The 48,188-nt window shown below is 45.2% G+C and carries 42 protein-coding genes, 1 tRNA gene and 6 pseudogenes; 18 read left to right on the top strand and 31 right to left on the bottom strand.

Translation table 11 applies throughout. The annotated features are described in order from the left end of the window. Positions 1 to 807 (bottom strand): CDP-diacylglycerol--serine O-phosphatidyltransferase (pssA, locus tag KT99_RS08085; RefSeq protein ID WP_005498815.1); only part of this gene is annotated, 807 nt, incomplete at its 3' end. Positions 808 to 955: 148 nt separating this feature from the next. Here pssA and KT99_RS22790 point away from each other — a divergent pair. After that, entirely contained in the window at positions 956 to 1,204 is a 249-nt protein-coding gene (locus tag KT99_RS22790; protein ID WP_332370242.1) for a DUF4124 domain-containing protein, read from the top strand. Positions 1,205 to 1,968: 764 nt separating this feature from the next. Here KT99_RS22790 and clpB read toward each other — a convergent pair. The 3 genes from clpB to rluD all read right to left on the bottom strand — a co-directional run bounded on the left by clpB (position 1,969) and on the right by rluD (position 6,366). Beyond that, on the bottom strand, positions 1,969 to 4,542 hold the full coding sequence (gene clpB / locus KT99_RS08075) for an ATP-dependent chaperone ClpB (RefSeq protein ID WP_005498812.1): 2,574 nt from the start codon (positions 4,540 to 4,542) through the stop codon (positions 1,969 to 1,971). A 120-nt stretch (positions 4,543 to 4,662) separates the two neighbouring features. Next, complete coding sequence (pgeF, locus tag KT99_RS08070) at positions 4,663 to 5,382, bottom strand: peptidoglycan editing factor PgeF (RefSeq protein WP_005498810.1); 720 nt, start codon at positions 5,380 to 5,382, stop codon at positions 4,663 to 4,665. A 9-nt stretch (positions 5,383 to 5,391) separates the two neighbouring features. Beyond that, a complete protein-coding gene (gene rluD / locus KT99_RS08065; protein ID WP_005498808.1) occupies positions 5,392 to 6,366 on the bottom strand; it encodes a 23S rRNA pseudouridine(1911/1915/1917) synthase RluD in 975 nt (324 codons plus the stop codon). A gap of 123 nt (positions 6,367 to 6,489) precedes the next feature. Here rluD and KT99_RS08060 point away from each other — a divergent pair, with 123 nt between their 5' ends. Next, positions 6,490 to 7,254, top strand: coding sequence for an outer membrane protein assembly factor BamD (locus KT99_RS08060; RefSeq protein ID WP_040571734.1), 765 nt, complete (start codon positions 6,490 to 6,492; stop codon positions 7,252 to 7,254). A gap of 264 nt (positions 7,255 to 7,518) precedes the next feature. Next, positions 7,519 to 7,594, top strand: a tRNA-Phe gene (locus KT99_RS08055). A 169-nt stretch (positions 7,595 to 7,763) separates the two neighbouring features. On the opposite strand, the pseudogene KT99_RS08050 reads toward KT99_RS08055, so the two are convergent. Continuing rightward, positions 7,764 to 9,626 (bottom strand): annotated as a pseudogene (locus tag KT99_RS08050) (methyl-accepting chemotaxis protein). Positions 9,627 to 9,761: 135 nt separating this feature from the next. Between KT99_RS08050 and KT99_RS08045 the strand changes: the two are divergent. Together KT99_RS08045 and KT99_RS08040 are read left to right on the top strand one after the other, a co-directional pair. After that, positions 9,762 to 10,718 (top strand): ornithine cyclodeaminase family protein, encoded by a 957-nt coding sequence (locus KT99_RS08045; protein ID WP_005498800.1) that lies wholly within the window; start codon positions 9,762 to 9,764, stop codon positions 10,716 to 10,718. Positions 10,719 to 11,022: 304 nt separating this feature from the next. Next, positions 11,023 to 11,973 (top strand): DUF4097 family beta strand repeat-containing protein, encoded by a 951-nt coding sequence (locus KT99_RS08040; RefSeq protein WP_005498799.1) that lies wholly within the window; start codon positions 11,023 to 11,025, stop codon positions 11,971 to 11,973. A 126-nt stretch (positions 11,974 to 12,099) separates the two neighbouring features. Here KT99_RS08040 and rsuA read toward each other — a convergent pair whose 3' ends face one another. Then, positions 12,100 to 12,825 (bottom strand): 16S rRNA pseudouridine(516) synthase RsuA, encoded by a 726-nt coding sequence (gene rsuA, locus KT99_RS08035; protein WP_005498798.1) that lies wholly within the window; start codon positions 12,823 to 12,825, stop codon positions 12,100 to 12,102. A gap of 93 nt (positions 12,826 to 12,918) precedes the next feature. On the opposite strand from rsuA, the gene KT99_RS08030 reads away from it, so the two are divergent. The 5 genes from KT99_RS08030 (at position 12,919) to KT99_RS08010 (ending at position 18,109) form a co-directional block, all read left to right on the top strand. Further along, positions 12,919 to 13,464, top strand: a complete 546-nt coding sequence (locus KT99_RS08030) for a sugar O-acetyltransferase (RefSeq protein WP_005498797.1) — start codon at positions 12,919 to 12,921, stop codon at positions 13,462 to 13,464. Between the two features lie 241 nt (positions 13,465 to 13,705). Further along, a complete protein-coding gene (locus KT99_RS08025; RefSeq protein ID WP_005498796.1) occupies positions 13,706 to 15,784 on the top strand; it encodes a M13 family metallopeptidase in 2,079 nt (692 codons plus the stop codon). Positions 15,785 to 15,984: 200 nt separating this feature from the next. Beyond that, on the top strand, positions 15,985 to 16,773 hold the full coding sequence (locus KT99_RS08020; protein ID WP_040571748.1) for a RelA/SpoT domain-containing protein: 789 nt from the start codon (positions 15,985 to 15,987) through the stop codon (positions 16,771 to 16,773). 306 nt (positions 16,774 to 17,079) lie between these two features. Beyond that, entirely contained in the window at positions 17,080 to 17,481 is a 402-nt protein-coding gene (locus KT99_RS08015; protein WP_005498794.1) for an SMI1/KNR4 family protein, read from the top strand. 127 nt (positions 17,482 to 17,608) lie between these two features. Continuing rightward, on the top strand, positions 17,609 to 18,109 hold the full coding sequence (locus tag KT99_RS08010; protein WP_005498793.1) for a DUF4447 family protein: 501 nt from the start codon (positions 17,609 to 17,611) through the stop codon (positions 18,107 to 18,109). A gap of 148 nt (positions 18,110 to 18,257) precedes the next feature. On the opposite strand, the gene KT99_RS08005 is transcribed toward KT99_RS08010, so the two are convergent. Together KT99_RS08005 and KT99_RS08000 are read right to left on the bottom strand one after the other, a co-directional pair. After that, a complete protein-coding gene (locus tag KT99_RS08005) occupies positions 18,258 to 18,881 on the bottom strand; it encodes a glutathione S-transferase family protein (protein WP_005498792.1) in 624 nt (207 codons plus the stop codon). Positions 18,882 to 18,969: 88 nt separating this feature from the next. Further along, a complete protein-coding gene (locus tag KT99_RS08000) occupies positions 18,970 to 21,513 on the bottom strand; it encodes a TonB-dependent receptor (protein ID WP_005498790.1) in 2,544 nt (847 codons plus the stop codon). A gap of 353 nt (positions 21,514 to 21,866) precedes the next feature. On the opposite strand from KT99_RS08000, the gene KT99_RS07995 reads away from it, so the two are divergent. The 4 genes from KT99_RS07995 (at position 21,867) to KT99_RS07980 (ending at position 27,100) form a co-directional block, all read left to right on the top strand. Continuing rightward, positions 21,867 to 23,117 carry an Nramp family divalent metal transporter gene (locus KT99_RS07995; RefSeq protein WP_040571747.1) on the top strand — a complete coding sequence of 417 codons (1,251 nt, stop codon included), beginning with the start codon at positions 21,867 to 21,869 and terminating at the stop codon, positions 23,115 to 23,117. A 113-nt stretch (positions 23,118 to 23,230) separates the two neighbouring features. Beyond that, positions 23,231 to 24,703 (top strand): serine hydrolase domain-containing protein, encoded by a 1,473-nt coding sequence (locus KT99_RS07990; RefSeq protein WP_005498783.1) that lies wholly within the window; start codon positions 23,231 to 23,233, stop codon positions 24,701 to 24,703. A 54-nt stretch (positions 24,704 to 24,757) separates the two neighbouring features. Next, positions 24,758 to 25,222, top strand: coding sequence for a DUF1456 family protein (locus tag KT99_RS07985; RefSeq protein ID WP_005498781.1), 465 nt, complete (start codon positions 24,758 to 24,760; stop codon positions 25,220 to 25,222). 189 nt (positions 25,223 to 25,411) lie between these two features. Then, positions 25,412 to 27,100 (top strand): NAD-dependent malic enzyme, encoded by a 1,689-nt coding sequence (locus tag KT99_RS07980; protein ID WP_005498779.1) that lies wholly within the window; start codon positions 25,412 to 25,414, stop codon positions 27,098 to 27,100. A 744-nt stretch (positions 27,101 to 27,844) separates the two neighbouring features. On the opposite strand, the gene tnpC is transcribed toward KT99_RS07980, so the two are convergent. The 9 genes and pseudogenes from tnpC to KT99_RS07940 all read right to left on the bottom strand — a co-directional run. Next, on the bottom strand, positions 27,845 to 29,275 hold the full coding sequence (gene tnpC / locus KT99_RS07975) for an IS66 family transposase (protein WP_083804824.1): 1,431 nt from the start codon (positions 29,273 to 29,275) through the stop codon (positions 27,845 to 27,847). Positions 29,276 to 29,378: 103 nt separating this feature from the next. Then, complete coding sequence (tnpB, locus tag KT99_RS07970; RefSeq protein WP_005498774.1) at positions 29,379 to 29,615, bottom strand: IS66 family insertion sequence element accessory protein TnpB; 237 nt, start codon at positions 29,613 to 29,615, stop codon at positions 29,379 to 29,381. Next, positions 29,609 to 29,932, bottom strand: coding sequence for an IS66 family insertion sequence element accessory protein TnpA (gene tnpA / locus KT99_RS07965; RefSeq protein WP_005498771.1), 324 nt, complete (start codon positions 29,930 to 29,932; stop codon positions 29,609 to 29,611). The genes tnpB and tnpA overlap by 7 nt, the downstream gene beginning before the upstream one ends. A gap of 78 nt (positions 29,933 to 30,010) precedes the next feature. Then, a pseudogene (locus KT99_RS20670) lies at positions 30,011 to 30,499 on the bottom strand (transposase family protein); the annotation flags it as partial. Positions 30,500 to 30,588: 89 nt separating this feature from the next. After that, positions 30,589 to 31,665, bottom strand: a complete 1,077-nt coding sequence (locus KT99_RS07955) for a DUF3083 family protein (RefSeq protein WP_005498768.1) — start codon at positions 31,663 to 31,665, stop codon at positions 30,589 to 30,591. Between the two features lie 305 nt (positions 31,666 to 31,970). Further along, complete coding sequence (locus tag KT99_RS07950; RefSeq protein ID WP_005498766.1) at positions 31,971 to 32,219, bottom strand: DUF3297 family protein; 249 nt, start codon at positions 32,217 to 32,219, stop codon at positions 31,971 to 31,973. 172 nt (positions 32,220 to 32,391) lie between these two features. Beyond that, positions 32,392 to 32,757 (bottom strand): annotated as a pseudogene (locus tag KT99_RS23545) (transposase); the annotation flags it as partial. A 33-nt stretch (positions 32,758 to 32,790) separates the two neighbouring features. Further along, positions 32,791 to 33,276: pseudogene (locus KT99_RS23540) on the bottom strand (IS4/Tn5 family transposase DNA-binding protein); the annotation flags it as partial. 92 nt (positions 33,277 to 33,368) lie between these two features. Then, positions 33,369 to 33,572, bottom strand: a pseudogene (locus KT99_RS07940) (putative quinol monooxygenase); the annotation flags it as partial. Positions 33,573 to 33,669: 97 nt separating this feature from the next. Between KT99_RS07940 and KT99_RS07935 the strand changes: the two are divergent. Continuing rightward, a pseudogene (locus KT99_RS07935) lies at positions 33,670 to 33,885 on the top strand (M13 family peptidase); the annotation flags it as partial. A 194-nt stretch (positions 33,886 to 34,079) separates the two neighbouring features. Further along, a complete protein-coding gene (gene yghU / locus KT99_RS07930; RefSeq protein WP_005498758.1) occupies positions 34,080 to 34,937 on the top strand; it encodes a glutathione-dependent disulfide-bond oxidoreductase in 858 nt (285 codons plus the stop codon). A 228-nt stretch (positions 34,938 to 35,165) separates the two neighbouring features. Here yghU and KT99_RS07925 read toward each other — a convergent pair whose 3' ends face one another. The 8 genes from KT99_RS07925 to KT99_RS07895 all read right to left on the bottom strand — a co-directional run bounded on the left by KT99_RS07925 (position 35,166) and on the right by KT99_RS07895 (position 42,348). After that, on the bottom strand, positions 35,166 to 35,561 hold the full coding sequence (locus KT99_RS07925) for a phospholipase A (RefSeq protein ID WP_232504268.1): 396 nt from the start codon (positions 35,559 to 35,561) through the stop codon (positions 35,166 to 35,168). Continuing rightward, entirely contained in the window at positions 35,524 to 35,712 is a 189-nt protein-coding gene (locus tag KT99_RS22785) for a hypothetical protein (protein WP_232504267.1), read from the bottom strand. The genes KT99_RS07925 and KT99_RS22785 overlap by 38 nt, the downstream gene beginning before the upstream one ends. Before the next feature lie 33 nt (positions 35,713 to 35,745). Then, on the bottom strand, positions 35,746 to 36,684 hold the full coding sequence (locus KT99_RS07920; RefSeq protein WP_005498751.1) for a Dyp-type peroxidase: 939 nt from the start codon (positions 36,682 to 36,684) through the stop codon (positions 35,746 to 35,748). Between the two features lie 134 nt (positions 36,685 to 36,818). Then, positions 36,819 to 37,847, bottom strand: a complete 1,029-nt coding sequence (locus KT99_RS07915) for an ABC transporter ATP-binding protein (RefSeq protein ID WP_005498750.1) — start codon at positions 37,845 to 37,847, stop codon at positions 36,819 to 36,821. Between the two features lie 36 nt (positions 37,848 to 37,883). Further along, positions 37,884 to 39,515 carry an ABC transporter permease gene (locus KT99_RS07910; protein ID WP_005498748.1) on the bottom strand — a complete coding sequence of 544 codons (1,632 nt, stop codon included), beginning with the start codon at positions 39,513 to 39,515 and terminating at the stop codon, positions 37,884 to 37,886. Positions 39,516 to 39,662: 147 nt separating this feature from the next. Continuing rightward, the gene (locus KT99_RS07905) at positions 39,663 to 40,670 is read right to left on the bottom strand and encodes an extracellular solute-binding protein (protein WP_040571732.1); all 1,008 of its coding nucleotides are present in this window, start codon (positions 40,668 to 40,670) and stop codon (positions 39,663 to 39,665) included. A gap of 177 nt (positions 40,671 to 40,847) precedes the next feature. Further along, a complete protein-coding gene (locus KT99_RS07900) occupies positions 40,848 to 41,597 on the bottom strand; it encodes a ferredoxin--NADP reductase (protein ID WP_005498745.1) in 750 nt (249 codons plus the stop codon). Between the two features lie 115 nt (positions 41,598 to 41,712). Then, positions 41,713 to 42,348 (bottom strand): DUF5610 domain-containing protein, encoded by a 636-nt coding sequence (locus KT99_RS07895; protein ID WP_005498744.1) that lies wholly within the window; start codon positions 42,346 to 42,348, stop codon positions 41,713 to 41,715. Between the two features lie 307 nt (positions 42,349 to 42,655). Here KT99_RS07895 and KT99_RS07890 point away from each other — a divergent pair, with 307 nt between their 5' ends. Beyond that, positions 42,656 to 42,859 (top strand): hypothetical protein, encoded by a 204-nt coding sequence (locus KT99_RS07890; RefSeq protein WP_040571731.1) that lies wholly within the window; start codon positions 42,656 to 42,658, stop codon positions 42,857 to 42,859. Positions 42,860 to 42,908: 49 nt separating this feature from the next. Here the strand turns inward: KT99_RS07890 and KT99_RS07885 are convergent, their stop codons facing one another. Both KT99_RS07885 and KT99_RS07880 read right to left on the bottom strand, forming a co-directional pair. Continuing rightward, positions 42,909 to 43,172, bottom strand: coding sequence for a hypothetical protein (locus tag KT99_RS07885; RefSeq protein WP_040571741.1), 264 nt, complete (start codon positions 43,170 to 43,172; stop codon positions 42,909 to 42,911). Positions 43,173 to 43,340: 168 nt separating this feature from the next. Next, positions 43,341 to 45,110: an ABCB family ABC transporter ATP-binding protein/permease gene (locus KT99_RS07880; protein ID WP_005498738.1), complete on the bottom strand. Its 1,770-nt coding sequence runs from the start codon at positions 45,108 to 45,110 to the stop codon at positions 43,341 to 43,343. Between the two features lie 235 nt (positions 45,111 to 45,345). Here KT99_RS07880 and KT99_RS22260 point away from each other — a divergent pair, with 235 nt between their 5' ends. Next, on the top strand, positions 45,346 to 45,522 hold the full coding sequence (locus tag KT99_RS22260) for a hypothetical protein (protein WP_005498737.1): 177 nt from the start codon (positions 45,346 to 45,348) through the stop codon (positions 45,520 to 45,522). A gap of 289 nt (positions 45,523 to 45,811) precedes the next feature. Here the strand turns inward: KT99_RS22260 and KT99_RS23270 are convergent, their stop codons facing one another. The 4 genes from KT99_RS23270 to aroG form a co-directional block, all read right to left on the bottom strand. After that, on the bottom strand, positions 45,812 to 46,288 hold the full coding sequence (locus KT99_RS23270; RefSeq protein ID WP_005498736.1) for an IS66 family transposase: 477 nt from the start codon (positions 46,286 to 46,288) through the stop codon (positions 45,812 to 45,814). Further along, entirely contained in the window at positions 46,285 to 46,614 is a 330-nt protein-coding gene (locus KT99_RS23265) for a hypothetical protein (protein WP_269764032.1), read from the bottom strand. The genes KT99_RS23270 and KT99_RS23265 overlap by 4 nt, the downstream gene beginning before the upstream one ends. Before the next feature lie 71 nt (positions 46,615 to 46,685). After that, complete coding sequence (locus tag KT99_RS23260; RefSeq protein ID WP_005498734.1) at positions 46,686 to 46,940, bottom strand: DUF6444 domain-containing protein; 255 nt, start codon at positions 46,938 to 46,940, stop codon at positions 46,686 to 46,688. A gap of 189 nt (positions 46,941 to 47,129) precedes the next feature. Next, positions 47,130 to 48,185: a 3-deoxy-7-phosphoheptulonate synthase AroG gene (aroG, locus tag KT99_RS07865; protein WP_005498733.1), complete on the bottom strand. Its 1,056-nt coding sequence runs from the start codon at positions 48,183 to 48,185 to the stop codon at positions 47,130 to 47,132. Positions 48,186 to 48,188: the final 3 nt, after the last annotated feature.

The following is a 48,188-nucleotide window of genomic DNA, read 5'->3' as shown; positions in this document are numbered from 1 at the left end:
TATCATCCTTAACCTGCTTGATGTTTTGACTGTCCTTTCAACGGTAGGGTCTTCTTTATGTATACTGGCATTGGGCGATATTTTCAGTTTCCGTATGCCATAGATCGTCATCACAGGACCTGATAGCGCATAAAGGTAAAAAATGAAACAGAGTATTAGTGCAGGCTCTAAAGATACAAAAACAAATATACCGACGAGGGATAAGATGACAAGGAAGTTAACTCGACTGCGCCAGTCGATATCTTTAAAGGATAAATATCTGAAGTTACTCACCATGAGTAAGCCCAACATAATGGTAATCAGAGCCACAAGCCAACTAATATTATGACCATCGATTGCATTTTGACTTCCCAGCCAAATACTTGCAGCGATCACTGCTGCCGCTGCGGGGCTAGCTAATCCTTGAAAATAACGTTTATCGGCAACCCCGACTTGCGTGTTAAAGCGAGCTAAACGCAGTGCTGCACCAGCACAATAGATAAAGGCCGCCAGCCAACCTAACTTTCCAAGTTCAGCCAACCCCCAATTATAGACGATCAAAGCGGGAGCTACACCGAATGACACCATGTCAGCCATGCTATCGTATTCGGCTCCGAATTGACTCTGGGTATTGGTCATTCTTGCTATGCGACCATCGAGCCCATCAAATAACATGGCGACAAACACAGCTATTGCAGCAGACTCATATAAGCCATTCATTGATGCGATAACCGCATAAAAGCCAGAAAACAACCCTGCCGTCGTAAACAGGTTTGGTAACAGGTAGATACCTCTATGCTTTACCGAATCTTTATCAAAGTTTTGCATATCATTCAAAGATAAGTATCTTGTATGAAAAATATACCATACTTTGACTATTCACACTTTATCCTTGGAATCTAAGTCTAACCAGTTATTCACTTAAGCTCATTATACGCTATGAACAAGTTCATCTTAGTTTTGATTGGAAATCATTATGCACCCAAGATTTTTAGTTCTCGTTCTACCTTTACTATTTATGACATCTGTTTCGGCCACAGTCATATATAAATGGGTAGATGAAAGTGAAGTGACTCACTACAGCCAGCTGATCCCAGAAAATGCCAACGATCAGTCTACATCCACAAAACTAAATAGTGAGGATATTGAGCCAAAAGCCATAGGAACTGTTACTCCGACGGCTCGTAGAGTTAAGCCAAGCCCAACAAGATGCAGCAGCTATTAATGAACATGATAAAGAACAAGCTAAAGAAATCTGTAAGAACGCGAAATACAATCTTGATATTTTGATGTCCCACACCAAGCTAAACAGTAAGGATCAACAAACAGGTGAAGTTGTAGCCGTGACAGAGGAGCAGCGTCAAGAAAAGATCAAGATGCAGAAACAGAGAATCAAGCTATTCTGTAAATAACTATCTGCATGCTAATTAGCACGATATATAAAGTAATCTTGCGAGTATTTAGCTAGAAAGACGGGGGGTTAGCTCCATAAAAAAATAGACTCGATTGAGTCTATTTTTTTTATGGGGGGTGTAGAATGTTTTCTTTAAGGTTTTGTGACCGTATACATGGAGCGGCTCATCCCATCTTGGCAGGCCTGAGTACCTAGATTCTAGCCGTCATCAAATGAGTCTAAACCATCTAATGTCATATATTTCAATGCAGCTAGTGATCCACCATCGGCTTTAACGAGCTTAAACGTAGAATAATTATGTTCCTCACTCGTTGCCTTGACTCTGAAGCGCTAAACTCTCGCTGAGTGACCACACCTTTATACCGATTGGTATTAGGCTAGAAGCGGCAAACATATGAAAAAATATCATTCCAAGTCAATTTTACTGCTCTATATCTAAGTCAATTCCATATTATTATATTTAAACAACTGACTATAGTGGATAAAAGTCAATCTATAGTCGTTGAGTCGAAAATAAAACACATGAGAGCCTAGCTGGCAGGTATACAAACCAGCCTGAGTCCCTATGTGAGCCATTATTGCAGGAAGATCAACTCGCCTCCCGAACACTCAAGTTTAATGGGTTTACCCGGCACTATACTACCACTTAAGATACGTTGAGCCAGTGGATTCTCTACTTCCTGCTGCAATGCCCTTTTCAACGGCCTTGCTCCATAGGCTGGGTCGAACCCAGCCTTAGCAATAAAGGCTAACGCATCTTTACTAATTATGAGCTCATAATCTTTTTCAGCAAGCCTCTGCTGTAACAATTTAATTTGAATATGGGCTATATATTCAATGTGCTTCTCATCCAAAGGATGAAAGACCACTGTCTCATCGATTCTATTTAAAAATTCGGGTCTAAAACTATGAACCACAACATTCATCACCTCGGCCTTCATCTCACTATATGACAGAGAGCCACATCGGTCTTGAATGATGTCAGAGCCTAGATTTGACGTCATGATGATAACCGTATTTCTAAAGTCGACAGTACGGCCTTGACCATCGGTCAACCTGCCATCGTCTAGTACCTGCAATAAAATGTTAAACACATCTGGATGGGCTTTTTCAACTTCGTCGAGGAGGATAACCGAATATGGCTTTCTTCTTATCGCTTCCGTGAGATAACCGCCCTCTTCATAACCCACATAACCAGGAGGTGCACCGAGTAAACGTGCAACCGAGTGCTTCTCCATAAACTCCGACATATCGATACGCACCATCGCCGCTTCAGTATCGAATAAAAACTTAGCCAGTGACTTACACAGCTCGGTCTTACCTACGCCCGTTGGCCCCAAAAACAAAAATGATCCAATAGGGCGTTCGGGATCGGCAAGGCCGGCTCTGCTGCGTCGTATCGCGTTTGACACCGCATCTACTGCTTCATTCTGGCCAATCACACTTTCGTGTAACGCCTTTTCCATTTGCAGCAGTTTCTCTTTCTCCCCTTCCAACATCTTAGCAACAGGGATCCCCGTTACCCTTGATAGCACCTCAGCAATCTCAACATCGGTTACCTTGTGCCTCAATAAGGTCATGTCTTGCATCTCAGCCTGCGCCGCTAGATCCAATTGCTTTTCTAGCGCCGGAATGCGGCCATATTGCAACTCAGACATACGAGTCAAATCACTGGCACGTCGTGCTACATCGAGATTCAGCCTCGCCTGCTCTAAATCCGCCTTTATATGTTGAGTACCTGCCAGTGCTGCTTTTTCTGTGTGCCATATTTCGTTAAGCTCTGCCGCTTTAGCATCGACATCTTGCAACTCTTTTCGCAGTGAATCTAAACGGCGAATACTCGCCTCATCAGTTTCTTTCGCGAGTGCTTGCTCCTCAATCTTAAGCTGAATGCTTCTGCGCTCTAACTTATCCAGCACTTCTGGTTTAGAGTCGATCTGAATTCTAATACTCGATGCCGCTTCATCGATAAGATCGATGGCTTTATCGGGTAGTTTACGGTCTGAGATATATCGATTTGACATGCTTGCCGCGGCGACAATTGCAGGGTCGGTGATCTCCACATGATGATGTAACTCGTAGCGATCCTTGAGCCCACGTAAGATGGCTATCGTGTCTTCTACGTTGGGCTCTTCAACCAACACCTTCTGAAAACGTCGCTCTAAAGCGCCATCTTTTTCTATGTATTTGCGGTACTCATCTAGAGTCGTAGCCCCGACACAATGAAGTTCTCCTCTTGCTAGGGCAGGTTTGAGCATATTTCCCGCATCCATGGCGCCATCACCTTTACCCGCACCGACCATGGTATGCAATTCATCGATGAAGAGGATGACTTGGCCCTCTTCTTGAGAGAGTTCATTGAGAACAGCTTTTAGACGTTCTTCGAATTCGCCACGATACTTAGCCCCAGCCACTAATGACCCCATATCTAATGAGAGCACGCGCTTATTTTTAATACCCTCAGGCACTTCGCCGTTAACAATTCTTTGCGCCAGTCCCTCGACAATCGCGGTTTTGCCCACGCCAGGTTCACCTATCAAAACTGGGTTGTTTTTAGTGCGACGCTGCAATACCTGAATCGTACGGCGGATCTCATCATCTCGACCGATCACTGGGTCTAGTTTGCCTTGCTCGGCACGCTCAGTCAGATCGATAGTAAACTTCTTAAGCGCTTGACGTTGATCTTCGGCATTCGGATCGTCGACGGCTTTCCCCGCTCTGATCTGTATAATGGTTTGCTCCATCAAGTCTTTAGTGGCACCTGCCTTCTTCAGACTCTGGGCGAGAGGGTCATGACCTTCCAACGCTGCCAGAATAAATAACTCACTGGAGATAAACTTATCTTTACGCTTCTGGGAGAGTTTGTCGCAAAAATTAAGCAGACGTATTAGTGCCTGTGATAACTGAATATCACCGCCAGTTCCCTCAACCTGAGGCAAACGCTCTAACTCTTGACTTATCATAGAACGCAATGAGCTAACCTGAATACCTGCCTGAGTAAGCAAGGGATGAATTGAACCATTATCTTGATTAAGAAGGGCCATCATCAGATGAATTGGTTCTATAAACTGATGATCGCGTCCCAATGCCAATGATTGAGCATTGGAAATTGCTGTTTGGAATTTATTGGTCATACGGTCGAGTCGCATACAGCCTCCAAAATAATAACTAACGACTAAGATTTACTTTATAGTTAAAAGATGGGGCTTTTTTTAGTTTTTTCAAGGTGTAAACTCTAAGATTGGGCACCCTATCGTTAATTAACCAGCTTAAGTCAGCCAGATGAATGACGCCGTGCGCCCTGTGATACCATCTCGGCGATAGGAGAAGTAATCGGCTTCATTTTTATAAGTACAAGCATGAGTCAGGTATACCTGACTCACCCCAGCCAACTGGAGTCGATATTTTGCCAGCCCCTGAAGATCGGCTAAATACTTTCCATCGGACTCAGTTGCATTAAAAAAGGCAGAAGTTTCAGGGTGTAATAACATAAACGCCTGCCTCACGTCCTCGCCAACTTCAAATGCCTCCGGGCCAATGGCTGGTCCCAAATAAGCAATAAGATCTGAATGCCCTACGGCAAACGTCTTCAACGCGGCCTCTATGATCCCGTCACACAGTCCACGCCAACCTGCGTGAATCGCGGCAACTTGCTTGCCTTGTCGATCACAAATAAGCACAGGCAGGCAATCAGCAGTCATTACGACACAGACTTGTTGCCTATGCCTAGTGTAGCTGGCGTCTGCACAGACTCGCCTCTGGTTATCGGCCTCGACAACTTTAGTGCTATGAACTTGGTCCAGCCAAGCTGGGGGAGAAGGTAATATCAAGCGTTCACTGATGAGCGCTCGATTTGCCAGCACATTTTCCAGTGCGTCACCCACGTGTAGTCCTAAATTCAGACTCCCATAGGGAGCTTTACTCACCCCACCATGGCGGGATGAGAAAGCAATATTGACGCCTTGTGGAATATGCCAGCTTGTGGTCACCTACAAAGCTTATAAGATTGAAGACGGATTGTCTTCAGTATCTTTTCTTAACGCTTTGGTTAAGATCACCATATCCTCAGGAACCGGAGCCTGCCAGCTCATGATTTCACAGGTATATGGGTGAGCGAGTTCGAGCCTGATCGCATGTAGCGCCTGACGCTTAAAGCCCATAAAAATTTCGAAAAACTCAGGGGTCACAGCTTTAGGTGGCCTTGGACGTCCACCGTAAACAGGGTCACCCACTAAGGTATGGCCAAGATGAGCCATATGCACACGGATCTGGTGAGTCCTTCCAGATTCCAAACGCAATCTTAAACGCGTATGGGCTCTGAACTTCTCTGCGACACGAAAGTGAGTCATCGCAGGCTTGCCCGAAAGCACCACAGCCATATGGGTACGTTTAGTCGGATGACGATCGATAGGTTCATCGACTGTGCCACCAGAAATAAGTGATCCCATCACTATAGCTTCATATTCTCGAGTGATCTCGCGAGCCTGCAACGCCGAGACAAGGTGTGTCTGTGCCTCGACTGTCTTAGCTACAACCATGAGCCCAGTTGTATCCTTATCCAAACGATGCACAATACCGGCACGAGGGACTAGCTCGATACCTGGACAATGATGAAGTAGCGCATTCAGAAGTGTGCCATCACTGTTGCCAGCACCGGGGTGAACCACAAGGCCAGCCTGCTTGTTGATGACTAAGATATGATCATCTTCATAAACAATATTTAAATCGATGGCTTGGGCTTTAGCTGTCGTTTCTTCAACTAAGGTCGCGCCAACTTCAATTTCCTGGCCTTCGAGCACTTTCTCTCTCGGCTTATTTGAAACATTGCCATCAATAGTCACTGAACCATCTAAGATCCACTCTTTGATGCGCGTACGTGAGTAATCAGGGAACAACTCAGCCAAAGTTTGATCTAATCTTTGACCGGTTTGTGTTGCTGTTATCTCGCTTTTTAGATTAATCTCTTGTGTCATAGGAACCGTACCCGCTTTTCGGGGTCCAAAAAATGTGAGCGATCTGTTATAATCGAATTATTTCTATTTTATAACGAAATGGAAAAAATCTTAACTACAACTTTAAAAGAATCGAAATTAAGTATGCATAAATTTGCTAAAGGTGCTGTATTAGCCCTATTTTCAATAGCCATTACGGCTTGTAGTAGTAGCCCGGATGAAGAACTTAAGGCCAACAAGAGATCACCTGATGTACTGTACTCCCAAGCGAGAACCTCTATGGAGCTTGGTAATTTCAGTAAAGCAGTTCGTTCTCTTGAAGCATTAGACTCACGCTACCCATTTGGGCCACATAAGACCCAAGTACAATTAGATCTCATTTACGCCTATTATAAACTAGATGACCCTGCTTCGGGAATCGCAAATATAGATCGTTTTATCAGACTCAATCCCACACATAAAGATATAGATTATGTCTATTATATGCGTGGACTGGTTAATATGCAGTCTGATAGCTATATGTTCCACGATATGCTCAATATAGATAGAACCGATCGAGACCCAAAAGTTGCTCAAGATGCATTTAAAGATTTCGATCGCCTGATCAAATCTTACCCAAACAGTAAATATGCTTACGATGCAGCGCAACGCATGCAATTTCTTAAAAATAGACTGGCTAAATACTCAATTAATGTTGCCGAGTATTATATGAAAATGAACGCCTGGAGTGCTGCGGCTATCAGAGCCCAATCTGTGATGGAAACCTATCCAGGCACCCCATCAACAGAACACGCATTAGAGATCATGGCCGATGCTTACGGTGAACTCGGGCAAGAAAAGCTAAAAGAGAACACGCTAACAGTGATGAAAGCGAATTACCTGGGCAATAAGAAACTGACCGATAAATAGCTTCGAAGGCGTCAGTAAGCTTCAGATATCTGAGTATTAAGGCTCCCACTTACAAGCTAAGTCGGGAGTTTTTTGTATCTGGCACAAGGGTATTTCAAGGAGGAAAGGATAACCCCAATAAGAGTCATAGCCTAGCCAAGCTGTAGCCCATTAACAATTACCACCGTGATATAGCGCAAAATACAGCCAAACAATCCATTAAAACCAATAAAATAGCGAAAGTAGTTGACTCAAATCTTCAAAAGCATTCTAATGACGCCCGTTGCCCGAATAGCTCAGTCGGTAGAGCAGAGGATTGAAAATCCTCGTGTCCCTGGTTCGATTCCGGGTTCGGGCACCATATTTAATTTAGGCGCTCATGGCGACTAAAACAAAAAACCTCGCCTAGCGAGGTTTTTTTGTATCTATAACTTACAGTTTCTACACTTAGGTTTCTGGGGCAAAAGTCCTCAATCTCCTACCAGCCATACTCAAGTACAGCGATAACATTAGGCTACCGCTTCAAGACACTAAATCTTAAACAGACTCACCGCTTGTTGCAGTGATTCCGCCCGCGACTTAACTTCATCAGAAGCTCGGGCATTCTCATCGGCTGCTGTCGCCGAATCTTGGGCAATATCCCTGATGATCACCACATTTTTATTCACTTCAGCAGCAACCATACTCTGTTCCTCAATTGCGGCGGCAATCTGAGTACTCATATCCATGATATTAGTGACATCTAAGTTTATCTGTTGCAATAGAGTTCCAGCAGAGGCTGCCTGTTCGGCACTCTCTCCACCTTGCTTCTGAGTCGCTTCCATCAACTGCACAATTGAGCGTGTTCTGGTCTGTAGTGTCTGAATGATACTGGCAATCTCCTCTGTAGACTCCTGAGTCCTCATGGCTAGATTTCTCACCTCGTCCGCTACCACGGCGAATCCACGTCCTTGTTCCCCGGCTCTGGCAGCCTCGATGGCGGCATTAAGTGCCAACAAGTTAGTCTGCTCGGCAATTCCTCTGATAACATCGAGCACGCTTCCTATGGTCTGACTGTCTTTCTCCAGATCTGAAACCACCTGAGCAGAACTATTTAACTTTTCGGCTAATGACTGAATTTTCTCGATGGTTTTCTCTACACCCAATTGTCCCTTCTGAGCATTATCATAGGTATTACTGGCCCTATCGGCGGCTAGTTCGGTATTTTTAGCTATCTCATCGATCGTCGCCCCCATCTCTGTGATAGCCGTTGCCACCATGTCTGTCTCATTGAGTTGCTGGCTGACTCCTTCGGATGCCTTCGCCGCATTCATAGACAATTTTCCGCAAGAATGATTCATGACCTGCACCGACTCATTCACCTCTTCAATCAAGCGCTGGAAACTCGCAACCATACTATTGAAGTGTTTAGCAATCTGACCTAACTCATCTTCCACCGTAGCATCACAGCGTATCGTCAAATCCTTATTCTTCTCTATGTTCGAAATAGCCTTGGTGATCCTATCAACCGGATTCATGATGCTGCGAATAATAAACAAGGTAAAAGCACATAAGATGATGGCAATCAGGATAAATATGGTGATACCTAGCGTGAATGATGATTCTTCGGCGTCATGAATAGCCGCTAGAGCCTGCTCTTCTAGGGTATTAGAATCAGCCTCGGCAGTTGCTATAGCATCACGCAGCGCCGCCATTTGTCCATCATCCTTGGTTAAGCCCAAGGATTGCTCTTTACTGACTAAGGTCGTGAAGTCTTTCTGATAACTGGACATGAGAGAGGAGATCTATTTTTTGGCACTAGAGTCTAATGAAGATACTAATAAAAGCTGTTGAAACTTATTAATATTACTGTCAAATTTCTCAATATAGCTCATTTCACGACGCAGCATAAAATCTTTTTCATTACGTCTGAGCTGTAACATCACCACCATCAAGTTTGGTTGATCATACCTTTTTACTAATGCTTCAACATCATGGACTGCCAGGCGTAAAGCGCCATATAAGCCAGTTTTAGGTGTTAGGCCAATCTCCTGCTGTAGCTGTACCACAGTTTCGAAAGACTGCTTATAGTGCTGAATACTTTTATCGAAATTATCTAAGGCATTGGTAGGAATATCATACATCACAAATTGCTGCCTAAGGGTATGCATCACAGCGTTAATATCACTCGAGTTCGCCTTATGCTTCTCTAAATACCCCACCTCTAAGCGAGCAAAAAAATCCTTTTCATCCTTCCTCAAACGAAGTACCTGATTTTCTAACTCGATGACACTGTGAGCAGCAACAGAGAGATCGGCCTGAATTGAACTGGAATAACGCTGTAAACCAAACATAGCCACCAATGAAAGGATTGAAACGGCGGCACTTAGTAACAATTTATGACGAATGAGCATATTGGGGTTCCCTAAAAAATCACTCTCTTAAAAATAGTCGTAAATCTATATAAAGGTAAATAGAAATTACAATAGACTCTTTATCTCCGCCCCACCTAGATATACAATATCCAAAAGAAACGCGAAGGAGCGAGTATGCAGGTAATCGACGCTGACACAGTTCATCAAACATTAAACTTTCCAACACTTATTTCAGAGCTTAGAGAGGCCTTCTCCAAACCTGCAGGCATGCCCCAACGACAGGTATTCAGCCTGGATGAGGGCTCATCCCATAGCGATGCATTCGCGGTTCTGCCCTCATGGAACGACAAGACCATAGCAATTAAGGCTTTCACCTACTTTCCTGACAACCCAGCTAAGAGTAGTGAACTGGAAAGCCTGTATTCCAAGATCATGATATTCGATCGAAAAACTGGGGTTCCCCAGGCGCTAGTGGACGGAACCAGTGTCACCTACTGGCGCACAGCCGCCATTTCTGCTTTAGGCGCAGACTTCTTAGCAAGAAGAGATGCCAGTAAACTGCTGGTTTTTGGAACTGGACGTCTCGCCTCATTTATGGCCCTCGCCCATGCGAGTATCCGCCCTATCAGTGAAATATCTATCTGGGGCAGAGATCCAAACAAGGCACAAAGCATAGTCGAAGCCGTCAGTTTGGCCAGACCCGATATTAAGGTAACCGTCTGTGATGATGTCGAAAAGTCTGTAAAAGCGGCCGATATCATCAGCTGTGCAACAGGCTCACCCACGCCACTATTTAACGGTGACTGGGTGCAAGCTGGCACTCATACCGATTTCGTGGGTAATCATAATCATGATAAGCGCGAGTGCGACACTGGGCTCATCTTGAAGTCATCGGTATATGTAGATTCAAAAATTAATGTTTTTGCGGAAGCCGGTGAACTGCTTATCCCGGTCGCTGAAGGTGTTTATAGTATTGATTCTGTCGTGGGTGAGCTCGCACAACTCTGTAAAAATCAGGTGTCAGGTAGAAAAAACGAGCAAGAAATCACACTATTTAAGACCGTTGGCACAGCACTGGCCGATCTGGTCGGTGCTCAACTGGTCTATTCCCAGTTGCAGGCGGATCACTAGCTTATACAGCAAGTACCATGTCATTGATGCAGGGAAGGCTCTCTTCTCTCTTCTCTCTTCTCTGACTCTTTATCTTTCTCAAGTCTCATCGGCTGCTATTGATCTTGCTCAATGACTATTTGTTTCAAGTTAAACCGAGTACGTCTGTCTTCACTAAAACCGCTAAGTGTTATACCTTTGTATAAATTTTTAATGCCAATTCAAATCTTTTTCTGACTTGTCTTTGGACACAACACAGACAGATTGAACTACTAAAGCAGGGACAGACGCTCCCTGTATCACTGAATTCACCAGGAGAGATCATATGATCAAGGCAAGATTCACTCACTACTTACTCATGCCCTTATTGCTTATGAGTAATTTAGCGCTGGCCGCACAGAGTATCGATAAGCAGATTAAAGTAACCGATGACCTCAGACTCAATGTCAAAGTGTTAAGAGGCGAAGTAAAAATCAGAAGTTGGGATAAGCAAGAGATCCGTATCCAAGGCACCTTAGATGAGCTCAGCGAAGGGTTTGTTGTCGAACAGCAAGGTAATTTCGTCACATTAGAAGATAAGATGCCACGGCAATTTAGTGGCAAAAATAACAGTGGCTCATCATTAATTATCACAGTGCCAAAAAACCTAAGCTTATACGCCGAGGGAATTTCATCTAGCTATAACTTATCCAACCTAGTGGGCGATATCAGCATTAACACCGTCAGTGGTGATATCAAGGCCGTCAAGCTCATCGATAAGGTACTGATCCACACCATTTCCGGCGATATCGTCTCCGATGGATTAAAGGGAAACATCAAACTAGATACAGTGTCTGGTGCAATTAAAGATCAAAATAGTGCTGGTGAAATCAGTTATAAATCTGTCAGTGGAAAAATTAACGCCAACTCTAGGGCGACTAAGGTGTCGATCGAGCAAGTGTCCGGTGACGGAAAAGTCATGCTACAGAAAGTCGACAAGCTTCAGGTTCGCAGTGTGAGTGGTAATATTGTGCTGTCTTTGTCGGCACTGGAATCTGTCGCTAACTTAGAGAGTGTCAGCGGAGACATTAAACTCGAGTTACCTCTACTCATCAATGCCAGATTTAGCCTCAATGGTGGTCCTGGAGGCAAGATTTACAACCGGTATAGCGATGATAAACCGACCAAAGAAAAGTATTCACCCACTTCATATCTCAAATTCCAAACGGGCAGTCCAACATCCGATATCAAGATCAATACCATAAGCGGAGACATAGAGTTGACTATAAGAATGTAGTCAGTTAATTCCCTTAAAGCAGCTAAGTAAAAGGCCTTCATCGAAGGCCTTTTACTCTCTGTAACACTTATCACAATAGGCTAATACCAGCTGACAAATGTCACTTAATTAATCCCAAAAAAAGGACTAGACCGAGGCAACTTCTTCATCGGTCAGGTAACGCCACTCGCCGGGTGCCAAGTCATCATCTAACACTATCTTACCGACGCTTTCTCTATGCAGACCAACCACTTTATTGCCTACGGCGGCAAACATACGCTTCACCTGATGATACTTACCTTCAGTGATGGTTAAACGTGCTGTATGAGTATCGATAATCTCAAGCACAGCAGGCTTAGTCAGTCCATCTTCATTTCTCAGCTCAACACCTTGAGCGAATGTCTCGACTAATGAGGCATCAAGTTCATCGGTTAATTTAACCAGATAACACTTGCTGCAATCTTTCTTTGGCGAGGTGATCTTATGAGACCATTGACCATCGGTTGTGATAAGCACTAGCCCTGTGGTATCGATATCTAATCTGCCGGCAATATGCAGAGTATCTGCTTTCTCGATATCGAGCAGGTCGATGACCGTTGGGTGCACAATATCGAATGTGGCACAGATGGTATCCGCGGGTTTATTCAGCATCAAAAACCTTGGACCAACAACAGAGATAACTTTCCCATCTAAACAGATAGTCTGTCCAACTTTTACTTTAAAACCTGAATTTTTAACCACTTCACCATCACAAGTCACATCACCACGGTGTAACGCCTTCTTTGCAAATGAGCGAGTGAGCTCAGTCGATTCACAGATAAATTTGTCTAAACGCACAATAGATCTCAGCTTTAAGTACAGAATTGGCGACATTATGAGGCCCAAGCTCACAAAGGGCAAAGTTTTGCTTGGCATCCATGTCGACTTTACACTAACTTGTCTGAGTCAGAATGAGCAGGAACACTTATGAACCAAAAACTTAGCAACTATCAAAGAATGATTTCCGGCCAGGAATATAACTACTTAGATGCAGAGATCATGAAGCTGAGAAAGCAGCAGCAGGTGCTCAATCGACAGGCCAACCTCTCATTCGATTATCAGCATGATGCCAACCTGCTACCGCACAAGTCACCCGATGCCAATATAGTCCTACCGTTTTACATCGGCTACGGTCTACACATTCACCTTGCAAGTAAGGTATACATCAATAGCAATGTCACCCTACAAGACAATGCTCCAATCCATATCGGAGAGCACACTATGGTTGGACCCAACGTCCAATTTTATACCGCCAACCACCCACTAGAAGCCGAGAAGCGCAGCCAAGGTTATGAGATCGCCAAAGCCATATCCATAGGCAAGCACGTCTGGATTGGCGGTGGTGCAATCATCCTTCCCGGCATTACTGTCGGGGATGAAGCCGTTATCGGTGCCGGCTCGGTCGTCACCAAAGATGTTCGGGCCAAGACCCTAGTAGCAGGGAATCCTGCAAGAATAATCAAGCAGTTATAGCCTGACACCGCCAAATTTTATGGCCGAAGAAAGCATTATTTACATAACTAAATGAGTAGAAATACACATAAGATTCCCTCAACACTTGTCTACAGCTAGGTCATAGCATTAACATATGTAGCATAATGTAAGAATTGCATATACTTACATATAAAAATCAGTGCCATATCATTTTAAGCTGTGACATTGGACATAACAACAATGACCCAAAGATGGGCAACCAACAGATAAAGGAAGCAGAATGAAGAAAGTACTCGTTGGAGGCCTATGTGCCTCACTGATTGTAGGCCTGGCGGCATGCAATAATAAGCAAGCAGAAGTTAAAGCCCCTGAAATCAGTAAGACAGCAACGGCCGTAGAGAAAGCTTTAACATCAGGAATCGACTTCGCTAACTTCGATAAGTCCATTCGTCCTCAAGATGACTTCTACGGTTACGTTAACGGTACTTGGCTCAAAAACACCAAAATTCCCAGTGATAGAACCAGCACAGGTGCTTTTTATGATCTTCGTGAAAAGTCTCGTGACGATATTAAAGCCATCATCGAAGAAGTTGCCGCAACGCCTAATCTTGTGGCCGGAAGCGATGAGCAAAAAGTTGCCGACCTATATCGCTCATTTATGGACACGGACACGATAAACCAACTAGGCACAACACCAATTCAAGCCGAGCTGGATAAAATTGACGGCCTTAAGACTAAGTCAGATCTCGTTAGCTACTTCGCCCACAGTCAGATCATAGGTGGCGGTACACCACTGGCTTTCTATATCGATGTCGATGCCAAAGACTCGAGCCGTTACGCCACACATATCTGGCAATATGGTCTCAGCCTGCCAGAAAAAGATTACTACTTCAACGATGGCGAACGTTTCATCAATATTCGTAAAGCCTTCGTCGAGCACATAGAAAAGATGTTCACCATTGCAGGCTTTAAAGCTCCTAGAGCCAGTGCAGAGCAAGTGTTAGCACTAGAAACCGCCATAGCTAACAGACACTGGGACGTTGTCGAGACCCGTGACAGCACTAAGACCTATAACCTTTACCAGGTTAAAGACTTAACTAAACTCGCCCCCGATATCGATTGGACTGCTTACCTCACCACTTTAGGCGTCCAAGATCAGCAAGATATCATCATCAATCAGCCAAGCTTCATCGAAGGTTTCAATGATGTCCTTAAAGCCAATGAGCTGTCGACCTGGCAAACCTACATGAAGTGGCAATTACTGACTCATTTCGCCGGAGAAATGACAGGTAAGCTGGATCATGAAAACTTCGAGTTCTTCTCTAAGACACTGAATGGCCAGGCAGAGCAACAGCCTCGCTGGAAGCGTGGCGTGAGCACAGTCAACAATATATTAGGTGAAGTTGTAGGTAAAGTTTACGTTAAGCGTCACTTTGCTCCAGCAGCGAAAGAGCGCATGCTAGTTCTGGTTGAGAATCTACGTGGCGCCTATGGCACCAGTATCGACGACTTAGAATGGATGAGTGCCGCTACTAAGGTTGCAGCCAAGGACAAACTGGCTAAATTCAATCCTAAGATTGGTTACCCGGACAGATGGGAAGACTATTCTAAGCTGACTATCGAGGCCGACGATCTTATCGGTAACAACATTCGCGCCAATGAACTCAGTCACGACAAAGAGCTTGAGAAACTTGCCGGTCCTATCCGCAAGTGGGAATGGCACATGACGCCACAGACGGTGAATGCCTACTACAACCCGACCATGAACGAGATTGTATTCCCTGCTGCTATCCTGCAACCGCCTTTCTTCAACATGCAAGCCGATGATGCAGTTAACTATGGTGGCATAGGTGCGGTTATCGGCCACGAGATGGGCCATGGGTTCGATGACCAAGGCGCCAAATTTGACGGCGAAGGCAACATGCGTGACTGGTGGACAGAACAAGATCTCTCAGAGTTCGCCACTCGCGGTAAAGCACTCGTCACCCAATATAATGGCTACGCCGTGTTTGACGACCTTAATGTGAACGGTGAGCTTACTCTAGGTGAAAACATCGGCGATCTTTCCGGCGTGACTATCGCCTACAAGGCGTACAAGAAGTCACTCAAGGGTAAAGAGGCACCTGTTATCGATGGCCTAACGGGTGATGAGCGTTTCTTCATCGGTTTCACTCAGATCTGGCGTGCTAAGATCAAAGAAGAGTCGATGCGTAACCGCGTCGCCACAGATCCACATTCACCGGCTAAGTTCCGTTCACAGGGCGCCTTGTCTAACATGCCTCAGTTCTACACCACTTTCGACGTAAAAGAAGGCGATGCCATGTATATAGCGCCAGAAAAACGTGTAAAGATCTGGTAACAGCCTAAAATAATTTATCCATTTAAAAGAGTGCCTTAGGCGCTCTTTTTTTATGGTTTTTGAAAAGTGTATCAAACATGAATGGAAATTAATTCTTCGTTCAGCCTAGATTAAGCTGACTAGGCATAAATTGAATGCATCGTTTAGTTTACTTCGTGTTTTTTTCAAAAAATGAGGCTAATTTGATGTTGATAAATAGTATGAATCGCTTGTTCCGCACCTTCTTTATTTTCCTACTCCTGTTGTCCACCCGGACAGGATTTGCTGCCACAAACGAATTTCAGTCCAATATTAAAGAGAAGAGTGATAGCTATGCAGTCAGGCAAGCCATCAGTAAAGATCTCTCAGGACTCACATCGATATCAAGCCTCGAATACCACCCGGCCAGACAAACCAGTACAGATCTCGACGCCCTCTACTCTCAGGCGCAAACGGCTCAGGATGAATTGGCGCAAATTTTAATGCAGATCTCAACGGGTACTCAGATTGAAACACAAGTTCCAGGAATTAAGAGCTATTCCAGAGCCAGCGACAAGGTCAGTAGTAAACTTAATGGTGATGCGAGTCTACTCACCGACCTTGCCCGAGCCAGCATAGTAACTAACAATATCCATGACTTGGTCGCTGCCTATGAGGCCTTAACCGGTCAGACTCAAGTCATCAAGGTCAAGAACCGCTTCGCCTCACCTAAAGACTCAGGATACCGGGATCTCAATGTGCTCATCAGACTACCTAAATCGCAGATGATAGCCGAAGTTCAACTGCACTTAAGTGAGATAGCTAACATCAAAAATGGTGCCGAACATCAGGTTTATGAACGAGTACAAGCCATAGAAACGACAGCCATGAGTGAAGGCCGGGAGTTAAACGATATTGAGCAGGCTCAGATAACACGCCTTCGCCAAGTGTCCCACAAGCAATATCACAAAGCTTGGCTACAATATAAACGCATAGATGCAGCAAACTTAATCAGCGCATCGGTCGCCTAAATCACGGCGTAAACGTAGAAGAACTATGTTCCCACGCCTTGCGAACAACATATATGTTGTGGATATCATTTATGCACGACGATATGGATATAGGAGGTACGAGACCAAGAATGGACGAAGGTAGAATAATGCGGGAGCTATTATCGAGAGTAACCCATGGAGCAGTTACCGAGGATCAATTAATGTTCTGGCCTCGGCAGCGCTAAATTCTCGCTCAGTGACCACAGCTTTATCTCGATTGGTATAACAATGCCCACTCAGACAAGATATACTTGAGCCCATAAACTTATAATCAGCGAAGAGACAATGCACGAGATCATAGAGCAACTTCAGGAATTGAGTGAAACCGTTCCAACCCCTTTAGAACTGGCTACATTTGAACAAATTGTAGTGGTCGAAGAGGAGATTTTAATGCCTCTTCCTGCCGAGCTAAAGGAGTATCTACTCTATGCCAGTGATGTTATCTACGGCAGCCTGGAGCCGGTAACCGCCAGCGACCCATATTCCCACACCTACCTTGCCGAAGTGACCGCCTATGCCTGGTCAATCGGCATGTCACGTGAATACGTCGCCATATGTCAGCAGGGCAATAGCTTCTATTGTATCGATCAGGAAGGTCAGGTCATGCTCTGGAGCGAAGATGAGCTCGAAAGTGAAACTTGGGATTCATTTTGGCAATGGGCCGAACATGTCTGGTTGCAGAGTTAAGTCTCAGTACCTAGGTTCTAAGTCCTAAGTTATAAGTCAGTATATTTATCTATCCGAGCACGAGTATTTCGAGCACTAATACTGTGAACAAGGCTTGGTATAGACACTCAATATTTATGGAAAGATAATGTCAAACAATGCTGGCTTGAATGCCATCGAAATTAAGTTTTTACGTCTGTCTCTGGGTCTGACACAGGCTCAGGTAGGCGAACTCAGCAAAGCCAGTGAAGCCGACGTCATCGCCTGGGAAGCGGGTGAAAAGCCCGTATCGAGACTGGCACAGAAGAAACTGTCAGAGATCGATGAGATCATCGAGATGCAGGTGCTCAACACCTGTGATGGCATCGAAGAACTATTCAAGCAAGAGCCTAAGCGTCGCCTTAGTTTTGTCGTCTATCCGACTCAAGCCATCTACGCTCAGTATAACTCTGAGTTCTTAGGCTCACTGCCACTGACCGAACTTTATAGCACATCAGCTTGGCGCATCAAGAAAGAGTGTAAGCTAGTGCTTGAAGTGGACGTGACTCTGGTGGCACTCGACGTCGAAGCCTACAAGGCTTACCGCGAGAAAGAAGACTTAAAAGAGAGCCGTGAGATCCGAGCGAAATGGGCGGCGACACAGATATAGTTGCAAGGTTCGAGGTTCGAGGTTCGAGGTTCGAGGTTCGAAAAGCGTAAATGAAAAAAGCATCTAAATCGATGCTTTTCTCTTTTTAAGCGCTCTCTATTCAAGAGATGGTTCAAACATACGCTTCATAAGCATTTTTAGCTAAATGTTACTCTGCACCAGCCATCTCTTTCTCCAGTGCCTTAACCATGGCTGGTCGCTTAGAGACTCTGTCACGGTAGGCCGCTAATTTAGGCGGAATGGTCTGTTCGAATCGCGTCGCCCACACTAAAGTATGTGCCAGTAAGATATCGGCGGCGCTGAACTCATCACCTAGCAAGAAATCAGACTCGGGAAGCCAATTCTCGGCAATGGCTGCCGCCTTATCGAACTCCCACTTAGCCACAGGCAACATGCTCTCTTGCCTCAGCTCCTCGGGCAGCGCGAATTTATGCTTGCCTATGGTCCACAACGGCTGCTCAAGTTCAGTGATGATAAAACTCACCCACTGATGATGCAAAGCAGAGGCATCGCTGCCAGGTTGTGGTAACAGCTTTCTGTCACCATATTTCTCGGCTAGGTGCAACACGATAGCCGCGGACTCGGTCACCACGAGTTCATCATCGACTAATGCGGGAACCTTGCCGCAAGGGTTCACAGCAAGAAAATCAGGGCTGCGGCTATCGCCTTTGGCAAAGTTAATATAGTGATACTGCCAATCCAAACCCAGCTCTTCTAAGGTCCATGACACGCGTAGTGAACGACTTCGGGGTACTCCATATAACTTGATCATTCTCACTCCCATTGATGACGACTAATAAAAAAGGCTACACCTTAAATGTAGCCCTAACAATATACCCAAGTTCAGTTAACTTGAAAGATTAAAACTTCATCGTCAGCTTGGTATAAATATATCGACCCAAGGGATTATGCACCGCCATCGCATAACCATAAAGGTCGGCATCACCATCACCGATGGCGAATGGTAGCCCCTCGTCAAATACGTTATTCACGCCGACACTAAACTTGAACATCTCGCTGAAGCGATAAGAGCCCGACATATCCACCAGAAGTTGAGATTCGACGGTACGTGTCTTATTGAAATCATCAAACTCACCGATATAGCTCAGGTTAACATTGGCGGCAAAATCATCCTTCATCCAGTTTGTTGTCGCCAACCAACGGTTCTCCGGATACTCATAGCCACCGGTATAATCGACGGACTCGACACCATTATCTTTCTCAAAGTTATGTAAATAACTCCACTCTAAGCCAAACTTAATGTCGCCATAACTATCCAGCTCCAACCTATAATGGGCTGAAACATCCATACCCTGCACTTCTTGAGAGCCTAAGTTAACGAAGCTTGAGTGAATAACATCGATTGGCCCCAAGTTCTGAGCAGGCTGAGCAGCCGAGCGTTCACAAATACTGCTATTTTGGTCGTCACAATTTGCGTCATAAATGTCACTCAGCAGTAACTTGTCTATCTTGTTATCCTGGACGATGCTAAAAATATCAACACCCAGATCGAATTGCTGACTAGGAGCCCAGATCATACCCACGTTCCAGCTTTCTGACTCTTCTGCTTCCAAGTCAGGGTTACCTGCAAATACCGTGTTATAGTCCAGTAATTCACAATCCACACCATCTGCAGCACAGCGATATTTATCGATAAAAAAGTTACTCTCCTCTGACGGACCTAAACCTATCTGAGCTAAAGAAGGCGCCCTAAAACCTGTTGACCAAGAGGCTCGAGCGGTAAGATCTTCTGTCATTCCCCATTGGAACGCGACCTTAGGGTTAATAGTCGAGCCAAAATCACTGTAATTATCGTAACGACCCGCTAGCTGTAATTCGAAGCTATCGGTTAAGGGGATAGAAAACTCCACATAAGCCGCATACTGATCCCGAGCCCCCTGAGCCGAAACGGCTTCGGTACCGAAAATCAGCCCCCTGCGGAACTGCTCATCGGGTACATCGCTGACATCTTCTTCTCGATATTCAGCGCCCGCGGCCATCATGATGTCTCGACCGCCAAGGGTAAATGCCTGACCGGTAATACTGGCATCATATGAAGTGATATTAGATTCACCTTGGCGCACTAAGCTCGTGGTGATGCGGTCTATGACATCTTGAGGGTTATAGGTGCCACCGAAAGGGTTATAGTTGCCTGCATCGATCTCAGCTTGCAGATAATCGGTTCTGACCCAGCCCTGAGATCGATCACCCGTCTGGGTGGATTTACTGCGCCCTCTCTGGGCGGATACTTCCCAGTCCCAGTCATTGATCATGCCGCGAAGCCCGACCACTAAACGCATAGAGTCAGATTCGATATCCCAGCGACGAGCCCCTGCATCGACGGTACGATAACGACCGATCTCGATATCTTGACCCCAAGGGTTATTAGGATAAGTGCCTGGTACTGTAAGACCCGCATCTTCATCGAGAGGAGTGGGTGCACCTCCCGCTTCAGAAGTGTTGTGCTGCACCGCAAACTCAAGGAAAGCAGACAATTCGTCATTAAAGTCATAATCGAACTGTCCGATAGCGCCTACGCGCTCAGATTTAGGAATAGTGAGGTTGTATGGGCCATAATCAAACAGACAGCTACCGCTTGCAGTTGCCGAATCAGCAGGACAATCAGGATCGATAGTCTTAACACCATCGACATAGAAATACCCAGGAAAACCACGGGATGAGCGATAATCTTCACCGCCATAAGGACTCTGGTTCGCCGTTCCGAAGCGCCCCATTTCACTGGCGGCCAGTGTATCGTTCTTAAAATAATCTAGGATAATCGACGCACTGCCCTTTTCAGACTTTATCCCCCAGACTAAGCTGGCAGTCTGCTCGCCATAGTCAGTACCTGTGGCATCCCCGAAGCCCAGATTGATCTCCAAACCCTCAATGTCTTTCCTCAGCACGATATTGACCACACCAGCGATAGCGTCAGATCCATAGATAGCAGACGCGCCATCTTTGAGAATATCGATACGCTCAATTGCTGATATAGGGATGTTATTGATATCGACGAACGAATTGGTTATGCCCTCGGCAAAAGCCGAGGCGGCAACGCGGCGCCCGTTAATCAAGACAAGAGTGGCATCTGGACCGAGTCCACGCAGACTGATAGACGCACCACCATTTGCCGTAGAATCTTGGCTGTTACCACGCGTTGAAAAGGCACCAGCACCGTTAGCAGGCATACGCTCGAGTAATTGCTGCAGGTTATCGAACCCCATATTAGCAATGTCTTCCCTACTGATCGATTGAATAGGCGATGGCCCTTCGATATCGGTACGTTTGATACGTGATCCTGTCACTTCTATACGTTCGACGGTTTCAGCTGCCGCATATAGGTCATTAGCGAACAAGGAGGTGATAGCCAGCGCGCACAGGCTAGGTGTTATTACTTGCTTCATTGTTATCATCCTTTGATATTATTATTTTTCAATCACTTGACTACAACAAACTTCAATCAGACTACTGATTACTCGTGCAAGTACTAACCTAATGCCTAAATTAGAGAAGTCAAATAAATCAGAGCTTTAGACATAAAGAGTTACAAATTCTCTCTAAATGGCCTAGAGGAGCAGAGATGACTAATGGCCTAAATAGCATTTCCCAGATAAATTAAGCTTTAGCGAATAAACTGTCAGCCTTCTGCCTAATAAACTTCTGTTAATCTTCATATCAGGCGTGTCATATTCTACAGCCACTAAAAGATAAAAATAACAATTAACCAGTGATGGAGCCGGTACTGAAAATGAATGCTATGGATAAACCACAAGATGACCCGCAAACTGACACCAGTGTAAATAGCTCACCAAACACCGGAAATCCATTATCTAAAGCCAGATTCCTGCTTAGCGCATTAGGGCCTGGATTATTGATGGCGGCCGCAGCTATCGGTGCCTCTCATCTCGTCGCCTCGACTCGTGCCGGCGCAGAGTTTGGCTGGCAGTTGGCCTGGGTTATCTTAGCGGTTAACCTGCTTAAATATCCTTTCTTCGCCGCCGGAGCTCGCTATACGGCATCCACAGGAGAAAGTTTACTTCACGGTTACCTTAAACAGGGCAGAGGCTATCTCTTGCTGTTCACTGGTCTCAACACCATAGCCGCGGTGGCCAGCACAGCGGGGGTCGCCATGCTAACAGCCGCTATGCTGACCCTGTTCATCCCCCTCTCCATCGATCTACTGGCGCTGATTGTCTTACTCTCTAGCCTGGCCCTGCTTATCTTCGGCCACTATTCCCTGCTCGATAAACTCACTAAGGTGATCATGCTCTGCCTCACCATCTCCACTCTCATTGCCGTGGCATTGGCCTTCAATGCTCCGCCGGTCATGAGTCCAGATTTCATCTCTCAATCACCTTGGCAATGGAGTTATATCGGCTTTCTCGTCGCCATGATGGGCTGGATGCCCGCCCCCATAGAAGTCAGTGCATGGAACTCCCTCTGGCTGTTAGAGAAGAAGAAAACGACCCATGTAACCAAAGAGCAAGCCATCTTCGACTTTAATTTCGGTTACCTGACAACAGCAATTCTTGCCATCGTCTTCCTCGCTCTGGGCTCCCTGGTTATGCATGGCAGCGGCGAGCAGTTTTCCGCATCTGGGGCTAAATTTGCCAGCCAACTCATCGATCTATATAGCCAAGTATTAGGCAGCGAATCACGCTATCTGATCGGCACCGTAGCGCTATTGTGTATCTTCAGCACCACAGTGACCGTCATCGACGGTTACAGCCGCACCCTGAATATGGGCTGGCGCTTACTCACTCAAACCCAAGACACTGAAACAGGCTTAACCAGAGTCATGCTAGGCATCAGTGCCATTGGCTTAGGCATCGTGTGGTTTTTTAAAGGAGCCCTGCTGCCTCTATTGGAATTTGTGATGATCTTAGCTTTTATGACCACAGTCATTTTTGCTTGGCTAAACTATAAGTCAATGACCCGCTCGTCTCTGGCAGAATCAGATCGCTACGGCTGGAAGATGAAGTCTCTGCCTATGTTAGGCATGACCTAGTTGGTCGGTTTTTTACTCGTGTTTATCTTCTGATTGGTGACAAAATAAGTGAGTATAAAATGCAGTTAAGGACAAGGATGCACCGACAAAACACCCTCCTATTAACTTGCTTAGTGTTAAGTGCACTAACACTGAGTCACTCAAGTTATGCCGATTTCCCATCGCTTAAAAATGTGAAAGTACAGTCAGATAGCTCGGATAGACAAACTCGCAGCGAGCCTGTGGCCGCACCACAAGAAATAGAAGTAACCATAAAACAGGCTATCGACACCTCTCTGCAGCCGTTCAGTGGCAGTGTCCTACTCTTAAAAAACAACCAGCCACTGCTTACAATAAATAAGGGCAGAGGGATCAGCAAAAATACCAGCTTCGTCATCGCCTCTCTATCTAAACAGATAACCGCGACGCTTATTTTGCAGGCCGTGGATGCTGGCAAGCTAGATCTGAATCACTCCCTCAATAGCTATCTCATCGATAACAGGACATTAGACGAAGACGAAGACGAGATGCTTGAGGCTGATGCTGATGCTGATTATCATACAGGCTCAGAGTCTGAGCGAGATGAGGATTTCGATGCGAAATTTGCAACAGCTCCCGAGCCCGAAACAGTCCTCGAAGCAGAAGCAATCCTTGCCCCCCCAATAGCCCTCGATGCTGACAGCGAACTCAAACAGACAGAAAAGAATGACTTAGCGCTCTTGTCACAAAAAATCGGCTCATCACAAGCAGTCAGCTCGTCCGCTATCATTTACGGCATAGATATCGAGTCGGCACAAAACAAACCCAGCATCCCCCCTAATAGATACAATGAAAGCATCACCTTGCATCACCTGCTGAGCCACACATCGGGAGTCAGTAAATTAGGCAAACCGAATCGATTCGAGGCTGGTAGCCAATTTCAATATTCCAACTTGGGTTACTCCCTTTTAGGCGAGATCCTCGAACGAGTAAACCAGCAAACCTTGGCTCAACAGATAGCCGATTTTAAGCTAGCTTACAGACTCGGGGGCCTCTACGCCGAAGTCGGCACCATAGATAACATACGTCAACGCGCCCCCTCTCTCGCCATCGGGCTCAATGAAGCTGGAGGAATATTAGCTCCCTCCGGACTCGAAGTAACCAAATCTGTGCTCCCTGCCAGTGGAGTCATAGCCACAGCTAAGGCCTTTGCTACATTTCAGCGAAAATTACACTCGGGCAGACTCATCAGCCCACAGAGTTACCAGTTAATGACAAGCTCACATACCGACATAGAATTCTTATGGCCGAATATGAGTTACGGTTATGGCCTTAGGATCAGCCGAGAAGATGGCATCATAGAATATAGCCATACCGGCTACCTGCCAGGGTATATGTCGATGACACTCCATTACCCCGAGTTTAATCTGGATCTGGTGATGTTGGAAAATATCTCATTAAACCTCAATGATCTCGACCGGGTATTTGAACTGCATAACCAGATACGATCGAGTATCAGAGAGTCGCTTATCTATAGTAAAAGCTTGGAAAATAGCAGGCTCATGGACACAAAAAATAAAATAGACAGTACAAATAAATCCCAGGCTAACAAAGAAACTCAGATATAATCGTACCCACAAGATCCCGCAGCCGCGGAATCAACGAGAAAAAGATAAAGACTAATGATTAACAATGATATTTTACGCCGTCTACGCTTCGTGTTCGATTACCAAAATGCCAAGATGATCAAAATCTTCGCCAAGGTAAATCACGAAGTGTCACAAGAGCTTCTTCTTAACATGCTAAAGAAAGAGGAAGAGGAAGGTTACCAGCCTTGTAACGACAAGACCATGTGTCAGTTCCTTGATGGCCTTATCATAGAGAAGCGTGGCCTGAGAGAAGGCGCCGAGATCCCTGAGCCGGTATCGCAGATCAACAACAACCTTACCTTCAAGAAGCTAAGAGTTGCCCTGGAGATGCGTGAAGATGACATCATCAGCACATTAGCTCTGGCCGATTTCAACATGTCTAAATCAGAACTCGGTGCCCTGTTTAGAAAACCGGGTCATAAGCACTTTAAAGAGTGCGGCGATCAGGTTTTACGTAACTTTCTCGCGGGCCTGTCTGTCAAGCATCGTGGTAAATAACGCAACCTAATTTCTATCAAGAAGTGATTATCTAAAGCACGGCTCAGGCTGTGCTTTTTTGTTTTAAACAAAACAAAATAAAATGTAAAAAGAGGTAAAAATAGTTTAAAAACAGAACAAAGATCACGTTTGTGATAATCTTGCCAGACTCACAGCATCCATAACTAGATTTATCAAATAAGGTTACCAATGGACGATCATAAACGCCCGCTCTACCTTCCCTTTGCAGGACCTGCGATTCTCGAAGCCCCTCTGATTAACAAGGGCAGTGCATTTTCCGATGAAGAGCGCATTTTTTTCAATCTCGAAGGCCTACTTCCCCATGTCATCGAGACCATAGAAGAGCAAGCGTCTCGTGCTTATGATCAGTACACTAACTTTACCAATAATCTCGACAGACACATCTACCTGAGAAACATTCAAGACACCAACGAGACACTCTATTACCGTCTGCTGCAGAACCACATTACCGAGATGATGCCTATTATCTACACCCCAACTGTGGGTATGGCTTGTGAGCGCTTCTCTAAGGAGTATCGCCGTAACCGCGGCCTGTTTATCTCCTACCCGAATAAAGAACGTATCGAAGATATTCTCAACAACTCGACTCGTCAAAAGGTGAAGATCATCGTTGTCACCGACGGTGAACGTATTCTGGGTCTGGGCGATCAGGGTATCGGCGGCATGGGCATCCCTATTGGTAAGCTGTCTCTGTATACCAGTTGTGGCGGTATCAGCCCAGCATATACCTTACCAATCACCTTAGATGTGGGTACAGATAACCCGCATCTGCTAGAAGATCCCATGTATATGGGCTGGCGTCATCAGCGCATCGGCGGCGAAGAGTATAAAGACTTCGTCGAAGCCTTCATGCAGGCGGTTAACCGTCGCTGGCCAGACGCCTTGATCCAGTTCGAAGATTTCGCCCAAAAGAACGCCATGCCTCTGCTTGAGCGTTACAAGGATCAATATTGCTGCTTCAACGATGATATTCAAGGCACCGCTGCCGTCACCGTCGGCTCACTCCTCGCCGCCTGTAAAGCCGCTAAAACTCAATTGAATAAGCAACGTATCGCCTTCTTAGGGGCAGGCTCAGCCGGTTGCGGCATCGCCGAAGCCATAGTGGCCCAGATGGTCTCGGAAGGGATCTCAGATACTCAGGCTCGCCAACAAGTATTTATGGTCGATCGCTGGGGCATGCTACAAGCCAACATGCCTAATCTACTGCCATTCCAACAGAAACTGGCGCAGAAGTGTGATGATGTAAGAGGCTGGGATAACTTCAGTGATAACATCTCACTACTGGATGTGATGAAGAACGGTAAGCCGACAGTACTTATCGGGGTATCCGGTGCACCAGGATTATTCACCGAAGAGATCATCAAGGCGATGCATGAAAACTGCTCTCGTCCAATCATCTTCCCGCTATCGAACCCAACCAGCCGCGTCGAAGCTACCCCCAAAGACGTGCTACATTGGACCAATGGCCAAGCGCTTGTCGCAACAGGCAGTCCATTCGAGCCGGTAGTCGTCAATGATGAAACCTTCGAGATAGCTCAGTGTAATAACAGCTATATCTTCCCCGGTATCGGTTTAGGTGTACTCGCCTCAGGCGCTAAACGCGTCAGTGATGCGATGCTGATGGCATCGAGCCGTGCATTAGCCGAATGCTCACCACTTGCCATCAATGGCGAGGGACCTCTGTTGCCGGCACTGGAAGAGATCCACAGTGTCAGCAAACACATCGCCTTCGCCGTAGGCAAAGTCGCGATCGAGCAAGGGCATGCACTGCCATGTACCGATGAGCTGCTCAAACAGTCTATCGAAGCTAACTTCTGGACAGCAGAGTATCGACGTTACAAGCGAACTTCGTTCTAACGCTTCTCTAGCTCGTCATCCTGAACTTGTTTCAGGATCCAAGTTCGAGATTCGAGAATAGCTTAAAGCTACCAGTTGATACTGGTAGCTTTTTTATTGCCTTGAAATTGCTGCCTTAGAATGAAGGCTGATTACATTTTCACCTTGGTTTATTTTGTCTGGGTCGTTACCTCTCGTCATTCCGGCAGATCTTTTGAGCCGGAATCCAGTGACCTTTGCTGTTGGAATATGTCATTGAAGATCATAACTTCATAGTTATCTATCGCCTGGCCAGCGGGGTATGTGCACTCTTTATTTCGAGAAGGTTCTGCGAGTCGCCGGCTCTTGATTTTATAAGAATCTTCCGTGTGGACTCTGCGATTTCAAACAACGTCCTTGTTTAACGGCCAGTTCGGCAAAATATGTCCATATACAAATGCCAGTTCAGCTAATTATGTCCATATAAAAAGGCCAGTTCAGCTTCCATGCTTCTCGTTCATAGACTCATGGCTATACCATATTCACCATGCTTCTCGTTCATGAGCTTATGGCTATGCCATATTCACCCAGCCTCTCGTTCGAAGCGTATCACTTCATGATACCTCACCCTGAAATCGAAGCTCGCAGCCGCATTACACTGGCTGCTCTACAAGAATGGGGTCTCTTCAATTTGAGCTTGATTGCTAGCATGCTGTAACTCATTTTGCCCAAAGCATGTTAGTTAAGAATGAACTTGAGGTAGTTTTACTGTAAGCGTCCGGCGAACTACGCCTTGCCGAGTTTGACGCGCCAGGGCAAGAGGCTGCTGAGGTCGCAGTTTGGGTGAGAGAGTTGCTCCAAGCAGTGTTCGATATAATCGAACGGTGTTAGGCCGTTTGCTTTAGCGGTTTCTATTATGCTGTACAAAATGGCACGGGCCTCGGCACCGCGGTGATTGTGATTGAACAACCAGTTTTTACGCCCTATCACAAACGGTTTTACTGCGCGTTCGGCGCGATTATTGTCAATGTTGAGTCGACCATCTTCTAGGTAACGGCTGAGCTTTGGCCATTGATTGATAGTGTAATGGATGGCTCGACCCAAGGCACTTTGCTTCGACACTTGTTGCACCGATTTATCCAGCCATTGCTTCAATGTCGCCAGTTGGGCGCTTGAATGCGTACGCCTAAAATACAGCCGTTCTTTAACTTTGAATTTACGCCGCGCATGTGCCCAACAACCCACAAGTTTGTCATTGGCCCGTTGGTAAGCCGCATAGCCATCGACCTGTAAATAGCCATTAAACACGGTGTGCTCAGTGGCAAGAAAACCACTCACGCAAGTGCTCGCGCGGCTACCGTCTTGATAGTCGTACAGAACGATGCTGTTTACACCTTTATATCTAGGCTCGAGACTCGGCCTATCCGCACCTGAGCAATAGACCCACATGTAGGATTTCACCCGTTCATCGTTAATCACTTTGAGCGTGGTCTCATCGGCGTGCAGTACACCTTGCGTTAATAGGTGTTGGTGCAGTAAATCATATAAGGGTTTAAACAAGGCGGCTGATTTCATCATCCAGTCTGACATCGTTTGACGACTTAATTCGATACCATACTGTTTAAATAAAGTTTCTTGTCGATAAAGCGGTAAGGCGTACTGATATTTACTGGTGATGAGCTGGCTCAATAGGCTTGGCGTGGCAAAACCTTTTGGAATTGGACTAGCAGGCACGGGGGCTTGTTTGATGTTAGCTTGCGTCCCTTTAGTGTCGCAATGCTTGCAGCTGTATTTTAACCTAACATGCTCAATGACACTGATTTGTGCGGGAACAAACTTAAGTTTCTCGCTGCTATCTTGCTCCATCAAGGTCAACTGATGACCACAAGCACACTGTTTATCCGCTTCGCTAATATCATGGGTGATAATTTCACGAGGCAGGTCTTTAGGCAGAGGCTTACGCTTGGCACGTTTCTTAGGGGAAACAGACACATCATCTGCCGTTGATTCTTCTGGCTCATCAAGGGTGACTTCAGCTTCGTTAAATAACTCACCTTGATAATTATGGCTTTCACTGCTGGCCCCGAAGCGTTGCTGTTGCGCTAAGCGAAATGGCTCCAACAACCGCTGCACAGACTGTTTAAGCTCGGCGATTTCCGAATATTGTGACGCCACAAGTTGACTTGCCTCAAGCAATAATTGCTTAAGCAAATCAATATCATTGGGTAGGTTATCATGGGGTGATTATATCAAATGTCATCCAGAATAAGGCTAATGCAGTGATCTAATCATCGAAAACTGCATACGTAATAGCGATCAATCAACTGTAACTCAAGCCCTTAACTTGACGGTGTCCCAATACATCAAACCCTGTGTTATCCCAGTACAATATTTTTAATTTATCGCGGCTTTTATTGCAAAAAATAAACACACTGCCGTCGGTGGCCTCTAGCGACAGTTGTTGCTCAACGATGATGGCCAAGCCATTTATCGACTTACGAAAATCCACGGGCTCTCTATGCAGATAAATACTAGGAAGCTGCTGAAACATCAACATGCTTGCAGGCCTTTTATAATTTCAAGTAAGTAATTTGCTGGCAACGAGCTTGGGAAGGTCCATACCCCTGTTTGATGCTGTAAACGTATCATCTGTTGCGCATCACAAAGTTGAGTTTGAGGCGTTACCGCTGTTGTCGGAGCCAGCGTTACTTTAGCAAAAGGCATGACCGTTTTTATTTTTGCCTTGTTGGCTTTACGGGCATAAAAGGTACTGATACTGAACTTATGCTGACGACAGAAAGCCGTGATAGTTAAGCCGCTGGCGGGCTGCTGTTTTATCAAAGCAGCCCAATCTTGATGAGAACGTTTAGCCATATTAACTCCTGATAAATAGTCAGGAGTTAATATGGCGGATCAATGAAATCTGTTGAAGTTGTACTTGCCCGGACGCTTACGATATTTATTATTTAACCAACTTTTATTAACCAGCACTTGCTGACAACGTCTTGTTTCAATTCGTCCGTGACCGCTGTCTATGGTCGTATGTTCATCAAAATTATCGGCTGTAAAACCTTCACGCTGGCACTTGTGCCACCAAGCTTCTAATTCACCCTGTAGACCAGAATGATGACCTTTAAGCGCTAGAATATAATCAGCCTTTTGCTTAACGATTAGCTTTGCTATCTCTTTTTCATCCGCTTTTAATCGGCAGATAACACGGGCAATAGTGTCATGCCGAGGAATACCTGCTTTAAAAGGACGATGTTGAAGAAGCCAATCAAGCTTTAGATGTCCAAAGTTTTCAATGCCTTCCCATCCTTCAGAGCCTGACATAACCGCACTTATAGCGAGTAAAATAATCTCTAATAAGTTATGTTTTTTACAACGCTCAATACGGGGATCCGCAATCGAATCAAAATGTTTTAAAAAAGTAGCAGTCATTAACATCACCAAAAAAGAGTATTTGGTGATCTGATCGCTACTTGAGCATAAAGTTCAATTTATAATGATCTTGCCGTGGGCTTATTGGTTTACAGTGCCGGTTTTTGATAGCTAATATGTTGATGGAACCGCACAATGAGTTCTTCGCGTGATTTATCTAACCCTAATTCAGACGTAAGGTTCTTTAGCGCATCTTCAACTCGATTCAAATAGCGGCCAAGACCGCCATCCTTACAGTCTTTTACTCCTGCGGCTATAGTAAAATTCACCGTTTCGACTAAGTGGTTACCATCCCAATGGCGAATAAATTGTTGCTCTTCTACATTGGGGTCAAAGCCGAGCATTTGTACTTCGTCGGTGCCCTCAACTTGTTCGTATTTACTGTTGCGTACAAGTGGTGTTAACCCATTAGCCACCATAGCAATCTGCTTAAGTTGCTTAGCTGATGTAGCTTGGATAAATGCATCTTCTAGCTTCTGATACAGAGGCGTAAAGTCATTGGTATCTTCTGGCAACATAGCTCGTTTAAGCTTACGACTTAGAGGTAGTTTTACCGTGACATAGCACAATGAACCGTGTCCTTCTGGGAGCGGACATTTTCTTGCTTTATATCTGTCGCTGATTGAACGTAGCTTATATCCATAACTCTCTTTGTTGCCTTTAGCTTTAGCGAACAGATCATAAGAGAGATGTTGATGATCACGGATTTTGATTGTGAGATTTTTTTCTGGCAATTGAGGCATCAGTTTCGCGAGGAAAGACTGCACTTTTATATGAAAATCAGCTGAATTAATACGAATGTCTTCACCCGTCGCTAAGAATACAATCCTTATTTTTCGGGCTCGGTAATCATCCTTACTATGGAGACTTTGCGCTTCATGATACTCAGGATTATAGAAAAATATGATCTGTTCTGCAGTAGGGAAGCAATACGCTTCGGTGTGAAAACGCACTACGGGTAACTTATCGTTAGTGATCACATGCACGTTATATAACTCTTCTTGCTCGGCAAGATTGAAAATAGCGTGACTAAGTGTCTGATAACACGTGTTGTGATCGGGGTAATGGGCCAACAACGCATCCGTTACTTTGATTTCTGCAGTGATGTATTGATTGCTTCGAACGTCCTTGGGGATGTACACTTTTTGCTGATGGCTAAGGGACATATATATTCCTTGTGATAAGTGAACCATGTGCAGCTTGGTGCTAATGCTAGCAATAAGCTGTTACGACAATTTGTTAAGAGAGCCCTGCGATAAAACATGCTTTTACCCGCTAGCAATATTATACCCTTCGATTATGATTTATTTATTAAAATCAATATGCAAAAAACTCAAGTTAATAAACAAGCCCCCCTTAAAGTTATAAGTACATACCCACAAACAGAAACGCCCTCCTCTCCATGCTACTCAGCAGCACAATGATAAAGGGCGTATCTTCAAAAGGCTTAACAGTGGGTTGTTAAGTCTGTTTATTTATAAAAAACTTCAACCTTGCCTTTTATCGTCAGCAGCAGCGGTTGTCCGCGACGGTCCAACGCTTTGTGCGACGGAACTTTTACCCAAGCTTCACTGAGGCAATATTCCTCAACATCAAAACGCTCTTTGCCATTGAGCATAATACCTATTTGGTGCTCAAAAATTTCTGCCACATGATGTGGGCTACGGGGATTACCGGAAAGGCGATCTGGTAAGGCTGGTTGCGATTTAGTGTCGTTCATGGTCGTGGCCTGTAGTAAAAGTGGTAGTGAATAAAACGTGCACTATTGTAGGCAATACAGACCTTATGCTCAAGAGCCGCAGTAATAAATGTGAGTGACTCCCCCCTCTTCTCTAGACAAGTGCCAGATATTTTATAGCTAGGCAATTTATAGCGAAAAAAAAGGACCAACACTGATTTTCTATGCTTGTTGCTTCATCGCTAAGCCCTTTCTTTCTGAGGTAGAGGGCTAAGGTCATGACTTCTCGCAGTTGCAGTAATCTCACACCAATAAAGGCCAAAATGGAAACGGCGCGTTCTAAATTTTGCGGCTCCGTCATTCGCTGCCGCTCAACACCTGCGCCTGTTTTCCAGGCTTTATGGAAATCTTCTACTCGCCATCTGGCAGCATAAATATCAATAACATGCAGGGCTTGTTTTAAAGTCTCTATGGGTTCTGTGGTTAATAGTATCCAGCGTAATGGCTCGGTAACCGTGGCTGATGCTTTCTCTTGGGCGTAAATCACATTGACTGAAATCACCCGTGACATGGTTTCACCTAAACGCTCTCGGCAAAAATGTGACGCATCCGGCCACTTGCCACTTTCTTTTTCATCAGCATCTTCGGGATGATTAGGGCGACACCACCAATCTTGATGAATTAAGCCAATGGTTCTGGTGGTGTGACTATCCAGCAGCATGACTGAGTGAACCCACCAACCACGTGATCTATCGGTCTTTTGGCCCAGTTTGCCCAAATCGGCAGCGACCTGATGCTTATAGCTCAGTGAGGTGGTGTCTTCTAGCGCGAGAATTTCTGCAACCGACACGGCTTCTTTTGCGGTATGTTGAAATCCTGCGACTCGGATCATATCTGGAGAAACATTATCATTGCGGATCAATCGGTAAGCCCCTTCTAGTTCAGCTTCATTGCCACGGCATGATAGCGCGATAGACTTACCGCTGCTACGAGCCATATTGGCTGCGGTACTGACTAACCTATCAGCACGGCGAATATCACCTAATTTAGCATGTTGAAAGTGAGATTTAGCCCATTCTTCTGCATTGAAAATTGACATTGTTAAAGACTTTAAGTTATTGAATTTTATGATCAGATCCTGGTGATTCAATAAAGTTCAATTTTCTCAATATTTGTGTAGAAGAGTCAGCCCATATGCACTTGCCATAACTCTCGTGAAGCCCAATTCTCATAAAAGGTAAAATGCGCCGGATTTTCGTTATCTTGATGAAGGACATAATCGATACAACCCTCCTCTGCACGAGTGATATCAATAAGCTTCAATAATTCTGCTTTAACTAATTCAACTTTATCTGCTTTGGCGATGATATTAGCCAAAATGGTGAGCTGAGCCATATGCTTTCTTCGAGTATGAGTTTCAATTTTAGTCAGGGCTTAAGTCTAACTTGTTGGAAGTAATAATAAGCTCATCTTAGCAAAATATAAACCCGGCGATGACTTAACTAAAGTCTTGGCTCATGCCTGGTTCACAGGCGCAACATCACCGATTTCTGGAGGCGGGTGGTTTAACCGCTTAGATCCAAACCAGTATGAGATGTCTATCGGTGCCGGCGGATTAGGTCTACCCGATCGCTCTTATTACCTTGAAGATAGCGAGCGCTTCATCAACATACGCAGCGCCTATGTTGAGCATGTTGCTCAGATGCTAGCCAGACCGTTTTAAGTCATAAGCGGTAAGTTAGCAGTCTCAAGTAAAAAATAATGCCAGTCAGATCTCTGACTGGTATTATTTATTCCTTATAAGACAATCCAACAACAAAGAGTTATATCGAATTAATGGTTTTGAGGTTTTAAATAGCGAAATAGCCCCAATTAATAACAGCTAAGCAGATAGGAAACAGTATGACTAACGAATATACGCCAGCGAAAGTTTGGACCATGGATAATGAAAACGGCGGCCAATGGGCCAGCATCAATCGTCCCGATTCAGGCGCCAGACATGAGCAAGTATTGCCTGTAGGTAAACAGCCAATACAGCTGCACTCATTGGCAACGCCTAATGGCCAAAAAGTCACCATAATGCTGGAAGAGTTACTCGCTAAAGGTGTATCAGCAGCCGAGTACGATGCTTATCTGATTAATATCGGTGAAGGCGAGCAGTTCTCCTCAGGCTTTGTCGATATCAATCCCAATTCTAAGATCCCGGCACTCACAGATAACTCAACACCTGAGTCAATCAGAGTGTTTGAATCTGGCAATATTTTGTTGTATCTCGCCGAGAAGTTTGGTTATTTTTTACCGAAAGATATCGCTGCACGTACCGAGGTGATGAATTGGCTTTTCTGGCTACAAGGCTCAGCACCTTATCTTGGTGGTGGCTTTGGCCATTTCTATGCTTACGCACCAGAAAAATTCGAATATCCCATCAACCGCTTCGCGATGGAAACCAAACGCCAACTCGATGTACTTGATAAGCAGCTGGCAAACAATGAGTTTATCGGCGGTGACACCTACAGTATTGCGGATATAGCCATTTGGCCTTGGTACGGTAATTTAGTACTGGGTAAACTCTATGAGGCCGCTGAGTTTCTTGATGTGGCGAGCTACACCCACCTGCAACGCTGGGCAAAACAGATAGACGAACGCAGCGCAGTACAACGCGGAAAAATCGTCAACCGTACTTGGGGCGAAGAGTGGGAGCAGTTGCATGAACGTCATAGCGCATCAGACATAGATGCGGTACTAAAGAAACAGCCTTAAAATCTGGCTGTCGACATAATACCAATCCCATTAAATTTATGACACTGAATGATCACTTACTTAATGGAACTGGTATAAGATTCCTATGGTATAAAGCCAAGATTAATGCTTGGGTTTTATACCATTACCAACCATCTCTTTGCCCGTGTCGAAGACTTCTTGGGTGATCCAGCGGGCATGAAGCAGTTTGTTATTCATCTGTTTAATACTCTTAATTCTATGTGCGATTTAAAACATATTATTGAGCGCGATACCTAAACCAAAGCGAGTCTGGTTGTGATTATAATCGATAAGGCTATCACCATAACCGTTGAAGAAGGTCACATAGCCTTTCAGCTTGCCATACAATGGGGTTGTGAGATTAACCTGCACCGCACCATTACTGGTTGAAAAGTTCTGACGCAGTTTTACACTCAACTCATAATCGCCGAAATCGTAACCCACGCCATATTCGGCATGCCCCATGTAATCAGCAATATCTGGGTTATCATCGCCACCGGGCTCTAGCGGGTCAGTTTTAGTATCCTCAGACAAGCGATACCAAGGTCTGACGAACCAGACCCAATTCTCTTTCTCAAAAATCAACTCAGCGAAAACCCGATTCCATAGATGCTTGTGCCTCACAAATCCGCCTTATCTCACCGAGCGTCATGTTGTCGGTGCCGATTTCAACTTGATGAGCAATACATTCACTCATTGAAGAAGCTTGCACCTGACTGATGGTGCCTAGTAATAGAGAGGCTATACCTAAAGACTTGTAATTTAAATGTGCCAAAATAAATTTCATATCATAGTTGATTTGTGACCGTTAAATCCCAGCCTTAGTTTGCATAAAATCCAATGATGGCGCGAAGAATGAAGAGCCTGTCAGTGCCTGAGTGAAATGCAATAGGTGATCATGATTTCCATTGCCATCACCGTGAACCATACTCTCAAGCATCTTCTCAAAGTTATTCGAGTTACGACAGTTTGAGATAAACATCAAACCTTGCTCTTTAACCGACCCATAAGGCATGCTTTGCCTGAGGATCTCCATTGACTTACCATCATTGTCTTTTAGATTGACGCGCTTGATATGACTGGTGAGAGGCTTATCAGCTGATTCATATTCGATATTATCTTGTTTCGTTCTACCGATAATATCTTCCTGCTTTTTCTGTGGCAGGCGATTCCATTTACTCAGGTTATGAGCAAACTTCTGTACATGAATATAACTGCCCGATTTGAAAGGTGCATCTTCATCACCGATCAGGGCGACAGCCTGACGACTGCGTCCCTTAGGGTTTTCGGTCCCATCGACGAATCCAGTGAGGTCTCGATTGTCCATGAAGCGAAAGCCTCGTTCTTCATCGACTAGGTCGACTAAACCTTCGAACATCTGCGAGATTTCGTTCGCCACCAGATGCAAAATATCAAAACGATCACAGCGGATATGAACGAAGAGATCATATTCGAGAGCTGGTGCATTCCGATTATCGGCATTCATGGCAGGAAATGGCTTGAGTTGAGCCGGACGAGCAGCAGGATACAGACTATCCCAATAGTTGGCTCCTACAGCCAGAAAACCGTTGAATGCACTATCGGCATATTGATCGGTCAACTCATAAATATATTGAGCCACATTAGCGATACAAGGACGCAGATCTGTTTCTACCCCCTCATTGGCATTAAACATCAAATATATACTGTGCAAATTTCCTTCTGCACACACACCTAACTGTTCACGAGGCATAACCTGATTATCCATCTCTCAATTACCTTCAGCACTAATTCAATTTTGGCATTATTATCCATAACTTTAGATAATAATGACATGAACTAACGCACATTTAATCACTTTGACGAAAACAATTAAGTTAACACAGTAGGCATCTGGGATCTTCAGAATACGACTAAAGAGTGAGCCTGGGCCTGAAGATGTACTTTCTGACCGGGCATAAACTGACTGAGATGACTCTTCACCTCATAAAAATGCTGCGCCACCTGAACCTGATAATGACAGATGTTACCCAGGAATCGACGCTCTATGATCACCCCAAGGCCTTGCTCATCGGCGCTGATCTCCAGTTGCTGGGGCCTGATGAGGATCTCACCTCGATAACTTACCGGATGCGATAGCCGCGTGGTACTGGTGAGTAAGCCAATAGGAGTATCGACGACAAAATCATCTTTCACCGATGCGGGTATATAATTGCCACTGCCTAAAAAGTCCGCGACATATCTATCCTTGGGTGCCGTGTACAACTCCTCGGCCGTACCATACTGAACGATATAGCCATCCTTGAATAATGCTAGCTTGTCGGCGAACACGAAGGCTTCGTCTTTGCTATGGGTGACAAACACGGCGCTGACATTCCTCTGTTTGAGAATATTGCGGATCTCTAACATCATCTCGCCGCGAACCTTGGCATCGATATTAGAGAAAGGCTCATCGAGTAATAATAGCTCAGGCTCATAAGCCAAGGCTCTGGCGATCGAGACCCTCTGCTGTTGGCCGCCTGAAAGCTCATGGGGATAACGCTTAGCCAGCCCCTCTAGCTTAACGAGTTCGAGCATCTCATCCAGCCGGGCTAATCTTTCAGCCTTATCTAAATCTTTAACCCCGAACAGAATATTATCGGCAACGTTAAGATGTGGAAACAATGCATAATCCTGGAAGATCATCCCAACACCTCTTTGTTCACTCGGGATAAACACATGAGGTCCGGTCAAAGTCTCGCCATTGATGCTGATTTCACCTTGGCTCACGGCTTGTAATCCAGCAATAGCCCTAAGCAAGGTCGTCTTGCCACAGCCACTGGGGCCCAGAAGCGCAGCTATCTCACCTTTTTCTAGGGTTAAATCTAACCCTTTCAATACCTGCTGACCTTGATAGTCACTGTGCACGCCTCGAATACTTAATGTCGACATATTTTTCTTTGCTCCAGCACCCAAAAGGATTAATCGTTAGTTTTCTTGCTCTAAAGAGCGATTTAAATAAATAAGCGGCACCAAGCCAACCAGCACGATAACAATAGCCGCGAGTGCACCATGCTCGAGTTGCTCGTCGGAGACGAACTGATATACATAAGTCGCTAAGTTTTCGAAACCCACAGGGCGTAATAATAAGGCTGCAGGTAACTCCTTCATACACTCGATAAACACCAGTAATAACCCAGCGAAGATGCCCTTCCGCAGTAACGGCATATGTACTCGCCACAGCAAGGCTTTAGGCTTAAGCCCCATAGTGATAGCCGCCATGTCCAGTGAAGGTGAGATGCGTTTGTAACTATTTTCAACACTACCGATGGCGATGGCCGAAAAACGAATACAGAAGGCAAAGATAATGATAAATACACTACCGGTAAAGACGAGTCCAGGTCCTGCTTGACCAAAATATTCATAGAGATCATTGACGGCAAAATCCAGCATGGTGAAGGGCACCAGAATACCGATAGCCAGCACAGTCCCCGGAAGTGCATACCCAGTCGAGGCGAGTCGAGAAGGCAAGATATCTGACACTCTAGGGCTAATTCTTTGAATGAATATCAAGAGTACGCCGATAAATACCGCGATAACACTGACAATCGCGGCGATATAAAGACTGTTGAAACTATACTGCCAAAACGCGGTATTCCAACTTTCATCGAAATAATCCCAGGCATATTGCAACAAAATAACCAACGGCAGCAGGAATGAAAACAAGAGTAAGAGGCTACAATAAGCCGTGGCTAAGCCGGCATTTAAGCCCTTAAGCTTAGAGACTGAGTTTTCATTGGGGCCAGATTGCTTCTGAAATAATTGCTGCTTCCTACGGGCAAACCGCTCGAAGCCTATCATGGAAAAGATCACTAATAGCATGATAGCAGACAGCTTGGCCGCAGCCGATAAGCTGCCATAGCCAAGCCAGGTATCGTAAACCGCTGTCGTTAGTGTAGGCACGGCGAAATAACTCACAGTAGCAAAATCCGCCGCCGTCTCCATCGCCACCAACGATGCCCCGACCGCCAAGGCAGGCCTCGCCATAGGCAGACTCAGGCGCCAAAAGCTCTGCCAGGGACCACAGCCCATGACTCTTGAAGCATGTTGCAAACTAGATGATTGCTCCATAAAGGCCGTTCTGGCGAGGAGATAAATATAGGGAAATAGCACCAGGGCAAGCACCACGGAGGCGCCCGCTAAGCTTCTGATCTCGGGGAAGTAATAATCACTCGGAGATTGCCAGTCAAACCAGAGACGCAGAATCTTTTGCACAGGTCCGGCATAATCCAATAGATCCGTATAGACATAGGCCACCACATAAGCAGGCATAGCTAAAGGGAGTAACAGTGCCCACTGAAACATTTTCCGCCCGGGGAATTGACACTTAGCCACCAGCCAGGCGGCGGGCGTCGCAATCAGCAATGCACAGATACAGACACCGAGCATGAGTAAAATAGTATTACTGATATAAGTAGGCAGCACGGTATTAAAAAGATGGCTAAACACATCCTCATAGGGAACGAAGGCCTGAGCTATGATAGCCAGCAGTGGCAGTATAATTATCGCCGCGATGAGATAGCCAGCGAGAGACCAAGTTCTGGATAAACCTAAAATCATTGATGGGTCCACTTTATTTGACGAAGCATTATCCCCGACCAACCTAAATCTAAGCTTAAATGAGAAGAATTATAATACCGATTGGTATCACTGACTAAAACAAAAATAGCCTTCAATTGAAGGCTATTTCATACTCGAACTTGTTTTTTATAGATCGAATTTAACTTCATCCAATAATCTAACTGCCGCCTTGTGGTACTCGGCAAGTTTGAATATTGGCAGCTCATCGGCCTTAAACTCGCCCCATGAAGCCACTAGGTCAGACGGCTTAACATCGGCCTTCACTGGATATTCCATATTGATCTCGGCGTAGCTCTTCTGCGCAGCAGTACCCGATAGATACTCCATTAATTTAATCGCATTCTCCTTATGCTTAGTGTGCTTAGCCAGCGCCATCCCAGACACATTGATATGTGAACCACGATTATCTTGATTGGGGAAGTTAATCTCTACCGCTTCGGCCCAAGGTACTTGCTTAGGGTCCTGAAGCATCTTGCCTAGATAATAACTATTGCCTATGGCGATATCACACAAGCCCTCTTTTACCGCTTTAACTTGAGCACGGTCATTGCCTTGAGGTTTACGGGCAAGATTAGCCTTCCACCCCTCGAGCCAAGTCTTAGTATCTGCTTCACCATGGTGAGCAATCATAGAGGCAACCAGCGAGATATTGTAAGGGTGCTTACCGCTACGGGTACAGATTTTGCCTTTGTACTTAGGATCGGCCAGATCTTCATAATCGATATCCAATTTACCCAGTCTGTCTTTAGATGAATAAATGTTACGAACTCTCATGGTCAAGGCGTACCAATTGTCTTCCCGCGAGCGATACTTAGCAGGAATATTCGCTTTCAGCAGCTCACTATCGACAGGGATAACCAGATTTTTGTCGACGAGTTCCATCAAACGAGAGAAGTCAGAAGTCAGTACGATATCGGCAGGAGACAAACGGCCTTCACGCATCATGCGCTCGGCTATGCCTTTCTTGGAGAAAACCACATCCACGTCGATGCCGGTTTCTTTAGTGAAATTAGCTAAGATAGGCCTAACTAGAAATGCCTGACGGTATGAGTAAACAGTCAAATTCTCGGCCGCATTCGCTGCCGAAGCGAAACAAACCAAGCCTAAAATGGCCATACTTCTTGCTATTTTCATCTAAAAAACTCCCTCTACAACACGCCGATGCGAAACACTATAATGATAATTATTATCAATCGCAGTTAGAGTAATGAATCCTGCCGCTTTCGGCAAGTCATATAAAGGGTAATGTGTCTTAAATAAGATATTTATCAATTTATTGTATTTAGATATGTACTAAAATACGCGGATCTATCACCAATATTTCTCTACCGTTATCTGGCCCGGCGCACGCCTCAGGTTCTTGGCCAAGCCCATATCGAGCAAGATTTTATTGGTATCAGATATCATATCCGGGTTACCGCAAAGCATGACTTGTGAATCCAGCGCCGTGATCTCGACGCCAACTATTTTTTGTATCTCTCCGCTTTGAATCCCAGTCGAAATACGGCTCTGTATTGCTTCAGGCAAGGTTTCCCGTGTAACAGATAAGACTAATTTGAATTGATTAGGATAGCGTCGCTCAAGCTGTAACAGCTGCGCCTTGTAAGCCAGATCTTCCGCTAAGCGTACCCCATAAACTAAGACCACAGTTTCAAACCTCTGCCAAGGCTCATCCGTTTCCAGCATAGAGATAAAGGGACCCACAGCCGTACCCGTTGCTAATAACCACAACTGCTTACCTGCAAAAGAGGTGTTGGGGATCTCCTCTAAGGTCATAAAGCCAGAGGCTTTAGGTGAGACATCGAGCTTATCACCCACCTTGAGTTGCTGCAGATTAGGAGAAAGTTGACCGTCTTCGACCGAAACAGCCAATACCTCTATGATGTCACCATTTGGCGGGTTAACAATTGAGTAGGCCCTGCCCACACGTTTATCGTCTATTACCTGACTAAGCTTAATAAATTGACCGGCGATAAAAGGCTGAATATCGGCTCTTATCTTCAATGAAAACAGTTTATCATTCCAATCGACGCGTCCGACGACTTCACCTTCAATCCACATGCATAGCTCCAGCTACAAATTCAACTAATTGATCTTTAGCATAAAGCTTAACGCTTATCTAATAAATTAAAGATAATATCGCGATCGACTAAATCATCGAGTTAAAATTCATCGCTTAAGCGTCTTCGGTTTCATCATCAAGTTGGTAAAAGCTGTCTCTGAATTCCTGGAGCCCTGCTTGAACTAATGAATAGGTCTGGTCTACGTCATCGGCGATACCACCTTCGAGCACCTGCAGCCCGTTTAAGATCTCTCTGGCCTCACCAAAGCCCTTATCGATAGCGTCACCAATGATCTCCATAAAGGAGTCAAGCTGCTCATCGAATCCCTTATCAGAATTCTGTCCCTGATATAGGCTGAAGAACTGAGTCGAAAAATTCACGATTCTTTCTGCCGTCGCTTCAGCTGAGGTATCGACACCGCTGTCATAAATTCTCTGTGTCGCATTGGGACCCACGGCAGGGGCCAGTTCTGCATTTAGGGCTTCGATAGCCGCACGATACAATAATATCATCGGCTCATCAGCGGACTTAAGATTAACCTCCAGCTGAGCCGAGATAATCGCCGTATTCATCAAGTGTTTACTGGCCGCATATGCCGAGTTATTGCTAGCGACTCCAGATACGGATTTACCCTGCTCTGCTGATTTATTACTCGCAACGTCAGATACGTTTTTACCATGATTACCTGCCGAATCAGATTTATCGCGGGCGACTCGGGACACCTCTGTCCCATGGGGGTGGATTTCCATAACTGCCTCTCAAGATGATATTTCTACCTAACCATTATCGGCTGATTTCCGACCAGCTTTAGCATCCATACTCGAATATCTATGAGCTTAAGATATACAGTTCAGGAAAAATTGAGTTTACACAGTAGAATAGAATCAAAATCGGAGGAATGCCGTGAGAAATCTGAACGTTTGTAAGGTTAACCATAAGTATAATTGCTATATTTCGCGATGAATATAATAATCTACACTGGATATTTATCGATTCTTATTGCAGAATCTCGCTTTGCGACATGACCAACAACAGAAAAGCACAGGGAGAGTTAAGTTGAACTCAGAATTTGACAGCCAAAAACCATCGACCAAAGAACGTGCACTCAATTGCAATAACTGTGATCGTTTGACCGTAATCGAAGGGGAGTCTATCTGTTTTCGTCAGGGAGAGATTATCAGTCTGAGTCTATTTGATCCACACTCTAAAGCTAATCAAAACTTGCCTCATATTGCTTGCGATGGATGGAAAGCGGGTTAAACTGACACGCTTTCTAATTATCTGAGTCGACAAAAAAGCATCAAGTAAGTTACCCCTCCATCATACCCGCATAATCATTGGCAGAGAATTTAGTCTCTCGAATCAAGCCATGAACTTCCATACTAAGATTCAATTTAGCAAGACTAAGACCACGAGTCGTGACTCTCATTCCTGATGTCAGCTCAAGATAGAGACTCAACAGCTCATCTTGTTCTAGGCCACGCTTCTTAAGCGTCGCCATTATCGCTAACCAATCGGTATCGACGAAACGGTCCTGACCTTCAATGTTTACCTGTAAAGGAATATTCTTCATCGTTATCATCTCACCGTATTGGTTTCCTGTTTATATGACAATTATACAAGCTGAACTAATGCTGAACTAATAACCAAGCACGTGCATTTATATTAACTAATATTGAATATTCTACAGCATGTCCCGTCAGCCTGTAGATTTATATTCACTATATCCATTCCTATAATGTTAGTTTTGAATGTTCCATAACTTGGCATATAAACCATCATTGGCTAAAAGTGACTCATGATTACCCGTTTCGACAATTTGCCCTTGGCTCAACACCAGAATTTGGTCCGCATCGACAACGGTAGAGAGTCTATGGGCAATCACTAAGCTGGTGTGCCCTTTAGCCGCCTCTTTGAGTGCATTCAATATCGCCTGTTCCGATTGGCTATCTAATGAAGATGTCGCTTCATCGAACACCAAAATGGGCGAGCCCTTTAGTATCGCCCTGGCGATAGCGACCCTCTGTTTCTCCCCGCCTGATAACTTCAAGCCTCTCTCTCCCACTGGGGTATTCCAGCCTTCGGGCAAGGTATCAATGAAATGAGACAGATGCGCCATGTTAATGGCCTGGTGAATCTCCTCGTCGCTGGCATCGGGACGACCATAGCGAATATTTTCTAGCAGTGAATCGTTAAACAACACGGTATCTTGTGGCACTATGGCGATAGCTTGGCGAAGTGCATCTTGAGTCAAGTTTTTAATATTGACACCATCTAAGCTAATACAGCCTTTTTCGACATCATAGAAACGAAAAAGCAGTTTAACGATAGTAGACTTACCCGCACCACTATCCCCTACGATAGCGACTTTCTGTCCGGGGAAAATGGTAAAATTCACATCTTGCAGAATTTGACGAGTATTATAGCTAAAGCTAACAGACTCGAACTTCAACTCTCCAACTCCCAGGCAGACCTCTTTGGCACCTTTTTTATCCTGAATGAGAGGAACCCGTTTCAGCAGGCCGAACATTCTCTCTATATTGGCTAAGGCGCTGCGAATTTCCCGATACACAAACCCCAAAAAATTGAGTGGGATGAAAAGCTGCATCATAAAGGCATTAACTAGCACGAAATCACCTATGGTCATCACGCCTTGCACCACATTATAGGCGGCGAGTGCCAGCATCATAGTCATTGCCAGCGAAATAATCAGCGCTTGACCTATATTGAGGGCAAACAATGACAGACGATTTTTCCGTTTTGCATACTCCCACTCTTCTAACGCTTCATCGTAACGCCTCGCCTCATAGGCTTCATTATTAAAATACTTAACCGTTTCATAATTAAGCAGGCTATCGATGGCACGGGTATTAGAGTGTGAATCCGCTCTAGCGGCTTCGCGCACGTACTCGGTGCGCCATTCAGTTGCCAGTACAGAAAACAGCCCATAGGCCAAGACAGACCCTAGGGTGATTGCCGCAAAGGCGATACCATAATTATAAAGAAATATGCCGACGACTAAGGCTATTTCTAATATCGTAGGCACGATATTAAACACCATGAAGCGCATCAAAAAGTTGATGCCGCTGGTCCCTCTTTCTATGTCCCGGGACAAGCCTCCGGTTTTTCGCTCCAGATGAAATTCTAAATCGAGACGATGGAGATGCTCAAAAACATTGAGCCCTAACCTTCTGATGGCCCGCTCGGTCACACGACCAAACAAGGTATCTCTGACCTCTGAGATCAAGGTATTAAGCAGCCGGAGTCCGCCATAGGCTACGACCAAAGCGATAGGCACACTGAGCAACTGCTCAGGTGATGCCGTACTTAAACCGTCCACCAGAGACTTTAATATGAAGGGAAGAGAGACGCTGGCTAATTTTGCAATAATCAAGCATAACAAGGCCAGTATCACCCTTTGTTTAAACTCTAACAGGTAAGGCCAAATTAGCTTTAATACATGGAGATTCAATTTATCTATGGGTCCATCGAAATAAAGAGAGGGTCGCATTTATTATCAATCCTAATACAAGTTGAGCATTGCAGGAGTCCAACATTAAGACTTTAGACTTACAAATCATCATTCTTAATGGTACAAAAGGGCTATATAAAGCAATTATTTTTGAACAATCGTTAAATAATGTCGTTTCTTGTTAAATACGACAAAGTAATTTGATACTCTTTTTTAACGCAGACCAAGTAAGGGAAACGACCAACCCTTATAAGCGATTTTAAAGGAAATACACATGCAGGGTTCACCTAAAGTTCAATATCCGCCGTTGCCACTCATCCAGACCTGGATATGGATGATGACCCAATCCGAGGACTCAGACATTCAACAAAAGGGCCAAAATAAACTTATCGTTTCATTCGGAAGCCTAGCGAAAGCCAATGAATATCTGCTCAATCATAACCAAGGTTAATCCATTCACCCTAGATTAAGATGAAATTTTTCACTTCCTACTGAACACACAAATCCCCTCTTTCGCTATCCCTGCGATGCAAGCGTTCACCAGAAGGGAGTTGACTAAGCTGACACCAGGTCAAACACGTCTGGGTATTCTCTGTTCCCTACAACGGCTGTAACGATCTTACTTATCACTGTAATTGGCGATAACTGCCGTTTTTTGCATGTTTCAACCACTGACAGTAACCGGGAACGGAACTTCTCCCCTCGATCTGAACGGGTGCCATAGCAAATCTTACGCATGATCACGCTACCACGCTACCACGTATGCAGCGTTCTGCTTCGTTATTGGTCAGAGGAGTGCCTGGGTGATTAAGAAATGCCCATAAGCCTTGCTCATATTTGAGAATATGACGGCATCTGCCAGCATAGCGTGAAGCGGGCACATTTCCCCCGCACTCAAGCCAGCGCTTAATACTGCGCCTTAGTCGTTGCATTCGCCGACGCCACATTATTTCCTCAACTTCACCGGATTCATATCTATGCTGGATGCGAAATACGGACTTGAAAAGCAATACCAGTCGGTTACCAATATTCGCAGTGAGGCCTTTTCCTGAATAATCGGCCATTTGTTGTAAATTGCGTAGCACCTGGGCTAGGCAAACCTGATGACGCTCAGGGGCTATCCAGTTGTAGCTCGGACATTGGTCGCTCACTACGATAGCTTGAGTCTGTGCACCTAATACCGATTTGGCGGCATCCTTATTGCGAAAGTATTTCACCACTTGGAATACCGCGTCAGCATACTACTGACTCGCCCTTGAGCCTCAGAAATGAGGCCTGTAGAGAAATGAGTGCCATATTGGTCTTGCAGTAAACGTTGAATTTTTCGTACGCTCAGATGATATAAACCACTGAGCACAGCTACGTAGCTAAGCAGTCTTGGTCCCATCTGGCCATCAGAAGTATCCTTAGGTAAGGCGCCTTTGCTCACCGTGTTGCATTGCTGGCAACGTCCATGAAATAGCTGATATTCAGTGATATCAAGCTTAGGCTCAGGCAGCTCAAACACCTGATGACGATAACTGGGAGACTTATTGGCAGTCACTTCACCACCACAATCGGAGCAACAGGCCTCTGGCAAACAAGCGATTTGCTCATCGTTTTCGCCGAGTTCCGCTAGTGGTCTTTTATGCCCCGTATGTCCAGGTTGAGCGCCAACCTTATTTCCACTACGAGGCGTTTGAGCTTTTTTCGCTCGGCCTTATCCGCAGGGGAATCAGAGGAGGGTGATTTGGATAAGTGACGAGAACTGAGCATCAACCTGTCTTCATACTCACGTAGCGTTTGCCAAAGCTCACGGATAAACAGGTTGGCTTCGCTGATATTATCAATCGAAGGCGGCTCTTTCTCGAATTGTTTTTTCTTTTTCATGAAGCCATTTTCACATGGAAAAGAGATCGTTCAATAGCTATATGACCAAACCTTATCGATCATCAATTGATCGTGTCAATACGGGGCTGGTGAACGGTTACCCTGCGATCACGGATAAATACTTCCATGTACAAAAAAGGAGACCTAGGTCTCCTTTTTTGCCGCTATCTCTATCAAGCTAACAAGCAATCAAGCCGAGCGGCGGGCAATGATACTCTGGTTTAGTGTCGCTAAAATTGACTCTGTATCATCCCAGCCAATGCAAGCATCGGTAATACTCTGGCCATAGCACAGAGGTTGACCTGCAACATAATCTTGACGGCCTTCGATGAGGTTACTCTCGATCATGACACCAAATATCCCATAATTACCTTTAGAGACTTGAGCAGCCACATCATCTCCTACCAGCATTTGGCGCTTAAACTGCTTAGAGCTATTGGCATGGCTGAAATCAACCATGATATTAATGTCTAATCCGGCCTTCTCAAGTTGCTCACTGATGGCACTCACATTCTCCTTGCTATAATTTGGCTCCTTACCACCCCGTAAGATGATGTGGCAATCCGAATTACCTTTGGTCTCGACAATGGCCGAGTGACCGAACTTAGTCACAGATAAAAAGTGATGAGGCGCACTCGCCGCACCTATGGCGTCAATAGCAACCTTAATGGTGCCATCGGTACCATTCTTAAAACCTACCGGAGAGGAGAGACCCGAAGCCAGTTCACGATGTACTTGTGACTCTGTGGTTCTTGCGCCAATCGCTCCCCAACACATAAGATCGGCAACATATTGTGGGGTGATCATATCGAGAAATTCACCCGCCGTAGGTATGCCAAGATTGTTGAGATCCAGCAATAATTTACGTGCAGTTCTCAGCCCATCGTTTAGCCTGAAGCTATTATCCATAAATGGATCGTTAATCAGTCCCTTCCAACCCACTGTGGTGCGGGGCTTTTCGAAGTAGACTCGCATGACAATTTCTAACTGGTCCTTGTATTGCTCACGCAGTTTCACTAAACGCGCACCATACTCTAGCGCAGCTTTAGGATCATGAATTGAACAGGGACCAATGACAACCAATAGGCGGTCATCATTTTTCTTTAAGATCTGGTGGATATTTTCGCGTGCGTTAAAAACGGTAGCCGATGCATTCTCAGTCGCCGGAAATCGCTCAAATAGTGCGATTGGTGGCAGTAATTCTTTGATCTTGTTAATTCGAACGTCATCATTTTTGTAATACATAGT

The organism is Shewanella benthica KT99, assembly GCF_000172075.1.
Taxonomy (GTDB): domain Bacteria; phylum Pseudomonadota; class Gammaproteobacteria; order Enterobacterales; family Shewanellaceae; genus Shewanella; species Shewanella benthica_A.
This window is presented reverse-complemented; position numbering and strand designations above follow the sequence as displayed.

Coding starts and splice junctions, on each gene's coding strand:
- KT99_RS22790 (WP_332370242.1), top strand. CDS start 956: ATGCACCCAAGATTTTTAGTTCTCGTTCTACCTTTACTATTTATGACA.
- clpB (WP_005498812.1), bottom strand. CDS start 4,542: ATGCGACTCGACCGTATGACCAATAAATTCCAAACAGCAATTTCCAAT.
- rluD (WP_005498808.1), bottom strand. CDS start 6,366: ATGACACAAGAGATTAATCTAAAAAGCGAGATAACAGCAACACAAACC.
- KT99_RS08060 (WP_040571734.1), top strand. CDS start 6,490: ATGCATAAATTTGCTAAAGGTGCTGTATTAGCCCTATTTTCAATAGCC.
- KT99_RS08045 (WP_005498800.1), top strand. CDS start 9,762: ATGCAGGTAATCGACGCTGACACAGTTCATCAAACATTAAACTTTCCA.
- KT99_RS08040 (WP_005498799.1), top strand. CDS start 11,023: ATGATCAAGGCAAGATTCACTCACTACTTACTCATGCCCTTATTGCTT.
- rsuA (WP_005498798.1), bottom strand. CDS start 12,825: ATGTCGCCAATTCTGTACTTAAAGCTGAGATCTATTGTGCGTTTAGAC.
- KT99_RS08030 (WP_005498797.1), top strand. CDS start 12,919: ATGAACCAAAAACTTAGCAACTATCAAAGAATGATTTCCGGCCAGGAA.
- KT99_RS08025 (WP_005498796.1), top strand. CDS start 13,706: ATGAAGAAAGTACTCGTTGGAGGCCTATGTGCCTCACTGATTGTAGGC.
- KT99_RS08020 (WP_040571748.1), top strand. CDS start 15,985: ATGAATCGCTTGTTCCGCACCTTCTTTATTTTCCTACTCCTGTTGTCC.
- KT99_RS08015 (WP_005498794.1), top strand. CDS start 17,080: ATGCACGAGATCATAGAGCAACTTCAGGAATTGAGTGAAACCGTTCCA.
- KT99_RS08010 (WP_005498793.1), top strand. CDS start 17,609: ATGTCAAACAATGCTGGCTTGAATGCCATCGAAATTAAGTTTTTACGT.
- KT99_RS08005 (WP_005498792.1), bottom strand. CDS start 18,881: ATGATCAAGTTATATGGAGTACCCCGAAGTCGTTCACTACGCGTGTCA.
- KT99_RS08000 (WP_005498790.1), bottom strand. CDS start 21,513: ATGAAGCAAGTAATAACACCTAGCCTGTGCGCGCTGGCTATCACCTCC.
- KT99_RS07995 (WP_040571747.1), top strand. CDS start 21,867: ATGGATAAACCACAAGATGACCCGCAAACTGACACCAGTGTAAATAGC.
- KT99_RS07985 (WP_005498781.1), top strand. CDS start 24,758: ATGATTAACAATGATATTTTACGCCGTCTACGCTTCGTGTTCGATTAC.
- KT99_RS07980 (WP_005498779.1), top strand. CDS start 25,412: ATGGACGATCATAAACGCCCGCTCTACCTTCCCTTTGCAGGACCTGCG.
- tnpB (WP_005498774.1), bottom strand. CDS start 29,615: ATGTTGATGTTTCAGCAGCTTCCTAGTATTTATCTGCATAGAGAGCCC.
- tnpA (WP_005498771.1), bottom strand. CDS start 29,932: ATGGCTAAACGTTCTCATCAAGATTGGGCTGCTTTGATAAAACAGCAG.
- KT99_RS07955 (WP_005498768.1), bottom strand. CDS start 31,665: ATGTCCCTTAGCCATCAGCAAAAAGTGTACATCCCCAAGGACGTTCGA.
- KT99_RS07950 (WP_005498766.1), bottom strand. CDS start 32,219: ATGAACGACACTAAATCGCAACCAGCCTTACCAGATCGCCTTTCCGGT.
- yghU (WP_005498758.1), top strand. CDS start 34,080: ATGACTAACGAATATACGCCAGCGAAAGTTTGGACCATGGATAATGAA.
- KT99_RS07920 (WP_005498751.1), bottom strand. CDS start 36,684: ATGGATAATCAGGTTATGCCTCGTGAACAGTTAGGTGTGTGTGCAGAA.
- KT99_RS07915 (WP_005498750.1), bottom strand. CDS start 37,847: ATGTCGACATTAAGTATTCGAGGCGTGCACAGTGACTATCAAGGTCAG.
- KT99_RS07910 (WP_005498748.1), bottom strand. CDS start 39,515: ATGATTTTAGGTTTATCCAGAACTTGGTCTCTCGCTGGCTATCTCATC.
- KT99_RS07905 (WP_040571732.1), bottom strand. CDS start 40,670: ATGAAAATAGCAAGAAGTATGGCCATTTTAGGCTTGGTTTGTTTCGCT.
- KT99_RS07900 (WP_005498745.1), bottom strand. CDS start 41,597: ATGTGGATTGAAGGTGAAGTCGTCGGACGCGTCGATTGGAATGATAAA.
- KT99_RS07895 (WP_005498744.1), bottom strand. CDS start 42,348: ATGGAAATCCACCCCCATGGGACAGAGGTGTCCCGAGTCGCCCGCGAT.
- KT99_RS07885 (WP_040571741.1), bottom strand. CDS start 43,172: ATGAAGAATATTCCTTTACAGGTAAACATTGAAGGTCAGGACCGTTTC.
- KT99_RS07880 (WP_005498738.1), bottom strand. CDS start 45,110: ATGCGACCCTCTCTTTATTTCGATGGACCCATAGATAAATTGAATCTC.
- KT99_RS22260 (WP_005498737.1), top strand. CDS start 45,346: ATGCAGGGTTCACCTAAAGTTCAATATCCGCCGTTGCCACTCATCCAG.
- KT99_RS23260 (WP_005498734.1), bottom strand. CDS start 46,940: ATGAAAAAGAAAAAACAATTCGAGAAAGAGCCGCCTTCGATTGATAAT.
- aroG (WP_005498733.1), bottom strand. CDS start 48,185: ATGTATTACAAAAATGATGACGTTCGAATTAACAAGATCAAAGAATTA.